Genomic DNA, 57,671 nt, shown 5'->3' with positions numbered 1-57,671 from the left:
ATTTTTAGCGTTTTTGCTTTTTTTCTCAGTGCGTACTGAGTTGTCACCTTTAAATAAAGCTACCTCAAATGAACAAACGGATGTTATTCGTGATGTTCCAGTGGATGTTTATTACGATAATGAGAATCTTATTGTGACAGGTTTACCTGAAACTGTGGATGTAACGATAGAAGGTCCGATGGCATTGGTTTTAAAAGCAAAGGGAGCTAAGGATTTTTCTATATTTGCGGATTTGAGCAATTTATTGCTGGGAGAGCATGATGTAAAACTGCAATACGAAAATATTTCAGAAAAGTTAAAGGTGACATTAGACCCTGCAACTGTTCATGTGAATATTGAGGAAAAGGTCACGCAGGAGTTCCGAGTGGACCCTGAAATGAACAAACGTTTAATCGAAGAAGGTTTTATCTTAAAAGAAATGACGGCCAACCCGCCAACTGTTTATGTAACAGGTGCAAAAAGTGCTATTGAAAGCATTAGTTATGTAAAAGCAACTGTTACAGGAGAGCAGGGCTTGAAGCAATCATTCACACAGGAAGCAGCTGTAAAAGTATTAGATAGAGATTTAAATAAGTTAGACGTGACTATTGAACCTGAAATTGTGAAAGTTCAAGTAGATATAGCGGAGTATAGTCGAGAGATCCCAGTTGTCCTTAAGGAAACAGGGCAAGCTGCCGAAGACATTACCATTAACTCATTAACATTTACACCGAAAATGATCAAAGTGTATGGTAGAAAATCAATTATTGACAGTTTAACATCTATTCCAATAACAGTTGACCTGTCAAAAATTACTGAGTCCAAAACTTATGAATTTGATGTAAAATTACCAGATGGTGTGACAAAAATATCTGACAAGAAAATAAAAGTGAAGGCAGATATTACAAAGGTTGAACAAGAAGAACAGCAGAAAACACCAGCTTCTACAGAGGAAACGCCACCTCCAACTGAAGAACCTGATGTGACAGATGAGAGTACTACAACTGATAAAAATACGTCAACTGAGGAATCGGAAGATATTGATTCTTAAACAATATGTGACTATAATTTTATTTTGATTCTAAATCAAAAATCCAATCAGGTTTGTAATTCAGGTTTCATCAAACAAACTGGCAGAGTGGAATATTAATAATTACCAATGAATGAACAAAAGCAGACTTTTCCAAAAGTAAGCGGACAAGTGTCTAATGCTTGATAGAAACTCACTAGGCACTGTCTTGCATTGAAGGAGAGAATAAGTAGAATGGGTAAATATTTTGGAACAGATGGCGTCCGTGGCGTCGCGAATAGTGAATTAACACCAGAATTTGCATTTAAACTTGGTCGTATAGGCGGCTATGTTTTAACAAAAGATGCAACTGACCGTCCAAAGGTTTTAATTGGTCGTGACACACGTATTTCAGGCGAGATGCTTGAAGGTGCACTTGTGGCTGGTCTTTTATCAATTGGAGTAGAGGTAATGCGTCTGGGTATTATTTCAACACCAGGTGTGGCATACCTTACTCGAATTATGAGCGCAGATGCAGGCGTCATGATTTCAGCTTCACATAACCCAGTTGCAGATAACGGTATTAAATTTTTCGGTCCTGATGGCTTTAAGCTAACAGATGCACAGGAAGCGGAAATTGAAGCGTTAATTGATGCGCAAGAGGATACATTACCACGTCCTATAGGAGCAGATTTAGGATCTGTAAGTGACTATTTCGAAGGTGGTCAAAAATATATTCAATACTTAAAGCAAACAGTGGATGAAGAATTTGATGGTATCCATGTAGCGCTTGATTGTGCACATGGTGCAACTTCATCTTTAGCTACACATTTATTTGCTGATTTAGAAGCCGACATTTCTACAATGGGTGCTTCTCCAACTGGCTTAAATATTAATGATGGTGTAGGCTCAACACATCCAGAAGGACTAGCTAAATTTGTTACTGAAAAAGGTGCAGATGTTGGTTTAGCCTTTGATGGCGATGGAGACCGTTTAATTGCTGTAGATGAAAACGGAAAAATTGTTGACGGTGACCAAATTATGTTTATCATTGGTAAGCATTTAAATGCGGTAGGGCGTTTAAAGAAGCAAACAATTGTTTCAACAGTAATGAGCAATATGGGCTTCTATAAAGCTGTGGCTGACAATGGTATGCAAAGTGTACAAACAGCTGTAGGTGATCGTTATGTTGTGGAAGAAATGCGTGCGAATGAATACAATTTAGGTGGCGAGCAATCAGGGCATATCGTCTTTCTAGATTTTAATACAACAGGTGATGGCTTACTGACAGGAATTCAGCTTGTCAACATTATGAAAGCGACGGGTAAAAAGCTTTCAGAACTTGCAGCTGAAATGAAAATCTACCCTCAGCGTCTTGTCAATGTGCGTGTAACAGATAAGCATGCTGTGACTGATAATGCGAAAGTAGCTGCAGTAATTGCAGAGGTAGAAGCTGAAATGGCTGGAAATGGTCGTGTTTTAGTACGTCCTTCAGGTACAGAGCCATTAGTACGTGTCATGGTGGAAGCAGCAACAGAAACGGATTGCGAGCGTTTTGTCGAGCGAATTGCAGATGTTGTACGTGTAGAAATGGGCCTAACAGAATAAGAAATAGAGTGTAAACCCGATTTCCGTAAACAGGAAATCGGGTTTACTTATTTGAAAGGAATGTTTTAAATAAGCGAGATGGGGAACAGTAATTAGGAGTCACAATAACAAGGAGTGTTTAATTGATATGGCTAAAATTGCTACAGTTATAACAGATATGTTTGAGGACATTGAGTTTACAAGCCCTAAAGAAGCTTTGGAAGCAGCTGGGCATCAGCTAGTAACAATTGATATCGAAGCAGGCAAGGAAGTTAAGGGTAAGCATGGAGAGTCCGTGAAAATTGATAAAGGCATTGATGAAGTAAAAGCTACAGATTACGATGCATTATTTATTCCTGGTGGTTTTTCTCCCGATATATTACGTGCGGATGATCGTATAGTAGCATTTGCAAAGTCCTTTATGGATGAAATGAAGCCTACCTTTGCCATTTGTCATGGACCACAACTTCTTATTACTGCAAAGACATTAAATGGGCGTGACGCCACAGGTTATAAATCCATCCAAGTGGATTTAGAAAATGCAGGGGCAATCTTCCATGATGAAGAAGTATTTGTCTGTCAAAAACAGCTTGTAACAAGTAGAACGCCAGATGATCTTCCTGCATTTAATAGAGAAATTGTTAAATTATTAGACAGTAAATAAAGGATAGGCACAAGCATTTAAAATGCTTGTGCCTAATTTCTATTACAATGCTTATCAAAGTGCTTATGCATCGCTTTGTCTACATATTTGTCACGAAAAAGCTTTAGGACTAGGTGTTTTTTATAACGAAAATTTGACGGATAGCATATGATTGAGTATGATGGAGAAGTTGAAGATGAGGTCCGACCTTATCCTTTAACGAACGCCTAAGGAGGGAAGAAAGCGCAAAATCGGAAAACAATTATAGCGCCTGAGCTGAAGAAATCGGACGAAAAGATCTTCAGCAGACGAGGTGGAGGTTTATCGAAAATTCGGCGGATGCCTCCCAATCGACATACCCGATTGTCATTTTCCATTTTGAAAGCATTTGAGTGATTGAATGTACAGAAAATGGAGAAGGTATTGTAAAAGCAATAGATAAATAGATGAAGCTTCACATATCGAAGATCTCTATTCAGTTGGCTGAGTAGCTTGTGTGTATTGGAGTGCTTTATTTTTATAAAAATAAAGCTTTGCTTGTACATTCAAAAAAATTCGATAGGATGAGGCCTAGTTTGTCATTGCGTTAAATTGACATTATCGGAGGACGAGAATTATGTGTGGAATTGTAGGATATATTGGTGAATCAGATGCAAAGGAAATTCTATTAAAAGGCTTAGAAAAGCTAGAGTACCGTGGTTATGATTCAGCGGGTATTGCAGTACGTAACGAGGAAGGCGTAACGGTTTTCAAAGAAAAAGGGCGTATTGCAGATTTACGAGAAGCGGTAGATGAAGATGTTGCTGCGAAAATTGGTATTGGTCATACACGTTGGGCAACACATGGTGTGCCAAATCGTTTAAATGCTCACCCACATCAAAGTGCATCAGGACGCTTTACACTTGTGCATAATGGGGTTATTGAAAACTATCACTTATTGCAAAAAACATATTTAAAAGGCATTCCAATGAAATCTGATACAGATACAGAGGTTATTGTGCAATTAGTAGAGTTATTTGTGAAAGATGGTCTAAGCACTGCAGACGCCTTCCGTAAAACATTATCTCTATTACATGGCTCCTATGCACTGGCACTATTAGATGCAGAGGCAGCAGATACAATCTTTGTAGCAAAAAATAAATCACCACTTCTTGTTGGGATTGGTGAAGGTTTCAATGTTGTTGCGTCAGATGCAATGGCGATGCTACAGGTAACAGATCAATACGTAGAGCTTCACGATAAAGAGGTAGTTATCGTACACAAAGCAAGTGTGGAAATTACAAAATTAGATGGTACTGTAGTAGAGCGTGCACCATATACTGCTGAGCTTGATATGAGTGATATTGAAAAAGGCACATATCCACACTATATGTTAAAAGAAATGGATGAGCAGCCTACAGTTATTCGTAAAATCATTCAAGCATATGAAGGTGACAACGGTGATTTAACGATTGATGCGGAGATTTTAGAAGCCTTACGAGCAGCAGATCGTTTATATATTATTGCAGCGGGCACAAGCTATCATGCGGGTCTTATCGGTAAACAATATTTCGAAAAAATGGCCGGTATCCCTGTAGAAGTGCATATTTCTAGTGAATTTGGCTATAACATGCCATTACTTTCAGAAAGACCATTATTTATCTTCATTACCCAATCAGGGGAAACAGCAGATAGTCGTCAAGTACTTGTAAAAATTAAAGAGTTGGGCTATCCAACATTAACGATCACAAATGTACCTGGCTCTACGTTATCACGTGAAGCTGACCATACATTGTTATTACATGCAGGTCCAGAAATTGCTGTAGCTTCTACAAAAGCTTATGTGGCACAAGTAGCAGTACTTGCATTAGCAGCCTATGTGACAGCAAAGGCAAATGGCAAAGGCTTAGAATTTGATTTAAAACAAGAGCTTGCGATTGCCGCTAATGGCATCCAAACAATTATTGATTCAAAAGATGTGTTAGAAGACATTGCAGAAGATTACTTAAAAATCGCACGCAACGCATTCTTCATTGGCCGTAATATGGACTTCTATGTCAGTCTTGAAGGTGCCTTAAAACTAAAAGAAATTTCGTACATCCAAGCAGAAGGCTTTGCTGGTGGAGAACTGAAGCACGGAACAATTGCCTTAATCGAAGAAGGTACACCTGTGTTTGCGCTTGTCACACAAGCATCAGTAGGATTAAACATCCGTGGTAATGTTAAAGAAGTAGCGGCTCGTGGTGCATATCCATGTATTATCGCGATGGCAGGCATTGATGAAGACGGCGACCGTTTAGTCATTCCGCATGTTCATGAATTACTAACACCACTTGTATCAGTAGTACCTTTACAATTAATTAGCTACTATGCTGCACTTCACCGTCGCTGTGATGTAGATAAACCACGTAACCTAGCTAAATCGGTAACTGTTGAGTAGGAACAAAAATTAGATTTAATGTGTTGGTGATTTTAAATAAAGTCATACCGTTTGTAAAAAAATTACACCATTTTACCCCTTTGGATACTATTAATCTAAAGGGGTGTTTTTATCCATAACGAAACACTCCTTGAAACCGAATAGGAGAGCAACATTTCAAATAATGTCCCTTGATATAATTCTCTATGTAATCTAACTATGTTTGAACAAGGAGATGGAAGCATGAGTAAGTTAACAGGCAAAATCGCTTTAGTTACAGGATCAAGTCGAGGAATTGGCCGCAGTATTGCATTGCGTCTGGCACAAGAGGGAGCCTTTGTCGTCGTTCATTATGGGAAAAGACGTACTGAGGCAGAAGCAGTTGTTCACCAGATCGAACAAAGCGGAGGAAATGCTTTGGTGATTGGTGCTGACCTTAGTACTCTAGATGGTATTCAAGATTTATTTATTACTTTGGATGATACTATTCGGGAATATATGGGCGGTTGCGGATTCGATATTCTTGTCAACAATGCTGGAATTGGTCAAATTATCAGTTTAGATGAGACGACGGAAGAATCATTTGACGAGGTAATGAAGATAAATGTTAAAGCACCACTTTTTGTTACTCAGCAAGCTTTGCCACGTTTAAAAGATGGGGGGCGTATTATTAATATTTCATCTTTTGTGACACGTGCAGCTTCACCAAGTGTCTTCACGTACAGTATGTCCAAAGGTGCAATCGACACGTTTACGCGTCTTCTAGCCAAACAACTAGGGAGCCGGAATATTACGGTAAACGCCATCCAGCCTGGAATTATTAATACAGAGATGAATGCTGAGACTTTGAAAAACCTTGATGGACAAAAATATGCGGCTGGTCTTTCAATTTTCAACAGATGGGGAGAACCCGGGGATGTGGCAGATATTGCCGCCTTTCTTGCTTCCTCAGACAGCCGTTGGGTAACTGGTCAATTGCTCGATGCAAGTGGAGGATCACATCTATAGAACATTAATTATCAAGCTTTGTATGGCATAATCCTCCTCAATCAGGCGCTATTGTTGTATAGGCTGTTCTGTTCTTCTTGAATTCACGGAGCGGAGGATTGTTAAGTTAATTAAAAACAAAGTAAAAGCGGTCCTCCACAGATATGATGTGGAAGGCCGCTTTTTTGTTATAAGCACAGTCACCATTTATTATTGGTTACATCTGATTCACTTAATCGTATAGTAATAGATTAAGAGATCTATTTAGCTTACGAAGCATTACGCAATGATTTCAGAATTAAACTCAAAATGAAAACTAGTATAATTGCTCCAATGAGGGCAGGGAAGATATAGAAATCGGAAATTTTAGGACCCCAACTTCCAAGAAGCATACCACCAATCCATGCGCCGATAATACCTGCAATAATATTACCAATAATTCCACCTGGGATATCTTTACCCAAAATTATACCTGCAAGCCAACCGATAAGCCCGCCAATTATTAAAAACCAAATGAAACTCATACTATCCATCTCCTATTTTGTATTTTAAATATTTTGTTATAGTGTTTTATAACCTTTTTTGAACTCTTTCAAACTATAAGGAGGAAAAAATAAAAATTAGGGGAAGTTTCAAGGGAGATATCAGACATTGGCGCATTTCTGTAATAAGAGGAGCATCTTTATTTTAATGATAGTAATAAATTCATGTTTATTCTATTTTCATCCTGAAGAAGATGTATAGTTAAGGGACCGAACGCCGAAATCCAATATCAAATCACAAGTTTATTCTGACCAAGAATTACAAAATGGAGACTTAGCGTATAAGCATGGATTAACAACAGGACTTTCCTGATGTGTCTATAAGATTTTATTATTGATTTACATAAACCTTCCACCGATTTTGGTGGAAGAATTTTATGCATTCTAAAATTCCTTTGAAATATAGTATAATCTAGAAATTAAGCTGGATTCAAACTAGGTTTTCCTCTCATATTTAGTAATTTCTTATGATTTTTCTTGTTGAAACAATCATAACAGTCAAATTACCATGAGCTAAGTTATATTCTCTTAAATATGGCAACAAAGGGATTTAAATAAAAGAAGGATGAAAGTTATATGAATTATACTAGTTGAAAAGGGTGAAGGTTAAGTATATTGAACAAAAAAAAGATACCATTACAAACAAAAATATTGGGACTGATTAGCACGTTAATTCTTTTTATTGTTTTTCTGCTCGCCAGTATATTTGCTTATTTACAATATGTCGATGCAAGGACTCAAGTTAAACAATTGGCATTGCAAACGGCTATGACAATCTCTCTTATGCCAGAACTTAAAGAATCCATTGGGAAAAGTGATTTAGAGCTACGTTTTCGTCCAATTGCTGAGCAAGTAATAGATCAGGTAAATGCAGAAAATATTATTATTGAAGATCGGGAGAAGATTATTTATTCGCACAGAAGCCCAAGTCAGGTTGGTCAGAAGAGTTTTGACCATACAAATAATTATGGGTTAATATTTGGTGGTTCTAATAATTTTGAATTGGAACGAGAGAGTGGTTCTGTTTTAATAGGAAAGGTTCCTATCATAGCAGACAATGGAGAATATACTCGTGTAATTGGGACCGTAGCGGTTGAATACGCAGAAAAAGAAATCTTTCAAAATATTTATAAACGAATTAAGTCCATTCTCATTGCTTCTCTGATTGTTTTAATTTTAGGAATCATTGGTGGTATTTTTTTAACCAAAAGTATTAGAAAAGATACTATGGGATTGGAACCGCATGAAATCTCCTCACTATATAGAGAAAGAAGTGCCATTCTGTTATCAGTAAAGGAAGGAATCATTGCAATCGATCAAAAGGGTTTCTTAACCTTAATCAACAATTCTGCTAGTTCGATGTTGAACCTCAAGGATGAATCCTCTATTGGTGAACATATTCAATTTGTCTTACCAGCAATTAATATCGATCATGTATTACAGAAAGGTAAGCCCATTCATAATGTAGAGATATTAATTAATGATAAAGTATTTATTTTTAATTTTATTCCCATTATCGAAAATGGAAAGATTATGGGTGTGGTTTCTAGTTTTCGTGATAAAACGGAGCTTAAAAAGCTTATTGATACGATCACAGAGGTTCGCGCATATTCTGAGGGACTTCGTGCACAAACGCATGAGTACTCAAATAAACTTTACTTATTATCAGGATTAATTCAATTAGAGAGATATCAGGATGCGTTTGAATTTATACAAAAGGAGTCAGCCAATCACCAACACCAAAACCGAATCCTATTTAATCAAATTCAAGATATAAATGTTCAAGCTATATTATTAGGGAAACTGGGCAATGCATCGGAAAAGAAGATTGCCTTTGAAATTGATCCTGATAGTTATGTAGATGTCTTACCAAGTCACATTGAAATCACGGATATCATCACAATCATTGGAAATCTTATTGATAATGCATTTGATGCCGTAGCCGATCGAAAAGAGAGAAGGGTGTCTTTCTCAATTACAGGAATTGGGAGTGATATCATTATAGAAGTAGCAGATAACGGAAAGGGAATTGCAGAAGATATGTTAGATTTTATATTTGATTTACGTAGTTCATCTAAAGGAAAAAATAGGGGGTACGGTTTATTTAATGTTAAACAAATTGTAGAATCTTTAGGTGGAACAGTAGAAGTAAAAAATGACAAAAACGGTGGGGCCATTTTCACGGTATTTCTACCGAAATAATGAAGCTTACTCAATGAGATAATCTATAGTACTACTGATGTTGGAGGTACTTCCCTTTAAGTCGGGTTTCTAAATGTCAGCACAGGGAGATAAAAGAAGGAGAGGGGAAAAATGATTAAGGTTGTCATTGCGGAAGATGATTTTCGTATTGCACAAGTGCAAGAACAGTTTTTGCATAAAGTACCAGATGTAAAGGTTGTTCAGAAGGCATTGAATGCAAAGGAAACGATGGACATACTAGAGAAATATGAAGTTGACTTGCTTTTTTTGGATATCTATATGCCCGATGATCTTGGAACAAATTTGTTAGCAAAAATTCGCGATCATTATCCAACAATCGATATTATTATAGTGACTGCTGCAACAGAAAAAACGATGTTGGAGACGGCAGTTAGATATGGTGTGAGTAACTATTTGTTGAAGCCTGTGACAATGGAGAAATTTGTTGAAGCGGTGGAAGAATATAAAAAAAAGAAAAAACTTCTAAGTCATCGTGATGAGGTCGACCAAACATTGATTGATCAATACTTTGGTGTTGCCAATCAATTGTCCTCATCTCAAAAAGACTTACCTTCAGGTGTTGATCGTCATACTTTAGAAAAAGTGAAAGAGGTAATGAAGGAACTAAAAGGTGGTATTTCCATCGAGGAGATGGGTGAACAAATCGGTGCATCTCGAACAACTGCTAGAAGGTATTTAGAGTTTCTTGTTTCAATTGATGTCTGTACGGCAAAACATGAATATGGAGTTGTTGGAAGGCCTGAGAGGAAATATTACTATAAAGAATAACAACAAGGTTAACTTAAAAATAAGGACAAGGGATGAACAATGAGAAAAAAAATAATGTTTATTTTCGTGCTTGTTGTCATGCTTTGCTTTGGTTGTTCACAAGATGAGGGGCATGAAGCAATAACAGATACAGTAACATTCATTGCCCCAAGCTCTATTGGTGGAGGTTGGGACAAAACAGCAAGAGCCATACAGGATATTTTACTGAGTAACAATTTGATTGATGAGGATATTCATGTACTGAATAAAATAGGTGCTGGTGGAGAGCTAGGATGGAAATATACTAAACAACAAAAAAAACATGTGCTAGCAATGAATTCAAGCCTACTCATAACCAATCATTTGTTGGGGCAAAGTAAGCTAACCTACAAAGATTTTACACCCATTGCCACTTTGGCTACAGAATGGAATGTCGTAATTGTCTCCAAGGATTCAGAAATAAAAAGTGCAAAAGGTTTAATGGAAGAGCTCAAAGAAACACCTCAAGCGTATAAAATAGGAGTTTCCCCGAGATTAGGCAATGATGATCAAATTTCTTTTGTATTAGCGAGTAAACAGGCAGGAGTGCATCCTGAAAAACTAGATTTTTTAGTTTATGAGAATAGTGATGAAGTTGTTGATGCATTATTAAAAAAGCAAATAGATGTGGCAACGATGGCATTATCCGAGGCTAAAAAATATTATGATTTGAATCAGGTACAATTGCTTGTCATTTCCTCGGAGAAACGTTTAAAGGAGCTCCCAGAAATTCCTACATGGAAGGAAGAGGGAATAAATGTAGTTTTTAAACACTGGCGCGGTATTATGGGACCACCTAATATGTCAAAAAAGGAAATCGAATTTTGGGAGACGACATTTGCAAAAATGGTCAAAACCAAAGAATGGAAACAAACTTTACAGATATATATGTGGGAAGATTTTTATATGAACAGTAGAGATACATCTAGATTTCTTGATGATGAAAATAAGAAATATGAGAAATTATTGGAGATTTACTGAGTAAATTTACTCTTATTAGGCATAGTAATATATTTGCTTTATTAGGTTGACTATTGAGATCTATGTGTTTTCCTTTCTATCGTCTTATACGATGGTGGAGAGAATACATAGTCCAAGGTTAGCCTCTTTTTTTGTTTATCAAAAATAGACAGGCATACAGTGCTTTTCGTGAACAAAATGTACAAAATAGCTATAAAGAAATTAATAAACATTAATTTGTAAACGATTACATTTGGTCGATGTTAATTTATTATAAGGTGTAATATTCGGAAAATTAGTTATTTAACGAATTGATAAATAACTTCACAAAGCATTTGGGGGGAGTATTATGCTAGCAATTTTAGGTTTTTTAATGATAATAGTATTTATGATTTTGATTATGACGGGCCGTCTTACAGCAATGATTGCATTAATTGTAGTGCCAATTACGTTCGCAGTTATTGGTGGATTCGGAAGTGAAATGGGACCTATGATGTTGGATGGGATTAAAAGTGTCGCTCCAACAGGGATTATGATTTTATTTGCAATTCTTTTCTTTGGTATTTTGATCGATGCTGGTGTATTTGATCCAATCATTAAAACGATTCTTAGGTTAGTAAAAGGGGATCCTGTAAAAATTGCTATCGGAACAGCCGTATTAGCCCTTTTTATTTCTTTAGATGGTGATGGTACGACAACATACATGATTACTATTTCTGCCTTTCTACCGCTTTATAAAAGAATTGGCATGCGACCAATTGTATTAGCTGGTATTGCCGTATCAGCTTCGGGTGTGATGAACCTTCTACCTTGGGGAGGACCAACAGCAAGGGTTATGACAGCCTTGAATCTGGAAATGTCTGAGGTTTTTACACCAGTGATTCCAGCGATGATTGGCGGGGCTATCTTTGTTCTGTTCATGGCATTTACGTTCGGAAGACAGGAAAGAAAGCGGATTGGTATTATAGAATATGATTATGAAGCGGCAGCTCAGTCTGCTGCTACAGTCGAAGATGACTATTTGAAACGTCCAAAACTAATTATCTTTAACTATACTTTGACAATTGTTCTTTTAGTAGCGTTAATTATGGAGTTATTACCACCTGTTGCATTATTCATGCTTGGTTTTGCGATTGCGATTACTGTAAACTATCCAAAATTGAAAGATCAGAAGGAACGTGTTGCGAATTATGCTGACAATGCATTATCTGTTGTTTCTATGGTTTTTGCAGCTGGGATATTTACAGGCATTCTTTCAGGTACATCAATGGTAGATGCCATGGCAAACTCAGTGATTCATTATATTCCAGATGCAATGGGTTCTCATTTTGCGGTTGTTACAGCCATTCTCAGCGCACCTTTTACATTTTTTATGTCTAATGATGCTTTTTACTATGGAGTACTGCCCTTACTTGCAAAGGCAGGAGCAGTTTATGGCATTGATCCAGCCCTAATCGGTAGAGCTTCTCTTTTAGGTATGCCAGTACACCTTCTAAGTCCGCTTGTTCCCTCTACGTATTTATTAGTAGGAATGGTTGGAGAGGATTTCGGAACACTACAACGTATCTTCTTAAAGTGGGCATTCGGTTCTACAATTGTCATGATTATTGTCTGTGTAGTGTTGGGGATTTTCCCCCTTTAAAAGCTACGGTTCATGGGGTGAAAAAGATTACCTAGTAAAAATTCTTTATTTATAAGTGTAAGAGAAGCCTATTTTAATGGGCTTCTTTTTTTCTATTCTTATTCGAGTACCCGCCATAAATTAAAAATTGTTTAGAAGGATGTTTCAGATAGGGGTTTTAAAGCGTTTTTATTCGTAAAAAGGACAATCATCATATACGATAAAAATAATTAAGACTTAGGATTCTGCAATTAAAAAGAAATTATTCAAATAGGAGAAAGGTGGTTTGAAATATGAAAATCCGTAAGATTGACCATGTGGGGATAATCGTCAATGATCTTCCTGCAGCGAAAGCATTTTTTCTTGACTTTGGCCTTGAGGTGTTAGGGGAAGGAAAAGTGGAGGGTGAATGGGTGAAGAGGATGGAGCGGGTAATAGGGCTTCAAGATACAAAAGAGGACGTTGCAAAATTGCGAACGTCAGATAGTGACGCAAATATAGAAATAGTAATGCTGCGAACGCCAGACGGTGAGACGAATATTGAACTAGTAAAATTTAACGCGCCATCAAATGAAATAGGCATCCAGCATCCTTTAGCAAATACTTTGGGTATCCAGCATATTGCCTTCAATGTTGAAGATATTGAAGCCCTCGTTAACAAATTGACAAAGAAGGGCGCAGAACTTATTAGTGACATTTATAGTTACGAAAACGCCTATAAACTATGCTACGTTCGTGGGCCAGAAGGAATTATTTTAGAGCTCGCTGAAGAAATAAAATAGAATAGTAATCAACAGCTTGTTAATATGAAAAGAAACCACTGAAATGGTTTCTTTTTTTCTATAGGGAGCTAATACTATTTTCTCTCTTGAGATTCTAATTGATCATATAGTCGAAATAGAATAAAAAAATGAATAATTCTTCACTAAAAAAACCAAAAGGCATTCATAATCCTGATTATTGACATTTATCCAAATAAATTATTGCGTTTTTTTCATTGTTTCGCCCTTTCATAAAATCTATAATAACTCTGTAAATGATAATCATTTTCAATTAAAGGTAAATCTGAAAGGGGCAACAAATATGAAGCAGTATATTGGAAAGCGAATTATACTATGGGGGAGTTTCCTCCTGTTGCTAATGATATTAGCGGCATGTAGTTCTAATGGCAACACATCTGATGCGCAGAAAAAGGAAAACGAGAAAATAACTCAATTTGATGTGAAAGCAGAGGAAAGTGAGTCAACTGTTCAATATACAACGATTACAGGTGAACAGGTTGAAATACCTGCAAATCCAAAACGAGTCGTTTATATTGGTCAGACAATTGGTGATTTCTTGGCGATGGATATTCCGGTTGTTGGTAATAATCTTCCTAAAGATTCTCCTAGTTACTATGAAGGCAAACTTGAAGGGATCGTTGATATTGGTAATCCTGCTGACTTAGAGACGATTTTGACTTTAAAACCTGATTTGATTATTAATGGCTATTACAAGGCGGATCCAAATCTTAATGAAGAATTGTCAAAAATCGCTACTACGATTCCCTTTAATCCTGCTCTTCCTTATACAGAACGAGTAAAAGAGATGGGGAATATCCTAGATAAGCAGGAAGAAGTAGCTCAATTGCTTGCTAAGTTTGAAACAGAGTCTAAAGAAATGTTTGACAAGTTTCAATTAACAGAAGGGGAAACCGCAACAGTTTTCTATCAGCTAGGAAAGACGCTTTATGTTATGGGTGATCGTAGCCTAGGTGCTATTATTTATGGGAAAAATGGCTTTGCTGTCCCACCAGCAGTACAAAAGAATATTATTGATGTAGAAGGGGTATCTTTCCTAGAGGTTTCAGAAGAGGTGCTTCCTGAGTTTGCTGGTGATCATTTGTTTGTAATTGTACAAGAGGATAGTGAAAGTGAAGCAGAAGCTGATCAGCTGCTACAAAGCCCGATATGGGGAACTTTGCCTGCTGTCAAAAAGGGAAAAGTTTATGTTGTTCCTAATGAATGGAATACAGATAATTTATTAGCTTTGAAGCAATTGTTCCAAAAGCTACCAGAGTGGATGCGCAAACAGTAAAAATTGTATCCGTCCAATCAATTTTTAAACAGCTAGTATTCTAAATAGCACATACTCGAACAATCGTTGATAGTGGGTCATTATATGTTACAATGACGATAATGAGAATCATTTTCAATGTTTGGAGAGTTGCTTATGAATCTGACATCCTTATATATTAGACTACAACACTATGATCGATTTCAAGTTGATCGATTAATGTCAGCTACTAGCCATAATGAGGGAATAAATAATCATGAAACAAATTTATGCACATTATTGATAGCACTCAGTCCTGCCATACGACTGTATGTAGACAAAATGGCAATCGATCTACGACAAGGAAGCTGTACGCTCATTTTGCCTATACAAAGCTACACGGTAGAGTCAAGTAACAAAGAGGCACAGCTTGCTCGCTTTACCTTTGAAACCTTTGAAGTAGAAGGAATGACTTTGAACCGAATTGCTCATCCACCCCTGCTTCATGGTTATCCCTATCATCTGTTGTTTTCTCAAGTCAAGCAGGTATTAGGAAATGAAGCATCGAACAATAATCAATTTTGTTCCTCTCTATCCACATTAGAAATGGCCATGTTGCAAGGTAGACTTCAGCAAATACTAGCTATGATGGTTCAGTTAGATGAACAAGCTAACCAGTTACAGCACGAAGAAAAGACAAAATTGGTTCAACAAACTGTACAGTACATAGAACAGCACTATGATGAGGACTTGACAGTTGAACAATTAGCTAACATGGCTGGAATGGTAAGATGGCAATATAGTCAAAAATTTAAAATATTGACCGGTAAAAAGCCGACGGATTATTTGACTCATGTACGTATAAACCAGGCAAAAAAAATTCTAAGTAATTCAACTGAGCCATTGAGAAAAATAGCTCGACAAATTGGGTTTAAGGATGAATATTATTTTAGTCGATGCTTTCATAAATTAACCGGAAACACCCCACGTGAATATGCAAACATTCAACTTCATACTCCAGAAAGAACAGTTATCGATTCATTTGGTAGAAAGATTCATGTTCCTAAAGATGCAACACGTATTGTGACTGATGGCAAATTTACACTTGGGGAATTACTTGTTCTAGGCATACCTCCTATAGGGGCGGCCATCTCAATCATGAAAGATAACGTGGTTTATCACAATAAATTAAGGAACATTCATAGTATTGGGCATTGGGTAGATCCGGATAAAATCGCACAGCTGCAGCCAGAGTTATTATTGCTTAGCTATTTTCATCCTGAACATGATTTGCAGAAACTAGATGCGATTGCTCCTACTATTATACTGAATAGCAAGTTTAGTCTATTTGAGCGGTTACGATATATCGCTAAACTATTTGAACGGAGTAAAGCGGCAGAGAAGTGGATTTCTACATATGAGAACAAAGTAAGATTGGTACGTAGGCAATTAGCAGATGTTTATGTTGCTGGGGAGACGGCTACTGTTTATCTCAAGTTAGATACTAAATATTATGTTATGTGTCAGACCGGATTGGCTGCAAGCTTGTATGAATCTCTTGGCTTTCGTCCTATTCCTAAGGTAATGCAGCTAATCGAGCAAGGGCGAGCATGGATAGAAATTCAGCAGCATCAAATAAACCACTATGCTGGAGAGCGTAATTTTATTTTGGCTTCCCCCCAAGAATTACTAACGATTACTCATTGCCCACAAATCGCCACGTTAATTGAGCTAGCTCCTGGTAAGACTCATTTCATAGATTTTATATGGAATCATTGTGATCCCATTACACGTGAACGGTTATTAGAGGTTCTACCGTCTATTTTTAAGAAGAAAGTTATTCGATAATTAAAAAGTAAAACTCGATCCATTAATTGGATTGAGTTTTTGCCATTAATCGTATAATTGCTCACAAATAAATTTAAAAAATATCCTGATATAAAAATCTTTTAAAGGCTGTATGAAATTTCTGGTATAATTACATATATCTATGTTTATTTTAAGGAGTGATTTTATGAAAAAGCTATTTATAATAACTAGTTACTTAGGGTTTTTTATAGTAGGAGGTTTGACTTTTACCTACTTTTCAACAACGGAAGCAGCAAGTGACATGAAAAAGATTAGCGTGTTTCAGGATCCAATTAATTATTATGTAGATAAGGTTGAGAAAGTACCGCCAGAAGGTCAATCTGGATTTAATTATCAAGGCACGATATATGTCCCAATGCGATTTATTGCTGAATCTTTAGGTGAAAAAGTAACATGGGATGGGAAAACAAAATCCGTTTATATTGGGGATGTTCCAAAATTCATCGCTTTAAAAGATGTAAAACCTATTGGAAGTGATGAAGACCACTTCTTCCACAATCCAAGCTCTGTCATTATTAGTACAGGTGAAAAATTTGAGCGATCCTATCAGCTTGGTGGTTATCATGGGGGAGGCGCAGTTCAAGACCATATAGTGGAATACTTAGCCAATGGAAATTACAAGGGATTCGAAACCTATTTGGCACCAATTAAAAAATTAGCAGCTAATTCCTTCGGAATAGGTTTCCTGAAAATTTACGCAGATGGGAAATTAGTTTATGATAGTGGAGCAATCAAAGATAAGGTAAAGGTTCATGTTAATTTAGATGGAGTTTCAAAAGTGAAGTTTGAACTTGAAGGCAGTGGTTTAGGTATATTAGATCCTAAATTTATTCAATAAACCTTCTCTACTAATAAACGAAAAAGACGATGACATAATAATTTGTCATCGTCTTATTAAATTTGACCTCTTCATAACTATTTCAAAATAGAGAAATGTCAATACATATTTGTCAATATTTACACTTTTACTTATAAAATAGTTGGATAGTATATGGTATAATTTCATACGATACTTATACATAAAATAGGAAAAGGGAGAGAAAAGAATTTGATGAAAAAGATGATGAAACGAACGAGTGCAGCGTTGCTTGGTGCCTCATTAATGCTGACGACAGTTGTCCCTGTGATTCATGCTGAAGAGCAAACAACACCCCTAGTACCGTCGATAAGCGAATGGGCAATAGAAACATTAAATGAGGGCGAAAAATACGGGATTTACTCAACTGAATGGTACTTCGATGGTTTTCTTCAGGAAATTCCAGTGGACAAAGTAAATGAACTACTAGCTTTAACAGAAAAGAAGGTTGCCTCTCTAGGCTTAGCTGAAAATAAACAATACAAACCAGTAAGTGTGAAAAACGATAATACACGTGGTGATATTGTCAATCGCTTGTATAATATTGTAGCACGGTATGATTTACCTGTTGGTACAGATGCTGTTCAATTTATGAAAGAGCAAAATATATTACAAGGCTCTCCCAATGGACTTCAGTTAGAGAAAAAGGCAACCACTCAACAGGCTGTTTTGCTAGCTGTTCGTTTCATTCAGAGTACATATGCACTTGCAGAGCAAGGCTCTAAAGGGGTGGCCTGGGTAGTAGAGGACGAGGATACGCTTATCTACTTATTAGGCTCTATTCATTTAGGAACACCAGACTTATATCCATTCGATAAAAAATTAGTAACGGCATTTGATGAATCTGATGCACTGCTAGTAGAGGCGAATATCTTGGATACGGAAGCACTTGAATACTATTCAGAGAAAGCAATGTATACAGATGGCTCAACATTGAAAGATGCTGTTGCACCAGAAACATATGCGAAGCTTGAACAAGTGGCAAAGCTTTATGATCTGCCAATGGACCAGCTAACAGTTCAAAAGCCGTGGATGCTTTCGAGTGCATTATCGATGCTAGCTATGGACGATTCCTTTGGTATGACACCTCAAGAGATGGCTATGCACGGTATCGATGTCTACTTTTTATTAAATGCACAGTTGCAGCAAAAGCCAGTGATTGAATTAGAAGGTACAAGAGCACAGGTTGATATGTTTGAAGGATTATCACCAGAGGCACAGGAGCAGTCATTAGTCGCTGTACTGGATAGTATCATTCATCCAGCGGAAGAAAATCAATCTGAAGTACTTCAAGAGTGGTTTACAAGCTGGAAGCAAGGAAATGTTGAAGAGTTTGCAAAAAGCTTCCAAGCAATGGAAGGTACATCATCTGAATTTAATGAAATGCTATTTGGTCTACGTGATGAACAAATGGCCAAGAAAATCATGAATGTACTGGAAGAAAAAGAAGGTAAGTACTTTGTTGTTGTTGGTTCAGGTCACTTCCTAATCGATAAAAATATTCGCTATCATTTAGAGAAAAACGGCTACAAGGTAAAGCCATTTTATCAATAAAATAGATTGCCCTCGTAAAAGGATAGATTATTTTCTGTCTTTTACGAGGTTTTTTTATGCATGTAAGACAATAATGGTCATTTGACGCTAACAATCTAAATAATCGGATTATTGTTGCAACGTAAAAAAAATCGTGTTAGTATTAGTAAAACGTTTTACTAAAACGTTTTACTTGTGAAGGGGATGAACATATTGAGAAATAAACGAATTGCAACGATTGGGGATGCAATGGTCGTTTTTAATCCATCTAAGACAGGTCCTCTACGTTTCGTTCCTTCCTTTGAGCGAGCTGTGGGTGGTGCAGAATTAAATTTTGCGATAGGTGTTACGCGTTTAGATATGGAAGCAAAATGGATTAGTTGTATTGGAGACGATGAATTTGGCAAATTAATTTATAACTTTGCGCGTGGTGAAGGGATTGATGTATCACATGTCTTACGAACACCACATATTCCAACTTCTATCTACTTTAAGGAGATTCGGGAAGACGGTGCAGGTAAATCGTTTTACTACCGCAACCCATCACCTTTACTTGAGCTGACAGAAGATCGTATAGATGAGTCAGTACTGGATGATGTGGACCTATTACATATTAGCGGCGTGTATTTAGCGGTATGTGAACATAACATTGAAGTTGCATTGAAATTAATTACTTTAGCACAGGCGAAAAATATTCCAATATCTTTTGATCCAAATTTACGTTTAAAACTATGGACTATAGAAGATGCCCGAGCGGTATACGAAAAAGTGTATCCATCTATCAATCTTCTGTTAACAGGACAGGATGAATTTGAGCTTTTATTTGAAGGGCGTACAATTAAAGACGTTCAAGAGAGTTATAAAATAGATGAAATTATTGTGAAAAAAGGTGAACAAGGCGCCACGGTTTATACAGCCACTGAACAGTATGATCGAGAAGCATTTTCCATTCGTGCCATTGATACAGTTGGAGCAGGGGATGCATTTGATGCTGCCTATGTCTATAGCTATTTAAATGGTGATGATATCGTAGAACGCCTCCGTTTAGCTAATGGTGCAGGTGCATTGGTAGCAACAATTAAAGGAGATAATGAAGGGCTTCCATCCCTGCAAGAATTAAGGCAATTTATTGGTGATGAAAAACTAATTGAGCGTTAGGAGTTGTCAGGAATGCAAAAAATCGAAATTTTGAAAGCGTTGTCAGATGCGAAAATTGTAGCTGTTATTCGTGGGAATTCACCTGAAGAAGCGACGGAAATTTCAAAAGGTGCTATCTCAGGTGGTATTCGAGCAATTGAAATAACGTATACAACGCCTTTTGTTGAAGAAACTTTTAAAGCATTACGCAATAGCGATGCAATAATTGGAGCTGGCACAGTATTGGATGTTGAAACTGCACGCCACGCGATTTTAAACGGTGCTAAATTTGTTGTTAGTCCAAGCTACAACGCTGCAATTGCAAGGCTTTGCAATCGCTATAGCATTCCATATTTACCAGGCTGTATGACCATTACAGAAATGGTGACAGCACTTGAAGGTGGAAGTGACATTATTAAACTATTCCCGGGAAATCAATTTGAACCAAACTTTATTAAAGCCGTTAAAGGGCCTCTACCACATATCACAATTATGCCTACAGGTGGTGTTGGTTTGGCTAATATGAATGAATGGTTAGAAGCAGGCGCAGTTGCAGTTGGGATTGGAAGTGATTTAAATAAAGCATTTGTAAAAGATGGCTATGCAGGTGTAGTGGAACGTGCCAAAGAATATATCGAAAATCTATCAAACTAGGAGGTAATGACGTATGAATATGACATTTAGATGGTATGGTCGTGGCAATGATACAGTGAAATTAGAAGATGTGAAGCAAATACCAAATGTAAAAGGTATTGTTTGGGCACTCCATCACCTACCAGCAGGAGAGGTGTGGACTAAAGAGGCTATTCAAGATGAAGTTGACTATATTCAATCGTTCGGATTCCATACAGATGTCGTGGAAAGTGTCAATGTCCATGAAGATATTAAATTAGGATTGTCAACACGTGATCAATATATAGAAAACTATAAACAATCTATTCGCAACCTTGGTGAAGTGGGTGTCAAAGTTATTTGCTATAACTTCATGCCCGTATTTGATTGGACACGTACAGATTTATTCCATCCATTAGAAGATGGCTCAACGGCTCTCTATTTTGATAAGGAAAAGGTCATGAACTTAGATCCACAAGAACTGGTGAATGAAGTAAGCGCATCTTCGGATTTAACCCTTCCAGGATGGGAACCAGAACGATTAGCTCGACTTTCAGAATTATTTGAGCAGTACAAAGAAGTAGATGAAGTTAAACTTTGGGATAACTTAACTTACTTCTTACAAGCTATTTTACCAGTTGCGGAAGAGGTAGGTATTCAAATGGCGATTCATCCAGATGATCCACCGTATTCAATCTTTGGCTTACCTCGCATTATTACAGGAGCAGAAAGCTATGAAAAATTAATTAAAATCTCTGATTCCATGGCAAATGGCTTTACGTTCTGCTCAGGTTCAATGGGAGCAGACCCACAAAATGATATGGTAGCCATCGCTGAAAAATATGCATATCGTGCTCCGTTTGCTCATATCCGCAATGTCAAGATTATGGAAAATGGTAGTTTCTTTGAAACATCACATTTTACATCGGATGGTTCAATCGATATTAAAAATATTGTACGTACATTAAATGACCAAAACTATGAAGGTTATGTACGTCCAGATCATGGTCGTCATATTTGGGGAGAACAATGTCGTCCAGGCTACGGCTTATATGATCGAGCACTTGGCATTATGTATTTAAATGGACTTTGGGATGCTTATGAAAATCTGAAGAAATAGGTGACGTGTATGAAAGCACTACAAGTAATCAAACCTTTTGAAATGGCTTTAATTGACGTAGCAGAACCAGTAATAACAAAGTCAACAGATGTCCTTGTTCAAACAGAATATGTTGGTATTTGTGGCTCAGACATGCATATTTATCATGGCTCGAATCCATTAGCGACATTGCCTCGTGTACCTGGGCATGAAGTTGCTGGCCGAGTGTTAGAGGTTGGTCAAGACGTACAAGGTTTAAAAGCTGGTGACAAGGTTGTAGTCGAACCAATTCGTTATTGTGGTGAGTGCTATGCTTGCCGTAAAGGACAACCAAATGTCTGCGAACAACTTTCTGTTTTTGGTGTTCATGAAGATGGAGGCATGCGTGAGCGTTTTGTTGTAGCTGAAAAGCAATTGCATAAAGTAGCAGACCACACTTCTTTAGAAGAGGCAGTCTTAATTGAACCTTATACAATTGGCGCGCAGGCAGTATATCGTGGTGAATTACAGGCTGGTGAGACACTATTGATTCAAGGGGCCGGACCGATTGGCATTTGTATTTTAAAGATGGCTAAATTAATAGATGCACGCGTGATGATTTCTGATCTGGATCCAGCAAAGCTCTCATTTGCAAAAGAACTTGGTGCAGATGTAGTTGTTAATGTAAACGAGCAAGATTTATTAGAGGCTGTTAACCAATGGACAGATGGAGTAGGTGTCAATGTATCTATTGATGCAGTTTGTATTCCACTAACATTTAAGCAATCTATCGATGCTGTTTCAGTTGCTGGGAGAGTAGTAGTCCTTAGCTTTGGAGAGGAAGCCATTGAGCTTGCCCCACTACCAATTACGAAAAAGGAATTATCGATAAAAGGCTCACGTTTACAAACATTCCAATTTGAAAATGTAGTGAAGCTTGTTGATGCTGGAAAGCTACAGCATCAAGGTTTAATTACACATACTTTCTCATTACATGAAGCAAAAGAAGCATTTGAATATATAGAAAAAAACCAAAATGAAGTACGTAAAGTTATTTTAAAAGTAGGTGAGTAAGGTGCATGAAGCATTGCAAAATAAAGTGGCTGTTGTAACGGGTGGTAGTGGTGTTCTTTGCTCAGAGATGGCAATGGAATTGGCTAGGCAAGGTATGCGAGTTGCTATTTTAAATCGTACAGCGCAAAAAGGAGAAGCAGTCGTCCAATCGATTACAGAAAATGGCGGAGAAGCAATTAATTTTTCTGTGGATGTTTTAAACAAAGAGTCGTTAATAGCAGCGAGACAAGCAATTTTACAGCAATATGGTCAAATTGATGTACTGATTAATGGAGCGGGCGGCAATCATCCAGATGCCATTACTGCTGATGAAGTATATAAAGAACAATCGACTACACCAAATTTCTTTGAATTAACACCAAGTGGTTTTGAAAGCGTATTCTCGAATAATTTTACAGGAACATTTTTGGCTGCCCAAGTTTTTGGTGAAGCATTGCTGAGAACGAAGGGGACGATTATTAATATTTCATCCATGAGCTCCTATGCCCCTATGACAAAAGTACCTGCATATAGCGCGGCAAAGGCAGCGATTAATAACTTTACGCAATGGATGGCGGTGCATTTTGCAGAAGCAGGTTTACGTGTTAATGCCATTGCACCTGGATTTTTTATTACCGAACAAAACCGTAATTTATTGCTAACAGAAGATGGTTCATTAACTGCACGTTCAGAAAAAATCATTACAGCTACACCACAAAAGCGTTTTGGAAAACCACAAGATTTATTAGGAACTTTATTATTTTTAGCTGATGATACATACTCAGCATTTGTCACTGGCGTAACAATTCCTGTTGATGGTGGATTTATGGCTTATTCAGGCGTTTAACAAAGGGGATTTATTTCAAATTTAGGGGTGAATGATATGAAACAACAAGGTATTTTTGGAGACGGCAAAACGGTTGTAATTGTCATGCTATTTTTAGCGGGTGTCATTAACTATTTAGATCGTTCAGCACTATCAATTGCAGCACCATTTATTCAAGAAGATATTCATCTAACGTCAACCCAATTAGGGATTATCTTTAGTAGCTTCTCTGTTGGATATGCCATTTTTAACTTCTTAGGTGGAATGGCTTCCGATAAATTTGGTGCCAAGTTAACGCTATTTGTAGCGATGATTGTATGGTCTTTATTTAGTGGAGCAATGGTTTTAGTCGTTGGGTTCGCATCGTTGATTATTGTTCGTATTGTATTTGGTATGGCGGAAGGGCCATTGTCATCAACCATAAATAAAATGGTGAATAACTGGTTTCCTGCGGATAAACGTGCCTCTGTAGTAGGGCTAGCCAATAGTGGTACGCCACTTGGTGGTGCAATCGCAGGTCCAATCGTTGGTTATATTGCATTAGCATATGGATGGAAATATTCATTTATTGCGATCATGATCCTTGGATTTATTTGGGCAATCGTATGGTTTAAAGTGGTGAAAGAAAAGCCAAACAAAGAAGACAGTGTAGAATCAATGGCAAACTTAGAGATTGCAGCAGAAGATATCAATCATAGTCGTGGTCTATCTTATTATTTAAAACAACCAACAGTATTATTTACTGCTTTTTCGTTCTTTGCCTATAACTATATCCTATTCTTTTTCTTAACTTGGTTCCCAAGCTATCTAGTAGAAGCTCGTGGAATGGCTGTAAAAGATATGAGTATTGTAACGGTTATTCCGTGGATTTTAGGATTCCTAGGTTTAGCATTGAGTGGAATTGTCTCAGATTTCATTTACAAACGCTTTATGCGTAAGGGAGTTTTATTCTCTCGTAAAGTCGTTCTAGTGACATGTTTATTCTTAGCAGCTGTATCGATTGGCTGTGCAGGTATTGTAACAACAACAGTTAGTGCTGTTGCGCTTGTTGCTACCTCTGTTTTCTTCTTATATTTAACAGGGGCTATTTACTGGGCAATCATTAATGATGTGGTGGAATCTAAGTATGTTGGATCTGTTGGCGGCTTTATGCACTTCCTTGCAAACACAGCTGGTATTATTGGGCCAACTTTAACAGGTTTCCTAGTAGACAGAACAGGAACATTCTCCGCAGCTTTCCTACTTGCAGGTGGCTTAGCAGTCATCGCTTCATTAGCAGTTATTAAATTTGTTACACCAATTGTTCATAAAGAATTAGCTTAAAAATAGAAAGGATGGATTCAAATGAACAATCAATCAGTTATTAAAATTCATCCGATGGACAATGTTGCCATAGCCTTGAGTGATCTTCCTCAAGGCTTTTTACTTCCATTGGATGGAAAGGAAATAACGTTACAGCAACAAGTACTACGTGGGCATAAGATCGCCATCAAGACTCTTTCTAAAGATGCACACATCACGAAATATGGTTTTTCAATTGGTCATGCGACAGAAGAAATCCTAGCAGGTAGCTGGGTTCATTCCCATAACATGAAAACCAATTTATCGGGTGAATTAAGCTATGAATTTAATCCAAAAACACATCCCGTAGCCGAGTCTCGTCATGCACAGCGCACGTTCAAGGGGTATCGTAGAAAAGATGGTCAGGCTGGTGTACGAAATGAAATTTGGATTATTAATACGGTTGGATGTATTAACAAAGTAGCTGAAAACTTGGCGAAGTTAGGCAACCAATTATTGAAGGCTGACAATTTTGATGGTGTACAGCATTTCGCTCATCCATATGGTTGCTCACAACTTGGTGATGATTTAACGTATACACAAAAAATCTTAGCTAATTTAATTCATCACCCTAATGCAGGGGCAGTCATTGTATTAGGGCTAGGATGTGAGAACAATTATATTGAGCTCTTTAAGAAAACAATTGGTCATTATGATGAACAACGCGTTTCCTTTTTAAATGTTCAAGAATCAGCAGATGAAATGGAAGAGGGTCAACAACTGCTTGAAAAAGCCTTTGACTATGTGACGACATTTGACAGACAAACATTACCTATTTCAGAACTGAAAATTGGTTTGAAATGTGGTGGTAGTGATGGTTTCTCTGGCATTACCGCTAATCCGATGATTGGTGTATTTTCTGACCAGTTGATCTCAGCTGGAGGTGCAACGGTGTTAACGGAAGTTCCAGAGATGTTTGGTGCTGAACAAATTTTAATGGAACGTGCAAAAGATGCCTCTGTTTTTGAGGATATTGTGCATTTAGTAAATGACTTTAAACAGTATTTTATGAAATATAATCAACCTGTCTATGAAAATCCCTCTCCAGGAAATAAAGCGGGTGGAATAACAACATTGGAAGAAAAATCACTTGGCTGTATACAAAAAGGGGGCTTTCAAGAGGTAAAAGAAGTGCTTGATTATGGCGAACGTATGACAACAAAGGGGCTACATTTACTAAACGGTCCAGGAAATGATCTTGTTTCAACAACAGCACTGGCCTCAACAGGCTGCCAAATCGTCCTTTTCTCAACTGGTAGGGGAACACCCTTTGGAGGACCTACACCAACAGTCAAAATTTCAACAAACACACCACTTTATGAACGAAAAAAAAATTGGATTGACTTTAACGCAGGGCAGTTAGTGGATGGGAAGCCGATGGATGTATTAGTCGATGAATTTATGGATTATATAGTAGCGCTAGCTTCAGGTGAAGTGCAAACGAATAATGAGAAATATGGATTCAAAGAAATCGCCATTTTTAAAGATGGCGTGACGATGTAGGAGATAAATGAAATGAAACATCCTATTAAAATTATGCAAATAGGTGATGGGAATTTTATCAGAGGCTTTTTTGACCTAGCAGTTGAAAAACTACAAGTCCCTTGCAGTATTGTTTCTGTCGCAGCAACAGCAAGAGGAAAAACAGTTAAACTGCTAGAAGAACAACAGCTGCAATTCACTGTGATGGAACGTGGGCTAAAAAACGGTGAGGTCGTAGAAGAAGAAACCACTGTTAAGATTATTCAAGATACTATTCTTCCATATGAGAACTGGCCTACATTTTTACAATACGCACAGTCTGAGACATTAGAAATGATTGTGTCTAATACAACAGAGGCAGGGATTTATTATGAAAATATTCCTTATCCTACGGCTTGTCCAACAAGCTATGCAGCAAAGTTAACCGTCTTTCTAGAACAATATTACAAACATTTTCAAGGTGAAAAACAAGTGGCAATTGTGCCTTTGGAATTAATAGAACAGAATGGCTCTACATTAAAAACAATTTGTCTACAGCATGCTAAAGACTGGAAGTTGCCTACAGCATTTAATGATTGGCTTGCTACGTTAACTTTTTGTAATACACTTGTAGACCGTATTGTAACAGGTTATCCACAGGATTATCAGGGGGAGGATGCCCTTTACACAGTTTGTGAACCGTATTTCTTATTTATAATTGACCAAAAAGAGCCATTTAAATATTGGCCAACAAGTCATGATTTCCCTTTTGTCTTTGATGATTTAGACATGTATCGAAAACGCAAAGTTGCCATTTTAAATGGTAGTCATATTTTGCTTTCAGCATTCGGCAAGATTTTTAACTATAAAACTGTAAGAGAGGCATTTTCACATGCAGGTGTCCGAGCCTTTATTGAAAAAGTAACAAACGATTTTACCCAACGCTTCCAAGTGGATGAGCACTATCAGCAAGATGTCTTTGAACGTTTTTTAAACCCATTTATTGAGCATCAGCTATATGATATTCAATTAAATGAGTTATCCAAGTGGCAAACACGTATTGCCCCTTACGCTGAAACAGAAATATACTATCAAGCTTTAGCAATAGGGATATATGCAATGAATCCAACACGCTTTTCCGTGCGTGAATCTGATCAAATTATTGAAAAACTGACTGAAATCCATAACTATTTTGAACAAGGTCAGTCAGAGCCAATGCAACAATTTATCGAACAATATTTCCAGTGTGATGCAGCAGAGGTTATTCAGCAATTATCTACAATTACTAGTTTATTGGAGGCAATAGCATGCGACAATTAATCATTAATGAACCGTTTCAAATGGTGGAACGTGAAGTAGACAAGCCTAGTATTGAAGGAAGTCATGATGTTTTATTAAAAATCACGCATATTGGTGTATGTGGAACAGACACACATGCTTTTGCAGGTGAACAACCATTCTTTAGTTATCCACGAGTGTTAGGCCACGAACTAGCTGCTATCGTGGAAGAAGTCGGTGAAGCAGTTAAGGACATCCAAGTAGGAGATCGTGCAACAGTTATTCCATACATCCATTGTGGAGAGTGTGTTGCATGTCGTCGAGGTCAAACAAACTGCTGTAAATCTTTGAAAGTATTAGGTGTACATATGGATGGTGGTATGGGCGAATATATCGTAGTTGATGACAGTATTGTAATTACTGATAATGCTGTTTCAGGTGACCAATTAGCCATTGTGGAACCATTAGCTATTGGTGCCCATGCAGTACGTCGTTCGGAACTAATAGAAAATGATACAGTACTTGTTATCGGTGCAGGGCCAATTGGATTAGGAGCAGCACGTTTTGCTAAGTTACGCGGTGCAAAAACAGTATTAATGGATTTGAACGAAGAACGTTTAAAAGAAGGACAGGCATGGTCGGAAGCGGATGGTGTGATTGTTGGTAGCCATGACATAATGGCGCAGTTACATGAAAAATTTAATGGTGAACTTCCTACAGTTGTCTTTGATGCAACAGGCAATCAACAATCAATGGAATCCTCATTTCAATACGTAGAAAATAGTGGCACATTAGTGTTTATTGGTTTAATGAAGAAAACCATTACATTTAATGATCCTGAATTTCATTCAAAGGAATTAACATTGAAGAGCAGCCGTAATGCTACGTTAGAAGATTTTGAGACGGTTATGAACTACATGCAGTCAGGAGCTATAAAGAAAGGCTATGTTACGAAGCATATTGCATTCGATGAAGCTATTTCTTACTTTGAGGCAAAACAATACAACACAAATAAAGCACAAATCTATTTTAAATAATGGGGAGGATTTTCAATGATTATTTCTGTACCAGCATTAAAAAAAATAGTAGTTCAAAAATTCACAACTGAAGGTGTTGAAGCTGAAACAGCAGCGCAAGTAGCAGATGTTTTGATTTATGCCGATTTACGTGGTGTCAGTTCTCACGGTGTTATGCGCGTGGAGCATTATATAACACGTTTACAGGCAGGTGGAATAACGAAAAACCCTCATTTTTCAGTAGAAAAAAGAGGCACAAATCACCTTCTTTTTAAGGGGGATAATGGCTTTGGGCATGTCATTTGTAAGGAAGCTATGGATGAAACCATTAAAGTGGCTAAGGAACATGGCTCATGTACAACGATTATTCAAGAGAGTAGCCATTGTGGGGCACTCGGCTATTTTCTTGAACAAGCCACGAGTGAAAATTTAATTGCTATTATGTGCTCTCAAACGGACTCCGCAGTTGTTCCTTTTGGCGGAAAAGAGCCTTACTTTGGTACGAATCCAATTGCTTATGGTTTTCCAACCAACGATAAACCGATTATTTTGGACATGGCAACAAGCAATGTAGCGCTAGGGAAAATTCTATATGCACGTGAAAAAGGGGAGACAATTCCAAATACATGGGGAGTTGATGCACAAGGAGCACCAACTACAGACCCACACCAAGTAAAATCTTTAACACCGTTTGCAGGGCCAAAAGGATATGGTATGGCACTTGTAGTAGATGTTCTTTCTGGAATTTTAGCAAGTGCAGCTTTTGGTCCTCACATTTCAAAAATGTATGGTGATTACGAACAGAAACGTAATCTAGGACAATATTTATATGTATTAGATCCAAATATTTTTGGAGATGTAAATCAATTCAAAGCAAATATCTCGAAAATGATAAATGAATTACATGATGCGCCAACAGCACCAAATTTTGATCAGGTACTAGTGCCTGGTGAAATTGAACAGATACGTAGTTTGGAAACAATGGATAAGGGCATTGACTTACCTGAACAAGTATATAACTATTTGACTAGTTAATTTAACCAGTAAAGTATGCTATGCTACATAATACCAAGGAGAGTTTTCATATTATAGGTAGGAGATTGATTTTAGTGAAAAAAACAACAATTGCCGATGTTGCACAATATGCAAATGTTTCGAATAGTACAGTATCGCAATATTTGAATAAGCGATATGAATATATGAGTACAGAGACTCGTAAGAAAATTGAAGAGGCTATTGAAGCATTGCAATATCGTCCAAATTTAATGGCTCGTAGCTTAAAACAGAAATCTACCTTTACAATTGGTATTATTGTGGCGAATATTATCCATGACTTTTCAACAAAAATAATAAATGCATTGGAAGCAGAGTTCGATAAAGAAGGCTTTCATATGATTGTGTGTAACTCAGCGGATAACCCTAAAAAAGAGAAAAAACATATCGAAACTTTACTAGAAAAACAGGTGGATGGCTTAATCGTTTTTCCAACAGGAGAAAACAAAAATCTCTACATAAGGCTTCATCAACAAGCAATGCCAATCGTTTTTATTGACCGTTTTATTGAGGGAGTAGATATTCCTGCTGTATTGCTTGATAATTTTTCTGCCATGGATACGGCAGTGGAGACATTTCGAAAGCAACCAATAGCCATTATCACTACTTCTTTAGCCTTACCGATTACTCCTCGTGTCGAACGTTTAGAAGGATTTCGTCAAGCGCTCAGAAATAGGAATCTGTTGATCGATGAGCGCTATATAAAAAATGGTGAGCCAGCTCAGATGACAGAGATTTTTAATCAATTATTTACGTTGGAGCAACCACCAAGAGGAATCATTGCGGCAAATGATCGTATTTTCCAAGAATTAATGCTTTATATTAAAAAAAGAAACTTACATGTGCCTAATGATGTACAAGTAATTGCTGTGGATGATGTACCATATGCCAATTTTTTAACACCTTCCATTACAACATTGCAACAGCCCATTTTACCAATGGCACAGAAAGCGGCATCATTGCTCTTAGCAAAAATTAAAAAAGAACATCTAGCTGATGACCACAAACTATATCGCTTCAAACCGATATTAATCGATCGAGATTCAACTAACTAAAAAGGCAACCCAAAGCTATGAACTTAGCTAAGGGTTGCTATTTTTAGTTGCACAGCTATTCATCGATAGATATGATTATCTAAAGGAATACTTTTATGTCAAAAAAGACCAATCATTCATTTTGGTGATAGAAAGGGGACTTATGAGCATTGCTAGGAAGTATTGGCTCATTCTATTTGGCTTTGGTTTCTCGTATTTAGGAAATTGGGTGAATCTAGTTGCGCTCAATTTATTAGTTTGGCATTTAACAGAATCGCCTACTGCTATGGCAAGTATATTTATTGTAGGACCGATTGCTCGAATTTTAACAAGCTTTTTTGCAGGCTCCATCATTGATCGATCGAATAAACAAAAATTAATGATCTATAGTGATATTATTCGTGGCATATTGATTTTATTGTTACCTTTTACGTCCTCTATTTGGCTCATCTATTGTGTTTTATTTTTATCTAATATAGCAAGTAGCTTTTTTGGGCCAAGTAGTACCTATTATATTTCGAAATATATACCAGATGAAGATAAACAATCCTTTAATGCAATATTAGGAATGTTTAGCTCAGGCTCATTTTTAATTGGGCCAGCATTGGCTGGGTTTATCATTGCCATTTCCAATATTTCTATAGCGTTTTGGTTTAATGCTTTGACGTTCTTTATCTGTGCACTCTCCATTTTTAAGCTTCCCGCAGTAGAAGATCATCAGGACATGCACCGAAAACCCATTACTTGGAGGATGCTAAAAGAGGATTATGGTATTGTCTACGCCTATATAAAAAAAGAGCAAGTCTTTGCCAAAGTATTTCTTTATTTTCAAGGTGCATTGATGATTGCCTTTGCATTAGATTCACAGGAAGCTACATTTATTAAACAAAACCTTCAAGCTTCAGATAGTCTATATGGTGTCATCGTTAGTATCGCTGGAATTGGAGCTATTATTGGTGGAGCAATGGCTGCTCGCTATGCTAAAAGATTTTCAACAAGACAATATATTGTCTATGGTCTGCTTTTGACCACACTTTGCTATACATTGTTTTACTCTTCACCGAATGTGGCAATGGCGATTATTAGCTTTATAGCATTAGGAGTATGTATGTCATTTTGTAATGCGGGCTACAGCACCTTTTATCAAATAAGTGTACCGACATCAATTATGGGCCGTTTTGGTAGTGTTTCAACGATGGTCATTAATGTGCTACAGATTGTCTTTACGTTAGCCTTAGGGTTGCTATCGGAATGGCTCTCCCTACAAATGGTCTGCATTGTCTTTGGAATTGTAGCTATTTTCCTCTCCCTAGTTTTATATGTATTTATGCATTCAAAATCTGCCTATGAAGGTTTGAAGGAAGAGATTGTCTAAAAATCCTGTCAGGTGGAAACTTAATTGCTTTTAATGAAGGTAGAATTATTGGATAGATAGCGTTTAAAGGATGTTATTTTAGTAAAAGTTAGCACTCATATAATGATAAAATCATTCCAAAATAACCTTATGTCATAATTTGAGGAGGTTAACATGGCTAATTCAAGACATCGAAAACCAGATGATTGCTCCAATAATGTTGAACGCATTCGTGATATTGTTAAAAATACTGAGGAGAAAGTGCAGGAAGCAGAAATTAGTATGGAATTTGCAGATCCTCTAGAAAGTAACAGGCTAAAGGAAAAAAATAAGCGACGTAAACAGTCAATTGAAGCTTTAAAAGATGAAATGAAAGATGAAATGACAGCACGAAAAAAAGGTGAAGTTTAAAATTAGTTTCTAGAAGAATCAAATGTGATTCATGATATTGCCTTCGCTCACCATTTCCCAATAGCCAAAAACAGATGGATTAGATGTTCCATAACGGACCTCTATTGCCATCTGTTTTTTTGTACATTAACTGGATCTTTTTACATAAACACTAAATTAAAAAAGTACGTATATGAATTTCTTAAAAAAATGAACCTTTTCAAGTAGTCATTTGTTTATAACGTAGAACCATCAGAAAGGAGTGCCTTGGATTGACAGAACGTGAATTATTCGATTCATACAACAAAGATGTTTACCGTACCTGTTATTATATGCTACGGAATGCCCAAGATGCGGAAGATCTCTGCCATGATGTATTTGTCACCGTCTTTCGTCAGGATTGGAGAAGTGTAGAGCATACACGTGCTTGGATTTTACGGATTGCGATGAATCAATGTTTAAATTTGCTTAAAAGAAAGCAGGCTCAGTTAAAAAAAGTGAGTCAGGTACAGTTGCTACAGGAGCAAACTACGGCATCAGTTAAATCTGTAGACACCATTGTACTGGAGAAGGCAGCTGAGGAGGAGTGGGAGGCACTACTCAGACAGTTACCAGAAAAGTTAATGGCTGTTGTCACCCTCCGCTACATTGGTGAGCTATCATTAGTGGAAATTGCGGAAACCCTAAAGATTCCAGTGGGAACAGTGAAATCGAGACTCCATAAGGCATTGAAAATCATGCGCAAAAAACTAGAAAAAAATCAAAATTTATGGTTGAAGGGAGAGAATCAATTTGGAACGCATTGAAAAGAAATTGAAAAAAGAGATGAACGCAGACCATAACATGAAGTATCCTGACTTTGAACAAATGTGGAATGGTATCCAGCAGGATGAATTAAAAATGGTAAATGAACCGATCGAACTTCTACCTCGAAAAAGGAAGAGATTTGTTTTGGTCGCAGGATTAGCTGTTGCTCTAATGGCTACACCTGTCTATGCAGCACTGAACTATGATTGGTCAACTATTCTATCTTATAGAGCTGGTATTCAGTCTGCATTAGACCAGGGCTTAGGGCAGACGATTGAGAAATCCGTTACGAAGGATGGGTTTACGTTGACCGTACATACGGCGTTTATCGATGATAACAGAACCTTTCTTTTATATAGTTTGAAACCTGATGCCACTTGGGATGGAATGAATGTGAGTTTTGATCAAATCGGACTTCAAGATTCTAATGGTGATTTTATTCAAGGGAATTACTCACATCGCTGGAATGAAGATCTTGGTCTTTTCCAAGGGTATTTTGAGACAGACTGGGTGGCAGATAATCAGAAGTCAGACATTAAATTTTTAATGAAGAATATTCATTCTATTGGTGATAAAGAACTGCCTATTAATTACAACCCTAATGACTCTCATACGCAGAATTTCACCATTCAAAAGGATGGAATTGACAATGTAATTCTACAAACCTTTGAACAATCAGACGGGAAAGTAATGCTTCAATCAGCGGTTCAATTTACAGATTCTGAAATGAAGAACAAATGGGTACGAATTAAGGCGCTAGATGATAAAAATCAGACTATTAAAGAAGCGGAAACACCTGTTTTTGGAACTCCTGGTGCAACTGGTGAATACTTTAGTCAGCAAATTTTCACTTCAGACAGCTTACGAGCGAAGGATACAAAGTTCCAACTAACTTATGAACATACATTAAATATTGCAAAGGATAATTGGAATATAGAGATGAATTTATCCAAAGAACAATTAAACAAGGGATCATTTAAAAAAGTCGTCAATATTCCTTTAGAAAATGCATCTAATGGAATAGTAATTCATGAAATGAAAGTTACTCCAACACAGGTACGTTTAATACTGACCCATAAGGAAAAATATGCACATATTCCTTACATGGACTATCAGCTGGATATTGGTGGCGTACTTTTGGATGGAGGTAGATGGGATATAGAAAATGAGCCTTATAAAACCGAACTTCGTTTTGAATTGACTGGAGTGGATGTGACCTCGTTAGCGAATCAATCTGTGGCATTGGTAGCTAAACATCGTGTTGATATAAAAGACGGTGACGAGCAACCGATTCATTTGACTGATATATCAGATACACCTCAAAGTAAGACATCTACGATTGGAGAGTATTCAATTACATGGACTTACTATAAGAAAGATAGCAATCTCTATGTGGAATCCTTTAGCACTGAACCTACATTTGGTGGTGTCTCTCAGACTTATTATCTAGATCATAAAGAGCGAAATTATGGAATGCCTATGATGACTCGCATACTTGGTGATGAAAATAATAAGCAGATGGATGAGTATAAGAATTTTAAAGATAAAGATCTTGATATTTATATTTGGAAATATACTACGAATTATCCAGATGCAGAGCTTCGTATACCACTTACATTTGGAAAATAACAGTATTAGCAGCCCCATCTATTTGACTCTCACTATTCAAATAGATGGGGATTTTTGTTCTAAAGATTAAAAAGCTTTACATAAAAAGAAATGTATCATATAGTTTAGTTAACTTAAATAAATTAATTATTGTACAGGAGAAGATACATGACCTCTAACGAAAAAACACAAAAATCTTTTGCTTATAAGCTTGGACTAGGCATTATTATCTTTTCACTTTCTTTATGGTTAATCCCAATTATTACACCTTTCACACCGATACCTACAAAAGTAAAGGCAGGGATTATACCAGGAAGTATTATTATGGCTGAAATCTTATTTTGGCTTGGTGCTTTACTTGTTGGAAAAGAAGTAGCCAACAAATTTAAAAGCTATCTAAATCCTAAAAAATGGCGAGAAAAAGGTGACACTCAAAAAAATGAAGAATAACCAGGTAGCAGAGCAAATAAATCAAACCATTGAAGATATTTGGATCATGCTTGAGAAAATGGAAAGGGCTTATACTAATTTCTCCTTAAATAATCAGCAATATGTTCTTTTAACATTAGTGATGCGTCATCCATCCTGCTCGCCTTCAGAACTAGCAGATAAAATGGCTATTACAAAAAGTGCAGTGAGTCAGCAATTAACCAAGCTTGAACAGGATGGCTATATAATGAAAAGGCAGCATGAGGAGGATAAGCGTGCCTTTTCTGTCGAATTAGGCGAGAAGGGTCTATTATATAAACAGGAAGTCGAAGCCTTTAATCAACAGATTACAGAAAAGTACCATGCTCACTTAACAACTGAAGAGTTAGCTGAAATGTTAGCTACTCTAGAAAAAATGAAAAAAATACTGTGTGAATTTTAGAAAAAATTTGACATTCTATTGGGTGTGTCTTATAGTAACCCTTAATATAAAAGGGGGAATAAACATGGTCATTACTCTTGTCCAATCATTCACAACAAAACATCATCATCATCACTAGTCTTGCTATCCTTATTAACTTATTAATATTGAATAGGAAGACTATTTCTCATGTAATCGTATAAATAAAGCTGATTTGAAGCTTTATCGCTATACGGTTTTTTTATTGCTCAAAAAATGAGGAGGAGATTATGATGAAAAAAATGGACTATCAGAATGTTCGAGGAACACAAGATTATTTACCAGAGCAAGAGGCTACTCGTCGTGTGATACGACGTACGTTAGAAGATACATTTATAGCCTATGGCTGCAAGCCGTTAGAAACACCTATTCTTAACTATACAGAGTTGATGGCTTCTAAATATGCTGGTGGTGCTGAGATTTTAGAGGAGATGTATACATTAACAGATCGAGGTGAGCGAGATTTAGCGTTACGCTATGATTTAACAATTCCATTTGCAAAAGTTGTAGCGATGAATCCAGCGATTGCTATGCCATTTAAACGATATGAGATTGGCAAAGTGTTTCGAGATGGCCCCATCAAGGCTGGTCGTTTTCGCGAATTTACACAATGTGATGTAGATATTGTTGGGGTAGAATCACAGGCTGCTGAGGCGGAGCTAATGATGATGGCGATAGATGCCTTTGATCAGCTTAAACTTAAAATTAATCTCCAATATAATAATCGCAAGCTTTTAGTTGGTTTACTGCAATTATTTGAGGTTGAACAGGAACAAATGAATCGAGTTATTTTAACATTAGATAAGATTGAAAAAATAGACGAGAAAACAATGCTCGCAGAATTGAAGGCATTGGGGTTATCAGATAATAGTATTCATAAAATAAAGCACTTTTTAGATGAACGTCCACAAATAAGTATGGCGTATTTTGAAGGATTCGCGACTGAGAATGTCTTTTTACAACAAGGTTTACAGGAATTAATGGAACTAACTTCTTATTTAGAGGCACTTGAAATAAGTGACCAATGTATTTTCAATCCATTTTTAGCGAGGGGACTTGAAATTTACACAGGAACAATTTATGAAATTTTTTTAGCAGATGGAACAATTCGCTCAAGTATTGGTAGTGGGGGACGCTATGACAATGCTATTGGTGGCCTTTTAGAGACAAATCAAACCTATGCTACTGTTGGTATTTCATTTGGTTTAGATGTCATCTATACAGCACTAGAGCTTTCGGGAAAAATAGAGCAAAACGCTCCTAGCGTGGATATTTATATTATTCCTCTGGGAACAGAAAAAGAGGCACTAAAGCTAGCAACTGCATTACGGCGAGAAAAATATAAGATAGAAGTTGAGCTAAGTGGGAAAAAAGTGAAAAAGGCGATGGAAAAAGCCAATCGTGAAAACACACCAAAGGTTATTGTATTAGGAGATAACGAGGTCAATCAAAATATGTATAAAATAAAAGATATGAAAAGCGGTGAGGAAGAAATCGTTGCATTTATCTTTTAAACACCATAGCATGAAAAAAACGGCTGATCCCACTCTATTATAGGATTTGAGCCGTTTTTTGGTTATTTTTTCGATTTAAAAACCAGTTTCCATATCAAGATGTTGATGAAGAAGAGCACAATGAAATATATAGTAGAGCCGTATGTTATCTGACTAGCTATTATATAGTGCAGCCCTACAAGTAAACCTAAAGGGAGCAATAACAAAAGAATCTTCCAGCCTTGCGCATCATTAACTTCATCATAGGGTTTGGTAAAGGGTAATTTGTTTGTCATCATGACGAAACAAAGGATGGTATATAACCAACTTGTTACCAAAACAGCTAGTAAATCAGGGATAATTCGAATACCATAAATATAGCTAAAGACTATACTTAGTACTAAAAATAACGGAGTATACAATTTAATTAAAAATGCCTTTAAGCTACCTTTTTGTAAATCTGTATAATCTTTAAGCGGTAGCGTTTTATAAATCCATGCAGCCTTATATTTAGCAGAGTGACCAAGCATAAGGACAGCGGATGGTATAATCATCATACTAAAATAGATATTTAAATAGCTCATACTACTAGCATAATCGACTTCTTCCCCTCTGCTAAAAGTAAACATGAAAATAAAGGGAATAATAAATGAAAAGCCTAAAGATGGGTAGACCTTTAGCTTAAACTCTCGCTCTTGCTTCATCATCAGAGCTGCGAAGCGATAGAAAGCTCGTTCCTCGTGTGTTCTACACACAATGGTTAATAAAAACGACTTTAGTCGATTGTTCTTTTCCTTTTTAGACTTACTTGTACTTAGCAGTTTTTGGAGATTGCGTTCAAAGGTTGGTATGAGTTTAATATAGATCCAAATCGAAATAATAGGTACAATCACTGCTAAGATGGTATAAATGACTGTCAATAAGGATGTATCACCATGCAGTATGAGTTCATAAGGGGCAGCGAACCACATCGGTATTAAGAAGAGGTTCCACCAATGAAACGATACTACCATATCTAAATTGACGAATTCAAAGGATCGAATAAGAACTTGGTAGCCAATCATCAGCATTAGAGATAAAGCGATTTGTACATAATTAATCATATCCTTCAGCTTTTCACCATCGAAGAAGCGTAAAATGGCAATATATAAAATGGCTGTGATGGCAACTATAAATAAATTCATTAATAGAATCTCAAGACCTGTTAAAATAAAAAACACAATACCTTGAGTAAAAAGGCTGACTATTAGAGGGATGGCTGTTAGGGCCAATGTTAAATAGGATAAATAAATAAAAATATGCATAAATTTTGCTGCATTAATTGTTTTAGCTGAAATAGGCTTAGTTGAAAGTATGCTTTTATCTCGTACATCTAAAAGCACAGAAGAAAAGTCAGAAATCAATGAAGTCATAATCAAAAAGATGATCATTGCAAAGGCGATACTCATCTGAAATAGAAAATTTTGACCAAATCCCATAAGCGGGATGAGTATAAGCCCGAATAACATATAAATCCATAGAGACTTAATGTAGCCATACTTTTGATTGTCTTTCTTTTTGTTTTGATTGAATAGGGTAGGTACTTTCCGTTCATCCATTGTTAATTTTATATGGAGGATTTTTCTCATCATGTCATAATCAATGCCCATTTTTATAAAAAGCCATCGGAACTTATCAAGCAATCGTAGCGTTTTGAAATCTGTCATAATTGTCCCCCACGAACGACGGACACAAATTTTTCTCCGATTTCCTGATGTTCATGAAATCCTGTTAACTGGTTAAAAATTCTTTCTAATGTTCCTTCAGTATTATCTGCTTGTAATTGGGCAAATGTTCCGTCCGCTGCAATTTTTCCATCATACAGCAAAATGATGCGGCTACTGATTTTTTCAACGACATCCATAATGTGTGATGAGTAAAATATAGTCTTTCCATTGGCAGCTAGTTGCGTTAAGATTTCTTTAAAAATCATGACACTGTTTGCGTCTAGGCCATTGATTGGTTCATCTAAAAATAGCAGGTCTGGATTATGTATAAGGCTTGCAATAATTAGTAGTTTTTGACGCATGCCTTTAGAATAGGAAGAAATTCTAGAATGGTATGCTTCACCAACTCCAAACAGTTCCATTAGTGATTTGGATTTGTCAGCCGCCTCCTCTAGCTCTAATCCATATAGCTGGCCGATGAAGGTTAAATACTCATAGCCTGTTAAGTTATCATAAACATCAGCGATTTCAGGGACGTAACCAATTCGCCGTTTATAATCAATTTGGTCTTGTCCTATGCTTTTCCCAAAGAGCTTAATTTCGCCACCAAAATCACCTTCTAGCCCTAGAATAAGTTTTACAGTTGTACTTTTACCCGCGCCATTGGGGCCGATATAACCGATGATTTCACCTCTAGCTGCGTGAAGGTCAATCCCTTTCAAAATTTCCTTGTTTCCATAACTCTTCGTTAAATTCGTAATTGTTAAAATCTCTTCCATTTTATAGCCCCTTTCAATTATTTTGGAAAATTAACCATAATTACACTATATCATATTAAAAGAGATAATATTCCTTATGCTAAAATGAAACCAGTTCAATCAAAAATAGAGAGATTTTCTTATATAAAGGGAAATTTAAAAACGAAATAGATTTATTATTTTAAGGTAAATACGCTTTATTTATAGTTGGCTTATTTCAAAAAAGTGAGGTGAATGACACATGAAAAAAATTGAAGTGGTATTGTCTGACTATAATCCAAATTGGGCTATCTTTTTCAATATAATTCGCCCAACATATACCCTGAAAAAAGAGCCTTTCATTCAAAAGGTGATTACTCAAGCTAAAAATGAAGGTTATGGAAAAAATTAAAAAAGCCATTCTAAAAAAAATTAGAGAATGGCTTTCTTCTATATAGTAGTCTATTTAGCAAGTTCAACAACTGTATCATAAAAAATATTAGTTGCTACAATAATATCCTCATCTGAACTGTATTCTAAAGGATTGTGACTAATACCATCCTTTGAACGGACGAATAGCATCCCAATCGGGGCAATTTCAGCTATATTCATTGCATCATGCCCAGCACCACTTATGAGAGAATAAGGACGTATACCTTGCTTTTCAATACTTGTAGTAAGTTGCTGTTGTAGTAAGGCATCGGTTTTTGCAGGCTTAATGCGCTGTAATACTTTAGAAGCCAATGAGACATGTCTTCGTTCAGCAATTTGTTGAAGCTGTTGCATAATTTCTTGCTCTAATGCACTTACTTTATTTTCGTCAATATCACGAAGATCAATCGAGAACGTAACTTTACCTGGAATAACGTTTGTCCCATTTGGGGAGACCGTTAGCTTACCAACCGTTGCAACGGAATCTGTTGTATTGGTTAATAGTTGCTCAATAGCTAAAATCATTTCACTTGCTGCAGTTAGAGCATCCTGACGAATCGGCATAGGGGTTGCACCAGCATGTTCACTGACACCCGTTACGGTTACCTCTAACCATAATGGGGCTGCAATACCTGTGACAACACCGACTGGTAGGTCTTCATTTTCTAACACTTTTCCTTGCTCGATATGCATTTCTAAATAAGCTTTTATGTCATTACGATGCACTTGTGTTAAAGGATAAGGTGATAAATGGAAATCTTTCATGGCTTCTTCGATGGAAATGCCAGCTTCATCTGTATGCTGTAATTGCTCCTCTGTTAAAAGACCAGCCATTGCACTACTGCCAAGGAGCCCAAAGCCAAATCTTGTTCCTTCCTCATCCTTAAAAGCGACAACTTGAATTTTTTTAGAGGGTATCAACTGTTGCTCATGCATAGTATGTACCACTTCAATAGCTGCTAGCACCCCTAATGCTCCATCATATTTGCCACCCTCTGGTACTGTATCGATGTGAGAACCTAGCATAATGGTTTCATTTCCTTCACCATATGTACCAATAAGGTTTCCAACTGCATCGATTGTGACATTCATACCTGCTTGTTCCATATAAGTTGTAACTAACTCAATTGCCTGCTTTTCTTCTGGTGTGAACGAGAAGCGGTTAATGCCACCTGTCTTTTCATTACGTCCAATTTGACTTAAGTCTTGAAGATGCTGTACGAGCCTAACTCCGTTAATCATGACATCACTCTTTCATTTGGAATTGGAAGTGGCACTGTCCTTCACGTAAAACAAATTGATCATGTACCACCTCTAGGCTTTTATTGTACCCTTTAGCAATAGAGGGGTCGATGACTTTACAATACAAAATTCCATATTTACCCATATCATCATCTGCCCATTGTTGACCTAATGGGCAGTGAGTAAACGTTTGTTCAACCTCATTTTCCTTATAAACTGTATCGATTTCAAACAAATCACTGCGACCCATATCATAGTTAGTTAAATAATGCTCCACGGAATTTTCTAGACCGTTTGTGCGAGCACGTTGAGCAATACCTTGGCCTCGCTTATGACCAAAACGCTCTACTGCCCGCATAATCACTTGTTCACCAGCTTCTCCATATTCATCTACAACTGGCTTGGCAATCTGTGCAAACATTTTAGAAAATCGAGCAAACGGTGTTAAATCAGCAAATTTCTCTTCACCTACAACGATTTGGGGTAAGTATTCAAAGAAAGTATGATTTTCTCCTTCTGCTGTTGCTTTTTTCGCCATGGCTTCAGCATCCTTTAAACCAAACGCCTCTAAGCCTTTTTGTACTAATCTCCGACCATGCTCTCCGTACTGCTCTGTAATGGAGAGATGTAATTCTGTAAACATTTTTGCGGTAATTATGTCCATAGATAAAGCCTTCATCATTAATCTTTCCTCTGCCATTTTATGAGCCCCCTCATTAACAATTCATATTGATTTACTTGGATTTTATTTTTATTATAGAGGTGGCTAGTAATTTAAATCAAATGAATATTTACACAATCAACTATGAAAAAAAATCATAAAAGGAGCAGAATAGCATGGCTACATTAGCACAATATATTGCTTTCCATACACTTATCGATACAGGAAATTTTACAGAAACAGGCTTAAAGCTCAATCTCACACAGTCTTCAATCAGTCATACGATTAGTAATTTAGAGGCAGAATTAGGGCTTTCTCTAATTATTCGAAACCGCAATAATATTGTTTTAACGAGTGAGGGGAAAATTGTTTACGAACACATCTCAAAAATATTGCAGCAACAACAGCAGCTTGAAACCTCTGTAGCAAATTTAAAAAATCTCATTGGGGGGACGTTATCGGTTGGTATTCTACCAAGTGTTTCTCTGGTCTTATTACCAAAGGTTTTAGCGTATTTCGAACAGCATCATCCAGACCTACAAATACGTTTGATGGAGGGAGATTATGATCAAATCGAAGAATGGCTTCATAATGGCGTTGTCGATATCGGTTTTTTAGTGCAACCAAATTCTAAACATCTTGTATTCGATGCGATTTTTAATGATGAGCTTGTTTGCATTATGGCACAGGAGCATCCATTGGCGAAGGAAGAGAGGCTCTCTCTAGAGCAATTGCAGGATGAACGCTGGATTATGCCTAAACGTACGATTGATAGAGATGTATCAAGGATCTTAGCTAAACATAAAATCCATCCCAATGTAGTCTATGAATTATCAGTTGACCAAGTCATTTTGACAATGGTCAATGAAAATTTAGGCATTTCTGTTGTGCCGAATTCGCTTTTACTACATGCACCAAGTAACCTGATTAGAAAAAAATTTTATCAAGCATATATTAGACAGGTTGGAATTGCACACAAACACAGTATTCATCTTTCTCCAGGAGCTTTAAAGTTTGTAGAAATATCGAAATACTTTGCCTCCTTTTTACAAAATTAGTTATTGACAATTAAAAAAACCCGAACTATTATCTGATAAAACCGATTGGGATTGTTTAGATTAATCAGATGGAGGACTTTGGGTATATGCATACAATTGTTTATGTTGAAATATTTATCTATTTACTCGCTATGCTAGGAGTAGGGATATACTTCAGTAAAAAAGATTTATCACATAATGATTACTTTCTAGGGGGAAATAAACTACCGGGCTGGGCGTTAGCCTTTTCTGAACGTGCAACGGGTGAATCCGCCTATATGTTTTTAGGGGCAATTGGCTTTATATATGTGGCTGGGCTGTCAGGCATTTGGATTTTATCTGGCATGCTTTTAGGGGTTGTTGCATCATGGCTATTTTTATCAAAGCGCTTTATGACAGAGCAACAAAAATATAAGGTGAATAGCCTAACAGATTATATTGCTGTTAAATTTCCAAAGCACGCAGATATAATTCGTTGGTTAGCTTCTGCAGTAATGGTGTTATTCTTTGTTTGCTATTTAGCAGCTCAATTTTCCGGGATGGGTAAAACGATTTATTCATTCTCAGGACTCAACATCACTTGGGGAACAATTATTATTGGAGCAATAATAATTGCCTATTCATGTATGGGAGGATTTATGTCCGTTGTTTGGACAGATACAATCCAAAGTTTTTTAATGCTGATCTCGTTTGTTATTGTTCCAATTGCAGCTTATATGGAAATTCAACATCAAGGTTTAAGCATTTCAACAGAGCTAGCTCAAATGGGCAATGGTGCGGATAGTTGGGTCGGAGGCTTAAATGGACTTGCCTTAGGGGCGATGTTATTTACAAATCTATCCTGGTTCTTTGGCTGGCTTGGGGGGCAACCTCAATTGAGCTCTCGTTTTATGGCTATTACGACTGAAAAAGAGCGAATTACTGGCCGTAATATGGCGATTATTTGGACATTAATTGTCTATGTGGGTGCCTTTTTATCTGCGATTTTCGCGTCCACTTTGTATAAGCAAGGTTCTATTGAAGATCCTGAAATGATATTGCCGCATATGGTATTTGAAATTTTACCACCTTGGGTTGCAGGAATTATTGTGGCTGGTATTTTAGCAGCTATTATGTCAACGGCTTCGTCTCAATTGTTAGTCATCACAACATCGATAAGTGAGGATATAATTCATAAAACATTACGTTGGAATATTTCTAGCAAAAAATTAGTTCACCTTTCGCGTCTAGTGGCTGTTATTAGTGGGATTGTGGGTATTATCATTTCACTCAAATCAGGTTCTGTAATTTATAGCTTAGTATCCTTTGCATGGGCAGGGATTGGCAATACATTTTCGGTTGTGATCCTTTTAATCTTTTTCTGGAAACGTGTGTCAGGCATTGGGGTTATTGCTACAATTATTGTCGGTTTTATTAGTGCGATTGTATGGTCCCTGTCACCTATGGAGGCTGTAGTGTCAGCCAAGGCAGCGACATTCTTTATTTGCTTAATTGTTGGAGTTGTGGTGTCTTTAGTATGTCCTGATAAAAAGGAAAACGGTCTGAATGATATTTTAAAATAATAATAAAACTCCTTTTTTGCTGATATATTTCTCAAAAGAGGAGTTTTCTTTTTATGCTTATGACCATATTGAAATATGATAGAAAGAAGAGCAACCACTCTAACAGGAAATTACATAATGTGTGGACCTTTTTGGTTATCAGGGTTTATGCAAAAATGAAGCAAGGGGGTTAGGAAGTGTTTAGTGATTTTAAGCTTATGGATGAACGGCCAGTTTATGTACAATTGAAGGATTATGTTCAAGACATGATTGTCAAGGGGCATCTGTTGGAACATCAAAAGCTTCCATCTACCCGTGAACTTAGTAAGTTATTAGCGGTCAGTAGAAACACGGTGCTGAACGCATATGCCGAATTAGAGCTAGATGGCATCATCTATGCAGTGAAAGGAAAAGGGCATTTTATCGGAAAGGTTACTACATTGAAAACTTCTTCTATTGAAATAGATTGGAAACAAAGGCTGAATGAAACAACTTTGTTAGCTGATGAAATTGATTTAATACGACAAGATATACACTGGAAAAAAGGCATGATTTCATTTACTAGTATAGCTCCAGAAGAAAAGCTTTTTGATGTTGAAAATTTCAAAAGGGCATTTCTCATAAGGATGTCCATTGAAGGAGATATTGTCTTAAACTATGGCTATGCCAAGGGCTATAAGCCCTTAATTGACCACCTTCTTAGCTATATGGAGATGAAAGGTGTGGACATTTCTAATAAAGATATTTTAATTACAAATGGTTTTACAGAAGGTCTAGATATTTTATTGTCCTCTTTAGCTAAAAAATCAGGGCGTGTACTATGTGAAAATCCTACACATCATGCAGCATTGAAGCTTTTCCGTTTGCATGGGTTAGACGTACATGGCATCGATATGCAAGATGACGGGATTGACATGGAACAGGTGGAAAAAACATTAGCAGATAAGGACTTTGATTTTGCCTATCTTATCCCGTCCTATCATAATCCAACAGGAATTGTCACTTCCTCCGAGAAAAGGAGTGCTATTTTTCAGCTTTTTTCCAAATATCAAATACCCATTATAGAAGATGGTTTTAATGAGGAATTAAGGTATTCAAGCTCACATTTGGCACCACTAATCGCTTTTAGCGGTATAGGTAATAACATTGTCTATATTGGTAGCTTTTCTAAAATTCTTTTCCCAGGCTTACGTGTTGGCTGGATTTTAGCAGATAGGGAGTTAATTGATAGCTTGGAAAGTATGAAAAGAGCTCGAACAATTCATACATCAACACTGGATCAGGCAGTGTTATATCAATATTTACAGGATGGTTACTTTGAAAAATATTTAAAGAAAGCAAGATTTGTTTACAAGAAAAAATATGAGCTTGCCCGTCAAGCTTGTATCCAATACATTCCCTATAGCAGGATAACAGGGGATGGGGGGCTTCACCTTTTTATAGAACTAAAAGAGGACGTAGATGCACGATTGTTGCTTGAGAAATGCTATGACAAGGGCGTTGTATTTTATCCAGGTGATGTATTTTATACAAATGGAAGAGGTAGTAATACATTTCGTTTAGGTTTTTCCCGTTTAGCAGATGACGATATTGTTCGAGGTATTCAAATTATTGGTGATACATTGAAAACGTTATGAGGAGTTGAAAAAATGAAGGTTGGCGTAATTATGGGTGGTACTTCCTCTGAAAAGCAGGTTTCCATCATGACAGGTAAGGAAATGGTCACTCAATTAGATAAGCAAAAATACGAAGTTGTGGCAATCACATTAGATAACAACAAAGAGGTAATTGACAAGGTAGGTGATATTGATGTGGCTTTGTTAGCACTTCACGGTAAGTTCGGGGAAGATGGTACGATTCAGGGGGTACTAGAAACGTTGGGTATTCCTTATACAGGAAGCGGTCTTCTAGCAAGTAGTTTGTGCATGGATAAAAATATGGCAAAAAAAATCCTTCGATATGAAGGTGTCGCAACTCCAGATTGGGTGCATCTCATAAAGGAAGAGGAGTTGCCCTTGCAGGATATAGAGCTTATGGGTTATCCACTTGTAGTTAAACCAAATGCTGGCGGCTCTAGTGTGGGTGTTCAAATTGTCCATGATCGGAGTGCCTTATTGGCTGCGGTTGCAGAAGTATTTAAGTGGGATAACGAAATCATTATTGAGCAGTATTTGATTGGTGACGAAATTACATGCCCAATACTCAATGAACAGCTATTGCCAGTCCTGTCAATCAAACATACAGCAGTATTTTTTGACTATCAGGCAAAATATGACGATGCTTCTACCGTGGAGGAGCCTGTGGAACTACCACTTGCAATTCATGACCGAGTGGCAAAGGCTGCGATGATCAGTTACAAGGCTTTAAGATGCAGTGTCTACGCAAGAGTAGATATGTTAATGAAGGATGGCGTTCCTTATGTGTTGGAGGTTAATACGTTGCCTGGCATGACGCAAAATAGCCTACTACCAAAAAGTGCCCTTGCTGCGGGGATCAGCTATTCAGCACTATTAGACAGCATTATCCAAAGCTCTTTACAGATTGATAGAAATAGGTAAATCGAAAAACAAAACCACCAATAGAATTTTTGTGAAAGGAGAAAATGAACATCCGTTCCAAGCTACTTCTAATTGGTTATTCGATCTTTACTGTTAGGATGAAAGATAAGGAAAAGACACTTTTGCACATGGTGATTTGAGTGACGCTGGCGGAACGGAAATCAACCCTTCGCTTTGCCAAAAGTTCTTTTTCTGCTAGTGAAATCTTTTTCAACAACATAAAACACCTTTTGTTGTTACCTACAAAAGGTGTTTTGATTGTTTTATGATTTTGCTAATTCAATAAAGCCTTCTCCGAAAACGTCCCTTACATCATGAATGGCAATAAAGGCGTCCTTGTCGACTTCTTTGACAATTTTTTTGAGCTTTACAACTTCTTGCTTACTAATAACAATATACAGGATTTCCTTTTGTTCCTTTGTATAATAACCATGACCTGATAGCACAGTTACCCCACGATTCATATAAGCAGTTACCTGTCCAGCAATGTCTTCAGGTTTTTTAGAGATAATGGTAACTGCCTTTTTAGGGTTAACCCCTTCAATAACAAACTCCATTACCTTTGTACCAACATACAGCATAACAATTGTTAGCATTAATGCCTCCGCACCAATGATAAAATAAGATGAAAAAGCAACAATTAAATCGAAGAATAAAAGTCCATAGCTAATACTCCATCCAAGATATTTGTTAGTGATTCTCGCTAAAATTGTAGAACCTGCTGTTGTACCACCAACTCTTATAATTAAGCCAATACCGACTCCTGCAAATACGCCACCAAAAATTGTATTGACGATAATCTCATCTGAAGAAATAGACCACGTTTCTGTTAAATGTAAAAATAAAGAGTGGAATGAGACCGCAATGATTGTATAAATTGTTGTTTGTCTATTTAAAAATTTATAACCAACGATAAGTAAAGCTGCGTTCATAACAAAGCTGACAATACTTGGCGACCATCCGAACAGATAATAAGCAATAATCGTTAAGCCTGTTACGCCACCTTCACCTAAATCATTAGGAATAACAAATAAGTTAACTGCTAGGGCAAAAAGCAGTGATCCAAGCATAATCATTAAAATATCGATAACATATTTCTTCATTCACATAACACCACCAAATCAAATTTTATTTTTCTTAAATTCCATACTATATCAGGTTTTCAGCAAATGATATACTTTTTGGAATGTTCATTTGTGATATATCGACAGTAATTAGTGTGTCTTTAGAGAGAACTTTGGAAACTTGACATATTATAGCCAGAATTTATAATAGTCGTAACACTGCTAGGAGGGTTATTAAAAAATGACACATGCTATGAGACTACGTTTCCCAATATTGAACCAGTAACTGAATAGGGCCAAACGCTGTTTTGTGAAAACAGAGTAAATGGGATAGTCTGTCCTTTTTTAATCATCTTCATAATCATGAGAAAAAAGAGACGTTTGTCTTACAATAAATCTCTTTTACTTTACATCACAGGCAAAGTTGTCTGTGTTTTTTTATTGAATGTAGGGAGGAAAGTGAAATGTATAGTCTATTATTCTTTTAATACGAGCTTTGATTAAAAGCTCGTATCGATACCATCGCTATCGGTACGGAATGATCAATTTCGGGAGGTAGCAAAATGGAAAAGGTTTGCTTTGAGTTAGAGAATGTAGTCGTTACTTATTTAGATAAAGAACTATTAAATATTGAAAAATTAGCTGTGCATCAATTTGACCGAATAGGAATCGTTGGTAAAAATGGTGCAGGTAAAAGTACGTTGATGAAGTTACTTGCTGGCAAGATACAACCAATAAGTGGGAAATTGAAAAGGCATGTTCATTTCGGATACTTTGAACAGATGGAGGCACCAACGTTAATAGAGGCAGATCCACAGTTATTAGGGAAATTAGCAGTACCTACGTATTCTGAAGGATTAAGTGGTGGAGAGCAAACAAGATTAAAGCTAGCACAATTATTTACTTCTTATGAGGAAGCTTTGCTTATTGATGAGCCGACAACACATTTGGATCAACTCGGCATCTCATTTTTATTAGATGAATTACGTTATTATTATGGGGCCCTCATACTCATTAGCCATGATCGTGCTGTACTAGATGAGCTGGTTACAACGATATGGGAGGTAGATGGTGGTAAGGTAACGATCTACTCAGGGAATTACAGCGAGTATGCCATGCAAAAGCAATTAGAGCAAGATCAACAAAATCAGGCTCATGAACAATACTTGAAAGAAAAGAGCAGGCTTGAAAAAGCTGTAGATGAAAAAATGAAAAAAGCTGAAAAAATTGCTCAGGTAGGCAATATGTCTAAAAGAGAGGCTAACGCTAAACCTAATCGTATGTTTATGACAAAGTCCAAAGGCACAAGTCAAAAAGCCGTACAGCGTGCAGCAAAAGCTATCGAACATCGGATAGGGAAGCTTCATAAAGCAGAAGCGGTTCAGGAAGAAAGAAAAATTGTTTTTCGACAATCAAAAGCCTTGGCATTGCATAATAAGTACCCCATTATGGCAGATCGATTCACTTTACATGCTCAAGATAAGGTACTATTACACGAGGTGAGCTTCCAAATCCCGTTAGGTAAAAAAATTGCGCTTAAGGGTAACAATGGTAGTGGTAAAAGTACATTACTAAAACATATAGCCAATAATGGTGAGGGTATAACTATTTCTCCAAAGGCTAAAATAGGTTATTTTCATCAGATGAGCTACCAATTTGCTGGTGAGGAAACAGTGCTACAATTTTTAAAGAATCGCTCTGAATATGATGAAAGTTTATTACGAAGCGTACTTCATTCCATGCAGTTTGCTGGCACTGATTTACAAAAGAAAATTACCACACTTAGTGGTGGTGAGGCCATACGCCTTCAGCTTTGTCAGCTATTTTTAGGAAATTATAATATTTTGCTGTTGGATGAACCAACTAATTTCTTAGATATTCAAGCACTCGAAGCCCTTGAACAATTTATAGCTGCTTATGAGGGAACAATAATCTTTGTCACACATGATAAAAATTTTATCGACAATGTAGCAGATATTCAGTTTACTGTTCATAATAAAAAAATACTTTAAGTGAAAAGGTGCGATTCCATTAGGAGAATCGCACCTTTTTTAGTGAATTTTTATTAGTAAGGAAGGTTAATGGAAAATTTCGGCGAAGGTGTAGATAGACAATATGAAAAAGGATGATGAATGATGATAAATACGGATGTGACGACGAAACTAAAAATCAATCAACCAGCCCATAAAGTATTTGAAGCCATTATTTCCCCTACTGAAATCGGTCATTATTGGTTTTCTAGCAGTTCCGAAAGATGGGCAGAAGGTAAAAGAATCACGCTTAAATATGAGGAGTATGGTGCAGAGGGTGTGATCACTGTGCTTGAAATGGAGATGAATAAAAAAATTGTGTTTGTTTGGGGAGAAGAGCATGGTGAAGTGACAATGGTTACCGTCTCTTTTGAAGAATCACAAAGTGAAACAATTATTACTGTTGTAGAATCTGGGTTAAATGCACATGACCCAGAAATTGTGACAAAAATGATGGGCCAAAAAGAGGGTTGGGTCTATACATTAACATGCCTCAAAGGATATTTAGAAAATGGGGTTAGCAATTTACGAGCTTCTCTAATTCATTAAGGAGGAGAGGTATGTCAACGATCGATAACATCGAGCAATTGGAGCTGAAATAGTTTGTGCTAAGAAGGGTTATTCGAGGTGAATCAAGCAAGGGATTCTGTATGCATACTTGTTGAAGTGATGCCTCCAGAAATAAAAACAGAAATAGCATTACGATTAAATAACCAGTCGTCTAAAGTATTACAGCAATGGTTGTTAGAAGCAGCTGAATGATGGAGGGATGAATATGAAAAAGTTGTATTGGATGATTGGCGGTGTTTTGGTTTGTATAGGTTTTGTATGTAGCATTATTTTTTGGAAGTTTCAAAAAGAAATCAAGAAGAACGATCCTGAATATATCGTGCAATTTATCAAGGAACATAAAGAGGATAAAAATATTTCCGTAGCCATTCAATATAATCAACAACATTGGGTGGAGCTAAACACCAAGGAACAGCTACCGTTAGCAAGTACAGTTAAAATAATCGTAGCCATCGCCTATGCGCAACAAGCAGCGGATGGCCGTATTAATCCTAAAGAGCAAGTAAATCTAAAGGAGTTAGAGGCATTTTACATTCCTAAAACAGATGGTGGCGCACATAAAGCATGGTTGGCGCAGTTAAACCTTCAGGGTGCAGATAGTGTACCTTTAAGTGAAGTAGCAAATGGCATGATTGCCTATAGCTCTAATGCAAATACGGAATATTTAATGCATGTATTAGACTTTCAAATAATTAATGATGTGCTTACACAGTTAAATGTAGAGGATCATGAACCTTTGTATCCAATTGTAAGTGCACTTTATATTCCCATTCACTTGATGGAGGAAAAAAATTTAACGAAAAAAGCAACATTAACTGCTTTGCGAAAAATGGATATGGTTGAATATCGTGAGCGTGCATTGGCTATTCATTCGAATTGGATAGAACATCCTTTAACAATTGAGGAGAAAACAAAAGCTCAAAAAATGCTCAATATGGATTTTCAAAAGATATGGTCTGATCGTTTAATAAGGGCCACAACAAGTGATTACATCTCTATTTTAGAAAAATTGAATGGTAAAAATTTCTTTAGCGCAGAAGTACATAAATATTTAGATCCCGTGTTGGAGCAATTGATGCAGAATCCTAGAAATCAAGCATGGTTAAAACATGCTGGTCAAAAGGGAGGGTCGACGGCATTTGTGTTAACACTAGCAGCCTATGCGGAAGATAAAGATGGAAATCAAACAGAGATAGCCTTTTTTGCTAACAACTTAAATACAATGGAGCAGATTAAGCTCTCAAATAGTATGAATAGTTTTCAATTGAAATTTCTTACAGATGATAAATTTCGTAAGCGCTTGAAAGAGGAATTTTCCGAGTTGTGAGTTGCCCATAGATAAGGCAACTCATACTATTGACTACGCTCATCAATCAGTTTTTCAAGAAATTCTGAGAAAGAAGAGGCATATTCATAGATCATGTCATTCATTAAGTAGTTAAGAGGATGGATAGAGAGAATACCATGATCATTAATGGCTCTGTATGCTGGTTGACCGATCGAGAGAATAGATCCATCATTCAGCTGCCCATTATCATAATTTTTTAACCACCAGCAATAGGATGGTGGTAATTCGAATCCTAACTCTGCTTCAACTTCTACAATCCAATCATCTTCAACACCGTGTCCAGAAAACTATTTAATCGCAGTAGTGCCTGCAAGCTTTTCTGCTAATGTAGCAAACAGGATACCTATCTCCATTCTATATATAAAGATTACTCAATTAAGTCAAACTACATGTGAGTACCTTCTTTCATTCAACTGCATACTATAGCGTTATCATGCATGAGAGGATTGAGATAAATGTACCACCCTTATTACGGTAATTATCAATCGTATCATTACGGTTATCAACCTGTTTATTGGGCCTATCCAAATCAGGCAGAACGAGCGCCAAGAAGTAATGTCCAGAATGATTTTGGACCAACACCATTTGTTATCGACATTGAAGAGGCTACAAAGCGCAATAAAAATTATCGTACAGCATTGTGGACAGGGTCAAACTTACAAGTAACGGTGATGAGTCTTAATGTCGGAGAAGATATTGGTTTAGAAGTACACCCACATGTGGACCAATTCATTTGTATTGAGGAGGGGCATGGATTAACTCAAATGGGGCCAACTAGAGATTATTTAAACTATCAGAGACATGTCGCAGAAGATACGGCTATTATGGTACCAGCAGGAACATGGCATAATGTTACGAATACAGGGGATAAACCACTAAAGCTTTACACGATTTATGCGCCACCAAATCATCCATTTGGGACTGTACAAGTAACAAAGGCTGATGCTCTTGCTGGAGAAGCGGGTTATGGACAGCATGACTAGGGATCATAAAAGCGTGTTTTCATACAAAACATGCTTTTTTCTTGAATTATGATAGAATGTGTTTTAATTGCAGATAATAAAGGTCCTGAATGAAGGGTGATGAATGATGAAGTATTCAAAAGCAACAAATTATGCTTTACATACAATGGTGTTTTTAACACTCAATCCCAAAGGGAAATCAATGAGTGTAGAGTCTTTAGCAGAAATGCAAAAATTATCTCCAACCTATCTTTCCAAAATATTAACTAAGCTTGTGAAGGCAGGTTTAATTGAGTCGAACCCGGGTGTCAACGGTGGTTATCGAATTTCTAAGCGCCCCCATGAAATATCGTTTTTAGATGTGATATATGCAATTGAAGGACAAACCTCATTATTTAGTTGTTCCTCTGAACACGATCATTCCTTCCATCATCAAGGCTGTCTCATTGAACAAGTGATGGTGGATGCTGAAAATAATATGAAAGAAGAGCTTAGTAAGAAATTTATTATAGATATAGCTAATAAAATGGAATTAAAAGGATAGCAGCTGGAATAGGAACTAGGGTTTCGCCCCTAGCTCCTTATTATTTTAATTGCATGAGTGCGCCAAAATATTGCTGTGCTGTCGTGAAGCAAATAAATGCTAGTAGCTCACTAATCTCCGCTTCTATTAAATAGTCCTTTAATACAGCCGTGACGTTGGGGGCGGTGTGCCCCTTAGCAGCTAAGAATGCTTCCGCAAAACCTGTGCATACTGCCGTTTTCTCATCATAGTTCTGGGGATCAGGCTTGCCTTTTGCCTGACAATACTGACAGCCATTTTTTTGAGCTAAAGTTTTTCGAACCTCTTCTTTTAATGAAGCGGATAGATGCCCGTCTTTTTCGAGTACCTCCCCCAACTGCTGCCAGTGCAGCTGAATTCCCTTGTTGTAGCCTAATAATTGTTGAAAGGGTGTTAAGCCCTTGTCATATAATTGAATAAGTGTCATCAATCATTCCTCCTTCTATTAATTAGTGTAAAATGTTCATAACGAAGTTAACATATCAATTCGAAGGGAAATATGATTTTTTTCCTTCAAAAAGAAGGGGTATTTACAAAATGGATTTCATTAACGAAATGATACTTAAAGAATTAAAAGAAGATAGTCGAATTTCTATGAGCGAACTAGGGAGAAGGGTTCACTTATCTGCACCAGCAGTTCGCGAAAGAATACGGCAATTAGAGGAACAGAACGTTATTAAGAGGTATACATTGGATATTAATAAAAAAGCATTGGGTTATCCAATTGACGCTATTGTTGAAGCGACAATCAAAAATAACCGCTATGCAGACTTTAAAGAACATCTGAAGGTTTATACAAATATAGACTTCTGCTATCGCATTTCAGGTGAGTCATGTTTTTTATTAAAGGGGCATTTTCAATCTTTTCCTGATGTAGAGCAGTTTATTGATGCATTACAACCATATGCACATACGAAAACTAACTTTATTTTTTCAGATATATGTGAGGACGTATAGATGAAGGGAGATATGTATGGAAATCAAATTATTTGAAGAAGAAATTGATGATTTAGTTCATTTATTAGTGCAAAAGAAATGCTTGGGAAAATAAGTTGGTACTGTGACAGATAGTATTGTCTATGGTGCTATTAAAGATGATTGGGTAGTAGGGAAGTCGACACCAATAAGAATGGATGAAGTTCCATTTTAAAGTGTTTGAAAGGAGTTTTTGCATGGAAAAAGACGTATTAAATGCCTTAAGAAAATCATGGTCCATTCAATCAAGTTCTAAATGGAGTGTGGACAACCCTGCAAAAGGACAATGTGGCGTCACTTCATTAGTTGTGCAGGATATTCTTGGCGGAGAAATTAGGAAGACATTTCTTGAGGAAGGCTGGCACTTTTATAATATTATTAATGGAGAAAGAAAGGATTTCTCCGAGGAACAATTTCCATACCTAATCGACTACCAAGATATTGATTCAAATAGGGTAGAGGCTTTTCAAGATACTAATGATAGTCAATATCGTTATCTAAAAACACAAGTTTATAAGCTTTTAGGGAAGGCAGAGAATTAATTATCTCTGCCTTTTTAATTTTCAAAACAAAGTTGTTGACGTTTATAAAAATATCGTGTTATTATTATCTCGAATTCAAGATAAATAAATTCAAGATAAATGAATTCGAACCTTTAGCTTCGCCAGGAGGTACAATTATGGGGTTTTTTAATAAATTATTTCGTACAAAAAAAGAGGAGGAACAAACAATGGCAGAATTAAATATCGGTATTATTATTGGATCAACTCGTGAGGGGCGTGTAAGCCCTCAAGTAGCACAGTGGGTAAAGGAAATTGCAGATCAACGTGGAGATGCCAATTATACAGTGATTGATATTGCTGATTATAAATTACCATTATTAGGTGAGCCAGGACAGGATGCTTCAGGAGCACAAGGTTGGTCAGAAATTATTGCTAAACAAGATGGTTTTGTATTCATCGTACAAGAATACAATCACTCTATTACAGGGGCATTAAAAAATGCACTAGACTACTTACGTGTTGAATGGAATAACAAAGCAGCTGGAATCGTATCTTATGGTTCTGTTGGCGGTGCTCGTGCAGCAGAACATTTACGTGGGATTATGGGTGAGCTTTTAATCGCAGATGTGCGTGTTCATCCAGCACTATCATTATTCACAGATTTTGAAAATGGCACAGAATTTAAACCAAAAGAAGTACAAATAGATTCAGTAAACCAAATGTTAGATCAATTGATCCCATGGTCTAAAGCGTTGTATACAATTCGCTAAGCTTTTACAGATTGAGGTAGGTATAAATAGGGCATAGTATAGGTGAGAAATATAGTCATGAAAGGGCTTGTTAACATGAAAAAACATACAGCAGGTATACACCATATCACAGCGATCGTAGGACATCCGCAAGAGAATATTGATTTTTATGCGGGAGTATTAGGCTTACGTTTAGTAAAACAAACAGTAAACTTTGATGATCCGGGCACATATCATTTATATTTCGGTGACAAAGGTGGGAAACCAGGAACAATCATTACCTTCTTCCCTTGGCCTAATGCTTATCAAGGACGTATTGGTGATGGTCAGGTTGGGGTTACAACGTATGTTGTACCAGAAGGAGCACTGCCATTTTGGGTTAATCGCTTAGCGAAATACTCGATTCCTTTCCAAAAAGCTGAACGTTTTGGTGAGCAAGTCATTCAATTCGATGATCCACATGGTTTGCATATTGAACTCGTGGCACGTGCGAAAGGCGGGCACAACGAATGGTCATTTGGTGAAGTAACACCTGAGGTTGCTATCAAAGGATTTGGTGGAGCTACACTATTCTCAAGTCACCCTGAAGAAACTGCCAAAGTTTTAACAGAAGTAATGGGTCTTGAAAAGGTAGCGACGGAAGGTGACTATACGCGTTTTACTTCTAGTGCAGAGATCGGCAATACAGTGGATTTAAAAACAGTTGCAGGTCAAGGGGGCCAAATGGGTGTAGGAACTGTGCATCATATTGCGTGGAGAGCCCAAGATAATACAGATCATTTAGAATGGCAAGAGTATGTGATGAATCATGGACAACATGTAACAGAAGTAAAAGATCGTAATTATTTTAATGCGATTTATTTCCGTGAACCTGGCGAAATCTTATTTGAAATCGCTACAGATCCTCCTGGATTTGCTCATGACGAGACACCAGAGACAATGGGAAGCCAATTAATGTTGCCACCTCAATACGAGCAACATCGTGAACAACTAGAAAGAACATTAATCCCGATTAAAGTGCGTGAGCTTGATTAAGCGGGTTTGCAGGATCAAGCTAAGCTAAAGTTTGCGAGATTTATGAGATAGAACGTCCACAATAGATTTTCAATTAATGCGAAAATGTTGATAGCCAACATTTTCGCATTTTTTATTATTAGAAGGCGAAATGCTAATCAAAAATTGAGTGCACGTGCCATGGCATCTAAATAGTTCTGAATAGCCTGTTGACTTACTTTTGCTTCAGGCACAAAGACCTCAAAGCAATGGTAACTGCCAGGGTAGAGGTGGAATTCAACGTCCACTCCTGCCTGCGCAAGACGTGTTACATAATCAATGGTTTCATCACGAAATAAATCAAGTTGGCCAATACATATATAGGTTGACGGTAATCCTGCAAAGTTTTCAGCTCTTGCAGGGACCGCATACGGAGAACGGGCATTGATGTCCTTTTCCTCTCCTAAGTACAAATGCCAAGCAGTCAAATTATTTGTTCTACTCCATGTTGCATGATCATCAATAATCTCATAGCTGGAAGGTG

56 protein-coding genes and 1 pseudogene (2 of these 57 only partly in view) are annotated in these 57,671 nt (G+C 36.9%); 48 read left to right on the top strand and 9 right to left on the bottom strand.

Annotated features, from left to right (window positions below; all coding sequences use genetic code 11):
- The 5 genes from B3D98_RS20005 to B3D98_RS19985 form a co-directional block, all read left to right on the top strand.
- On the top strand, positions 1-1,030 hold the 3' portion of the coding sequence (locus B3D98_RS20005; protein WP_048393928.1) for a CdaR family protein. Its footprint begins 47 nt before the window's first position; only the last 1,030 of its 1,077 coding nucleotides appear in the window; its start codon lies beyond the left edge, outside the window; its stop codon occupies positions 1,028-1,030.
- A 213-nt stretch (positions 1,031-1,243) separates the two neighbouring features.
- A complete protein-coding gene (glmM, locus tag B3D98_RS20000; RefSeq protein ID WP_054549733.1) occupies positions 1,244-2,596 on the top strand; it encodes a phosphoglucosamine mutase in 1,353 nt (450 codons plus the stop codon).
- 127 nt (positions 2,597-2,723) lie between these two features.
- Positions 2,724-3,239 (top strand): type 1 glutamine amidotransferase domain-containing protein, encoded by a 516-nt coding sequence (locus B3D98_RS19995; RefSeq protein WP_054549732.1) that lies wholly within the window; start codon positions 2,724-2,726, stop codon positions 3,237-3,239.
- Positions 3,240-3,834: 595 nt separating this feature from the next.
- Positions 3,835-5,637 carry a glutamine--fructose-6-phosphate transaminase (isomerizing) gene (gene glmS / locus B3D98_RS19990; RefSeq protein ID WP_054549731.1) on the top strand — a complete coding sequence of 601 codons (1,803 nt, stop codon included), beginning with the start codon at positions 3,835-3,837 and terminating at the stop codon, positions 5,635-5,637.
- A gap of 222 nt (positions 5,638-5,859) precedes the next feature.
- Positions 5,860-6,624 carry an SDR family oxidoreductase gene (locus B3D98_RS19985; protein ID WP_288585557.1) on the top strand — a complete coding sequence of 255 codons (765 nt, stop codon included), beginning with the start codon at positions 5,860-5,862 and terminating at the stop codon, positions 6,622-6,624.
- Between the two features lie 248 nt (positions 6,625-6,872).
- On the opposite strand, the gene B3D98_RS19980 is transcribed toward B3D98_RS19985, so the two are convergent.
- A complete protein-coding gene (locus B3D98_RS19980; RefSeq protein ID WP_016991561.1) occupies positions 6,873-7,127 on the bottom strand; it encodes a GlsB/YeaQ/YmgE family stress response membrane protein in 255 nt (84 codons plus the stop codon).
- Positions 7,128-7,757: 630 nt separating this feature from the next.
- Here B3D98_RS19980 and B3D98_RS19975 point away from each other — a divergent pair.
- The 27 genes from B3D98_RS19975 to B3D98_RS19845 all read left to right on the top strand — a co-directional run bounded on the left by B3D98_RS19975 (position 7,758) and on the right by B3D98_RS19845 (position 37,478).
- Positions 7,758-9,347: an ATP-binding protein gene (locus B3D98_RS19975; protein WP_288585592.1), complete on the top strand. Its 1,590-nt coding sequence runs from the start codon at positions 7,758-7,760 to the stop codon at positions 9,345-9,347.
- A gap of 111 nt (positions 9,348-9,458) precedes the next feature.
- Entirely contained in the window at positions 9,459-10,136 is a 678-nt protein-coding gene (locus B3D98_RS19970; protein WP_054549728.1) for a response regulator, read from the top strand.
- 39 nt (positions 10,137-10,175) lie between these two features.
- A complete protein-coding gene (locus B3D98_RS19965; protein WP_066037916.1) occupies positions 10,176-11,135 on the top strand; it encodes a tripartite tricarboxylate transporter substrate binding protein in 960 nt (319 codons plus the stop codon).
- Between the two features lie 328 nt (positions 11,136-11,463).
- Positions 11,464-12,756: a CitMHS family transporter gene (locus B3D98_RS19960; RefSeq protein WP_054549726.1), complete on the top strand. Its 1,293-nt coding sequence runs from the start codon at positions 11,464-11,466 to the stop codon at positions 12,754-12,756.
- Between the two features lie 272 nt (positions 12,757-13,028).
- The gene (locus B3D98_RS19955; protein ID WP_288585548.1) at positions 13,029-13,517 is read left to right on the top strand and encodes a VOC family protein; all 489 of its coding nucleotides are present in this window, start codon (positions 13,029-13,031) and stop codon (positions 13,515-13,517) included.
- A 301-nt stretch (positions 13,518-13,818) separates the two neighbouring features.
- Entirely contained in the window at positions 13,819-14,811 is a 993-nt protein-coding gene (locus B3D98_RS19950; protein ID WP_288585545.1) for an ABC transporter substrate-binding protein, read from the top strand.
- 135 nt (positions 14,812-14,946) lie between these two features.
- The gene (locus tag B3D98_RS19945; protein ID WP_054549723.1) at positions 14,947-16,617 is read left to right on the top strand and encodes a helix-turn-helix domain-containing protein; all 1,671 of its coding nucleotides are present in this window, start codon (positions 14,947-14,949) and stop codon (positions 16,615-16,617) included.
- 166 nt (positions 16,618-16,783) lie between these two features.
- On the top strand, positions 16,784-17,476 hold the full coding sequence (locus B3D98_RS19940) for a stalk domain-containing protein (protein WP_066037920.1): 693 nt from the start codon (positions 16,784-16,786) through the stop codon (positions 17,474-17,476).
- 213 nt (positions 17,477-17,689) lie between these two features.
- Positions 17,690-19,048 (top strand): TraB/GumN family protein, encoded by a 1,359-nt coding sequence (locus tag B3D98_RS19935; RefSeq protein WP_054549742.1) that lies wholly within the window; start codon positions 17,690-17,692, stop codon positions 19,046-19,048.
- Between the two features lie 183 nt (positions 19,049-19,231).
- Positions 19,232-20,185, top strand: coding sequence for a sugar kinase (locus B3D98_RS19930; protein WP_054549722.1), 954 nt, complete (start codon positions 19,232-19,234; stop codon positions 20,183-20,185).
- Between the two features lie 12 nt (positions 20,186-20,197).
- Entirely contained in the window at positions 20,198-20,818 is a 621-nt protein-coding gene (locus tag B3D98_RS19925) for a bifunctional 2-keto-4-hydroxyglutarate aldolase/2-keto-3-deoxy-6-phosphogluconate aldolase (RefSeq protein WP_054549721.1), read from the top strand.
- A 13-nt stretch (positions 20,819-20,831) separates the two neighbouring features.
- Positions 20,832-21,896 carry a mannonate dehydratase gene (uxuA, locus tag B3D98_RS19920; protein ID WP_103118982.1) on the top strand — a complete coding sequence of 355 codons (1,065 nt, stop codon included), beginning with the start codon at positions 20,832-20,834 and terminating at the stop codon, positions 21,894-21,896.
- Positions 21,897-21,905: 9 nt separating this feature from the next.
- Positions 21,906-22,928 carry a zinc-binding alcohol dehydrogenase family protein gene (locus tag B3D98_RS19915; RefSeq protein ID WP_048393955.1) on the top strand — a complete coding sequence of 341 codons (1,023 nt, stop codon included), beginning with the start codon at positions 21,906-21,908 and terminating at the stop codon, positions 22,926-22,928.
- The gene (locus tag B3D98_RS19910) at positions 22,921-23,754 is read left to right on the top strand and encodes an SDR family oxidoreductase (protein ID WP_288585537.1); all 834 of its coding nucleotides are present in this window, start codon (positions 22,921-22,923) and stop codon (positions 23,752-23,754) included. Before B3D98_RS19915 ends, B3D98_RS19910 begins: the two co-directional genes overlap by 8 nt.
- 36 nt (positions 23,755-23,790) lie before the next feature.
- A complete protein-coding gene (locus B3D98_RS19905; RefSeq protein ID WP_048393958.1) occupies positions 23,791-25,056 on the top strand; it encodes an MFS transporter in 1,266 nt (421 codons plus the stop codon).
- A gap of 21 nt (positions 25,057-25,077) precedes the next feature.
- Positions 25,078-26,577, top strand: a complete 1,500-nt coding sequence (locus B3D98_RS19900; RefSeq protein WP_054549719.1) for a UxaA family hydrolase — start codon at positions 25,078-25,080, stop codon at positions 26,575-26,577.
- A 12-nt stretch (positions 26,578-26,589) separates the two neighbouring features.
- The gene (locus B3D98_RS19895; protein ID WP_288585533.1) at positions 26,590-27,855 is read left to right on the top strand and encodes a hypothetical protein; all 1,266 of its coding nucleotides are present in this window, start codon (positions 26,590-26,592) and stop codon (positions 27,853-27,855) included.
- On the top strand, positions 27,843-28,850 hold the full coding sequence (locus B3D98_RS19890) for a zinc-binding alcohol dehydrogenase family protein (protein WP_288585530.1): 1,008 nt from the start codon (positions 27,843-27,845) through the stop codon (positions 28,848-28,850). Before B3D98_RS19895 ends, B3D98_RS19890 begins: the two co-directional genes overlap by 13 nt.
- A gap of 15 nt (positions 28,851-28,865) precedes the next feature.
- The gene (gene allD / locus B3D98_RS19885) at positions 28,866-29,864 is read left to right on the top strand and encodes an ureidoglycolate dehydrogenase (protein ID WP_288585527.1); all 999 of its coding nucleotides are present in this window, start codon (positions 28,866-28,868) and stop codon (positions 29,862-29,864) included.
- A gap of 74 nt (positions 29,865-29,938) precedes the next feature.
- A complete protein-coding gene (locus B3D98_RS19880; RefSeq protein ID WP_103118977.1) occupies positions 29,939-30,937 on the top strand; it encodes a LacI family DNA-binding transcriptional regulator in 999 nt (332 codons plus the stop codon).
- 142 nt (positions 30,938-31,079) lie between these two features.
- Positions 31,080-32,291, top strand: a complete 1,212-nt coding sequence (locus tag B3D98_RS19875; protein ID WP_103118976.1) for an MFS transporter — start codon at positions 31,080-31,082, stop codon at positions 32,289-32,291.
- 153 nt (positions 32,292-32,444) lie between these two features.
- A complete protein-coding gene (locus B3D98_RS19870; RefSeq protein WP_288585522.1) occupies positions 32,445-32,681 on the top strand; it encodes a small acid-soluble spore protein Tlp in 237 nt (78 codons plus the stop codon).
- Between the two features lie 251 nt (positions 32,682-32,932).
- On the top strand, positions 32,933-33,466 hold the full coding sequence (locus B3D98_RS19865) for an RNA polymerase sigma factor (protein WP_066037930.1): 534 nt from the start codon (positions 32,933-32,935) through the stop codon (positions 33,464-33,466).
- Entirely contained in the window at positions 33,453-35,096 is a 1,644-nt protein-coding gene (locus tag B3D98_RS19860) for a DUF4179 domain-containing protein (protein WP_269898004.1), read from the top strand. The genes B3D98_RS19865 and B3D98_RS19860 overlap by 14 nt, the downstream gene beginning before the upstream one ends.
- A gap of 147 nt (positions 35,097-35,243) precedes the next feature.
- Positions 35,244-35,525 carry a transporter suffix domain-containing protein gene (locus B3D98_RS19855; RefSeq protein WP_048393970.1) on the top strand — a complete coding sequence of 94 codons (282 nt, stop codon included), beginning with the start codon at positions 35,244-35,246 and terminating at the stop codon, positions 35,523-35,525.
- Positions 35,515-35,946, top strand: a complete 432-nt coding sequence (locus tag B3D98_RS19850) for a MarR family winged helix-turn-helix transcriptional regulator (protein WP_048393972.1) — start codon at positions 35,515-35,517, stop codon at positions 35,944-35,946. The genes B3D98_RS19855 and B3D98_RS19850 overlap by 11 nt, the downstream gene beginning before the upstream one ends.
- Before the next feature lie 251 nt (positions 35,947-36,197).
- A complete protein-coding gene (locus B3D98_RS19845; RefSeq protein WP_259950475.1) occupies positions 36,198-37,478 on the top strand; it encodes a histidine--tRNA ligase in 1,281 nt (426 codons plus the stop codon).
- 62 nt (positions 37,479-37,540) lie between these two features.
- Here the strand turns inward: B3D98_RS19845 and B3D98_RS19840 are convergent, their stop codons facing one another.
- Together B3D98_RS19840 and B3D98_RS19835 are read right to left on the bottom strand one after the other, a co-directional pair.
- Positions 37,541-39,163 (bottom strand): hypothetical protein, encoded by a 1,623-nt coding sequence (locus B3D98_RS19840; protein ID WP_066037933.1) that lies wholly within the window; start codon positions 39,161-39,163, stop codon positions 37,541-37,543.
- Positions 39,160-39,942, bottom strand: a complete 783-nt coding sequence (locus tag B3D98_RS19835; RefSeq protein ID WP_054549707.1) for an ABC transporter ATP-binding protein — start codon at positions 39,940-39,942, stop codon at positions 39,160-39,162. The genes B3D98_RS19840 and B3D98_RS19835 overlap by 4 nt, the downstream gene beginning before the upstream one ends.
- 220 nt (positions 39,943-40,162) lie before the next feature.
- On the opposite strand from B3D98_RS19835, the gene B3D98_RS19830 reads away from it, so the two are divergent.
- Positions 40,163-40,312 (top strand): hypothetical protein, encoded by a 150-nt coding sequence (locus B3D98_RS19830; RefSeq protein ID WP_155483378.1) that lies wholly within the window; start codon positions 40,163-40,165, stop codon positions 40,310-40,312.
- 50 nt (positions 40,313-40,362) lie between these two features.
- Here the strand turns inward: B3D98_RS19830 and B3D98_RS19825 are convergent, their stop codons facing one another.
- Positions 40,363-41,574 carry a Zn-dependent hydrolase gene (locus tag B3D98_RS19825; protein WP_054549706.1) on the bottom strand — a complete coding sequence of 404 codons (1,212 nt, stop codon included), beginning with the start codon at positions 41,572-41,574 and terminating at the stop codon, positions 40,363-40,365.
- 4 nt (positions 41,575-41,578) lie between these two features.
- Positions 41,579-42,274, bottom strand: coding sequence for an L-2-amino-thiazoline-4-carboxylic acid hydrolase (locus B3D98_RS19820; RefSeq protein WP_048393979.1), 696 nt, complete (start codon positions 42,272-42,274; stop codon positions 41,579-41,581).
- A 137-nt stretch (positions 42,275-42,411) separates the two neighbouring features.
- On the opposite strand from B3D98_RS19820, the gene B3D98_RS19815 reads away from it, so the two are divergent.
- The 4 genes from B3D98_RS19815 (at position 42,412) to B3D98_RS19800 (ending at position 47,371) form a co-directional block, all read left to right on the top strand.
- The gene (locus tag B3D98_RS19815; RefSeq protein WP_048393981.1) at positions 42,412-43,293 is read left to right on the top strand and encodes a LysR family transcriptional regulator; all 882 of its coding nucleotides are present in this window, start codon (positions 42,412-42,414) and stop codon (positions 43,291-43,293) included.
- 86 nt (positions 43,294-43,379) lie between these two features.
- Entirely contained in the window at positions 43,380-44,834 is a 1,455-nt protein-coding gene (locus B3D98_RS19810) for a sodium/proline symporter (protein WP_048393984.1), read from the top strand.
- A gap of 176 nt (positions 44,835-45,010) precedes the next feature.
- Positions 45,011-46,450, top strand: coding sequence for a PLP-dependent aminotransferase family protein (locus tag B3D98_RS19805; protein ID WP_066037936.1), 1,440 nt, complete (start codon positions 45,011-45,013; stop codon positions 46,448-46,450).
- A gap of 12 nt (positions 46,451-46,462) precedes the next feature.
- The gene (locus tag B3D98_RS19800; RefSeq protein WP_048393986.1) at positions 46,463-47,371 is read left to right on the top strand and encodes a D-alanine--D-alanine ligase; all 909 of its coding nucleotides are present in this window, start codon (positions 46,463-46,465) and stop codon (positions 47,369-47,371) included.
- A 263-nt stretch (positions 47,372-47,634) separates the two neighbouring features.
- Here B3D98_RS19800 and B3D98_RS19795 read toward each other — a convergent pair whose 3' ends face one another.
- Positions 47,635-48,474, bottom strand: coding sequence for a YitT family protein (locus B3D98_RS19795; RefSeq protein ID WP_036079667.1), 840 nt, complete (start codon positions 48,472-48,474; stop codon positions 47,635-47,637).
- A gap of 202 nt (positions 48,475-48,676) precedes the next feature.
- Here B3D98_RS19795 and B3D98_RS21700 point away from each other — a divergent pair, with 202 nt between their 5' ends.
- From B3D98_RS21700 to B3D98_RS19775, 5 genes and pseudogenes are all read left to right on the top strand, one after another.
- Complete coding sequence (locus B3D98_RS21700; protein ID WP_115364072.1) at positions 48,677-48,721, top strand: erythromycin resistance leader peptide; 45 nt, start codon at positions 48,677-48,679, stop codon at positions 48,719-48,721.
- 277 nt (positions 48,722-48,998) lie between these two features.
- Positions 48,999-50,447, top strand: a complete 1,449-nt coding sequence (locus B3D98_RS19790; RefSeq protein WP_288585506.1) for an Msr family ABC-F type ribosomal protection protein — start codon at positions 48,999-49,001, stop codon at positions 50,445-50,447.
- 123 nt (positions 50,448-50,570) lie between these two features.
- Positions 50,571-51,014, top strand: coding sequence for an SRPBCC family protein (locus tag B3D98_RS19785; protein WP_054549700.1), 444 nt, complete (start codon positions 50,571-50,573; stop codon positions 51,012-51,014).
- A 75-nt stretch (positions 51,015-51,089) separates the two neighbouring features.
- Positions 51,090-51,227, top strand: a pseudogene (locus B3D98_RS19780) (hypothetical protein); the annotation flags it as partial.
- A gap of 13 nt (positions 51,228-51,240) precedes the next feature.
- On the top strand, positions 51,241-52,362 hold the full coding sequence (locus B3D98_RS19775; RefSeq protein WP_103118968.1) for a serine hydrolase: 1,122 nt from the start codon (positions 51,241-51,243) through the stop codon (positions 52,360-52,362).
- 26 nt (positions 52,363-52,388) lie between these two features.
- Here B3D98_RS19775 and B3D98_RS19770 read toward each other — a convergent pair whose 3' ends face one another.
- The gene (locus tag B3D98_RS19770) at positions 52,389-52,640 is read right to left on the bottom strand and encodes an SMI1/KNR4 family protein (RefSeq protein ID WP_233436351.1); all 252 of its coding nucleotides are present in this window, start codon (positions 52,638-52,640) and stop codon (positions 52,389-52,391) included.
- A gap of 198 nt (positions 52,641-52,838) precedes the next feature.
- Here B3D98_RS19770 and B3D98_RS19765 point away from each other — a divergent pair, with 198 nt between their 5' ends.
- Both B3D98_RS19765 and B3D98_RS19760 read left to right on the top strand, forming a co-directional pair.
- The gene (locus B3D98_RS19765; protein ID WP_048393994.1) at positions 52,839-53,366 is read left to right on the top strand and encodes a cupin domain-containing protein; all 528 of its coding nucleotides are present in this window, start codon (positions 52,839-52,841) and stop codon (positions 53,364-53,366) included.
- 103 nt (positions 53,367-53,469) lie between these two features.
- A complete protein-coding gene (locus B3D98_RS19760; RefSeq protein WP_054549697.1) occupies positions 53,470-53,889 on the top strand; it encodes an Rrf2 family transcriptional regulator in 420 nt (139 codons plus the stop codon).
- Positions 53,890-53,929: 40 nt separating this feature from the next.
- Here the strand turns inward: B3D98_RS19760 and B3D98_RS19755 are convergent, their stop codons facing one another.
- Complete coding sequence (locus B3D98_RS19755) at positions 53,930-54,334, bottom strand: carboxymuconolactone decarboxylase family protein (protein WP_288585499.1); 405 nt, start codon at positions 54,332-54,334, stop codon at positions 53,930-53,932.
- 110 nt (positions 54,335-54,444) lie between these two features.
- Here B3D98_RS19755 and B3D98_RS19750 point away from each other — a divergent pair, with 110 nt between their 5' ends.
- The 4 genes from B3D98_RS19750 to B3D98_RS19735 all read left to right on the top strand — a co-directional run bounded on the left by B3D98_RS19750 (position 54,445) and on the right by B3D98_RS19735 (position 57,169).
- Positions 54,445-54,864, top strand: a complete 420-nt coding sequence (locus B3D98_RS19750; RefSeq protein WP_054549696.1) for an Lrp/AsnC family transcriptional regulator — start codon at positions 54,445-54,447, stop codon at positions 54,862-54,864.
- Positions 54,865-55,079: 215 nt separating this feature from the next.
- Positions 55,080-55,424 carry a YunG family protein gene (locus B3D98_RS19745; protein ID WP_048393998.1) on the top strand — a complete coding sequence of 115 codons (345 nt, stop codon included), beginning with the start codon at positions 55,080-55,082 and terminating at the stop codon, positions 55,422-55,424.
- 137 nt (positions 55,425-55,561) lie between these two features.
- Positions 55,562-56,155 carry an NADPH-dependent FMN reductase gene (locus B3D98_RS19740; protein ID WP_004231581.1) on the top strand — a complete coding sequence of 198 codons (594 nt, stop codon included), beginning with the start codon at positions 55,562-55,564 and terminating at the stop codon, positions 56,153-56,155.
- A 75-nt stretch (positions 56,156-56,230) separates the two neighbouring features.
- Complete coding sequence (locus B3D98_RS19735; protein ID WP_054549741.1) at positions 56,231-57,169, top strand: ring-cleaving dioxygenase; 939 nt, start codon at positions 56,231-56,233, stop codon at positions 57,167-57,169.
- A gap of 137 nt (positions 57,170-57,306) precedes the next feature.
- Here the strand turns inward: B3D98_RS19735 and B3D98_RS19730 are convergent, their stop codons facing one another.
- On the bottom strand, positions 57,307-57,671 hold the 3' portion of the coding sequence (locus B3D98_RS19730; RefSeq protein ID WP_054549694.1) for an alpha/beta hydrolase. The gene runs 577 nt beyond the window's last position; 365 of the gene's 942 nt are visible here — the last part of the coding sequence; its start codon lies beyond the right edge, outside the window — the gene reads right to left on this strand; the stop codon is at positions 57,307-57,309.

Source organism: Lysinibacillus sp. UBA5994 (genome assembly GCF_002429725.1).
GTDB lineage: Bacteria > Bacillota > Bacilli > Bacillales_A > Planococcaceae > Lysinibacillus > Lysinibacillus capsici.
The sequence above is the reverse complement of the archived record's forward strand: the minus strand, read 5'-3'. Positions and strand labels throughout refer to the sequence as shown.

Bases quoted from the DNA above. Each gene is read 5' to 3' on its own strand.
- B3D98_RS19800 (WP_048393986.1), top strand. From the start codon at position 46,463: ATGAAGGTTGGCGTAATTATGGGTGGTACTTCCTCTGAAAAGCAGGTT.
- B3D98_RS19790 (WP_288585506.1), top strand. From the start codon at position 48,999: ATGGAAAAGGTTTGCTTTGAGTTAGAGAATGTAGTCGTTACTTATTTA.
- B3D98_RS19895 (WP_288585533.1), top strand. From the start codon at position 26,590: ATGAAACATCCTATTAAAATTATGCAAATAGGTGATGGGAATTTTATC.
- B3D98_RS19845 (WP_259950475.1), top strand. From the start codon at position 36,198: ATGAAAAAAATGGACTATCAGAATGTTCGAGGAACACAAGATTATTTA.
- B3D98_RS19820 (WP_048393979.1), bottom strand. From the start codon at position 42,274: ATGGCAGAGGAAAGATTAATGATGAAGGCTTTATCTATGGACATAATT.
- B3D98_RS19815 (WP_048393981.1), top strand. From the start codon at position 42,412: ATGGCTACATTAGCACAATATATTGCTTTCCATACACTTATCGATACA.
- B3D98_RS19960 (WP_054549726.1), top strand. From the start codon at position 11,464: ATGCTAGCAATTTTAGGTTTTTTAATGATAATAGTATTTATGATTTTG.
- B3D98_RS19900 (WP_054549719.1), top strand. From the start codon at position 25,078: ATGAACAATCAATCAGTTATTAAAATTCATCCGATGGACAATGTTGCC.
- B3D98_RS19985 (WP_288585557.1), top strand. From the start codon at position 5,860: ATGAGTAAGTTAACAGGCAAAATCGCTTTAGTTACAGGATCAAGTCGA.
- B3D98_RS19930 (WP_054549722.1), top strand. From the start codon at position 19,232: ATGAACATATTGAGAAATAAACGAATTGCAACGATTGGGGATGCAATG.
- B3D98_RS19915 (WP_048393955.1), top strand. From the start codon at position 21,906: ATGAAAGCACTACAAGTAATCAAACCTTTTGAAATGGCTTTAATTGAC.
- B3D98_RS19750 (WP_054549696.1), top strand. From the start codon at position 54,445: ATGGATTTCATTAACGAAATGATACTTAAAGAATTAAAAGAAGATAGT.
- B3D98_RS19925 (WP_054549721.1), top strand. From the start codon at position 20,198: ATGCAAAAAATCGAAATTTTGAAAGCGTTGTCAGATGCGAAAATTGTA.
- B3D98_RS19825 (WP_054549706.1), bottom strand. From the start codon at position 41,574: ATGATTAACGGAGTTAGGCTCGTACAGCATCTTCAAGACTTAAGTCAA.
- B3D98_RS19980 (WP_016991561.1), bottom strand. From the start codon at position 7,127: ATGAGTTTCATTTGGTTTTTAATAATTGGCGGGCTTATCGGTTGGCTT.
- B3D98_RS19950 (WP_288585545.1), top strand. From the start codon at position 13,819: ATGAAGCAGTATATTGGAAAGCGAATTATACTATGGGGGAGTTTCCTC.
- B3D98_RS19795 (WP_036079667.1), bottom strand. From the start codon at position 48,474: ATGAAGAAATATGTTATCGATATTTTAATGATTATGCTTGGATCACTG.
- B3D98_RS19955 (WP_288585548.1), top strand. From the start codon at position 13,029: ATGAAAATCCGTAAGATTGACCATGTGGGGATAATCGTCAATGATCTT.
- B3D98_RS19940 (WP_066037920.1), top strand. From the start codon at position 16,784: ATGAAAAAGCTATTTATAATAACTAGTTACTTAGGGTTTTTTATAGTA.
- B3D98_RS19870 (WP_288585522.1), top strand. From the start codon at position 32,445: ATGGCTAATTCAAGACATCGAAAACCAGATGATTGCTCCAATAATGTT.
- B3D98_RS19835 (WP_054549707.1), bottom strand. From the start codon at position 39,942: ATGGAAGAGATTTTAACAATTACGAATTTAACGAAGAGTTATGGAAAC.
- B3D98_RS19760 (WP_054549697.1), top strand. From the start codon at position 53,470: ATGATGAAGTATTCAAAAGCAACAAATTATGCTTTACATACAATGGTG.
- B3D98_RS19995 (WP_054549732.1), top strand. From the start codon at position 2,724: ATGGCTAAAATTGCTACAGTTATAACAGATATGTTTGAGGACATTGAG.
- B3D98_RS19785 (WP_054549700.1), top strand. From the start codon at position 50,571: ATGATAAATACGGATGTGACGACGAAACTAAAAATCAATCAACCAGCC.
- B3D98_RS19775 (WP_103118968.1), top strand. From the start codon at position 51,241: ATGAAAAAGTTGTATTGGATGATTGGCGGTGTTTTGGTTTGTATAGGT.
- B3D98_RS19765 (WP_048393994.1), top strand. From the start codon at position 52,839: ATGTACCACCCTTATTACGGTAATTATCAATCGTATCATTACGGTTAT.
- B3D98_RS19740 (WP_004231581.1), top strand. From the start codon at position 55,562: ATGGGGTTTTTTAATAAATTATTTCGTACAAAAAAAGAGGAGGAACAA.
- B3D98_RS19855 (WP_048393970.1), top strand. From the start codon at position 35,244: ATGACCTCTAACGAAAAAACACAAAAATCTTTTGCTTATAAGCTTGGA.
- B3D98_RS19735 (WP_054549741.1), top strand. From the start codon at position 56,231: ATGAAAAAACATACAGCAGGTATACACCATATCACAGCGATCGTAGGA.
- B3D98_RS19850 (WP_048393972.1), top strand. From the start codon at position 35,515: ATGAAGAATAACCAGGTAGCAGAGCAAATAAATCAAACCATTGAAGAT.
- B3D98_RS19890 (WP_288585530.1), top strand. From the start codon at position 27,843: ATGCGACAATTAATCATTAATGAACCGTTTCAAATGGTGGAACGTGAA.
- B3D98_RS19945 (WP_054549723.1), top strand. From the start codon at position 14,947: ATGAATCTGACATCCTTATATATTAGACTACAACACTATGATCGATTT.
- allD (WP_288585527.1), top strand. From the start codon at position 28,866: ATGATTATTTCTGTACCAGCATTAAAAAAAATAGTAGTTCAAAAATTC.
- B3D98_RS19905 (WP_048393958.1), top strand. From the start codon at position 23,791: ATGAAACAACAAGGTATTTTTGGAGACGGCAAAACGGTTGTAATTGTC.
- glmM (WP_054549733.1), top strand. From the start codon at position 1,244: ATGGGTAAATATTTTGGAACAGATGGCGTCCGTGGCGTCGCGAATAGT.
- B3D98_RS19830 (WP_155483378.1), top strand. From the start codon at position 40,163: ATGAAAAAAATTGAAGTGGTATTGTCTGACTATAATCCAAATTGGGCT.
- B3D98_RS19810 (WP_048393984.1), top strand. From the start codon at position 43,380: ATGCATACAATTGTTTATGTTGAAATATTTATCTATTTACTCGCTATG.
- B3D98_RS19875 (WP_103118976.1), top strand. From the start codon at position 31,080: ATGAGCATTGCTAGGAAGTATTGGCTCATTCTATTTGGCTTTGGTTTC.
- B3D98_RS19970 (WP_054549728.1), top strand. From the start codon at position 9,459: ATGATTAAGGTTGTCATTGCGGAAGATGATTTTCGTATTGCACAAGTG.
- B3D98_RS19745 (WP_048393998.1), top strand. From the start codon at position 55,080: ATGGAAAAAGACGTATTAAATGCCTTAAGAAAATCATGGTCCATTCAA.
- B3D98_RS19965 (WP_066037916.1), top strand. From the start codon at position 10,176: ATGAGAAAAAAAATAATGTTTATTTTCGTGCTTGTTGTCATGCTTTGC.
- uxuA (WP_103118982.1), top strand. From the start codon at position 20,832: ATGAATATGACATTTAGATGGTATGGTCGTGGCAATGATACAGTGAAA.
- glmS (WP_054549731.1), top strand. From the start codon at position 3,835: ATGTGTGGAATTGTAGGATATATTGGTGAATCAGATGCAAAGGAAATT.
- B3D98_RS19840 (WP_066037933.1), bottom strand. From the start codon at position 39,163: ATGACAGATTTCAAAACGCTACGATTGCTTGATAAGTTCCGATGGCTT.
- B3D98_RS19755 (WP_288585499.1), bottom strand. From the start codon at position 54,334: ATGACACTTATTCAATTATATGACAAGGGCTTAACACCCTTTCAACAA.
- B3D98_RS19935 (WP_054549742.1), top strand. From the start codon at position 17,690: ATGAAAAAGATGATGAAACGAACGAGTGCAGCGTTGCTTGGTGCCTCA.